26 protein-coding genes are annotated in these 41,501 nt (G+C 49.1%); 24 read left to right on the top strand and 2 right to left on the bottom strand.

Annotated features, from left to right (window positions below; translation table 11 throughout):
- The 21 genes from J2T14_RS30605 to J2T14_RS30505 form a co-directional block, all read left to right on the top strand.
- A partial coding sequence (locus tag J2T14_RS30605; RefSeq protein ID WP_307476994.1) for a sensor histidine kinase occupies positions 1-309 on the top strand: 309 nt, incomplete at its 5' end.
- Positions 302-1,876, top strand: coding sequence for a response regulator transcription factor (locus J2T14_RS30600; RefSeq protein WP_307476992.1), 1,575 nt, complete (start codon positions 302-304; stop codon positions 1,874-1,876). The genes J2T14_RS30605 and J2T14_RS30600, both read left to right, overlap by 8 nt.
- A 285-nt stretch (positions 1,877-2,161) precedes the next feature.
- Positions 2,162-3,043 (top strand): carbohydrate ABC transporter permease, encoded by an 882-nt coding sequence (locus J2T14_RS30595; RefSeq protein WP_307476990.1) that lies wholly within the window; start codon positions 2,162-2,164, stop codon positions 3,041-3,043.
- A gap of 45 nt (positions 3,044-3,088) precedes the next feature.
- Complete coding sequence (locus J2T14_RS30590) at positions 3,089-4,759, top strand: ABC transporter substrate-binding protein (protein WP_307476988.1); 1,671 nt, start codon at positions 3,089-3,091, stop codon at positions 4,757-4,759.
- 200 nt (positions 4,760-4,959) lie between these two features.
- The gene (locus J2T14_RS30585; protein WP_307476986.1) at positions 4,960-6,723 is read left to right on the top strand and encodes a sensor histidine kinase; all 1,764 of its coding nucleotides are present in this window, start codon (positions 4,960-4,962) and stop codon (positions 6,721-6,723) included.
- On the top strand, positions 6,723-8,168 hold the full coding sequence (locus J2T14_RS30580) for a response regulator transcription factor (RefSeq protein ID WP_307476984.1): 1,446 nt from the start codon (positions 6,723-6,725) through the stop codon (positions 8,166-8,168). The genes J2T14_RS30585 and J2T14_RS30580 overlap by 1 nt, the downstream gene beginning before the upstream one ends.
- A gap of 236 nt (positions 8,169-8,404) precedes the next feature.
- Complete coding sequence (locus J2T14_RS30575) at positions 8,405-9,322, top strand: ABC transporter permease (protein ID WP_307476982.1); 918 nt, start codon at positions 8,405-8,407, stop codon at positions 9,320-9,322.
- Positions 9,319-10,191 (top strand): carbohydrate ABC transporter permease, encoded by an 873-nt coding sequence (locus tag J2T14_RS30570; RefSeq protein ID WP_307210557.1) that lies wholly within the window; start codon positions 9,319-9,321, stop codon positions 10,189-10,191. The genes J2T14_RS30575 and J2T14_RS30570 overlap by 4 nt, the downstream gene beginning before the upstream one ends.
- Positions 10,192-10,256: 65 nt before the next feature.
- Entirely contained in the window at positions 10,257-11,840 is a 1,584-nt protein-coding gene (locus tag J2T14_RS30565; RefSeq protein ID WP_307476980.1) for an extracellular solute-binding protein, read from the top strand.
- A 263-nt stretch (positions 11,841-12,103) separates the two neighbouring features.
- Positions 12,104-13,666 (top strand): glycoside hydrolase family 43 protein, encoded by a 1,563-nt coding sequence (locus tag J2T14_RS30560; protein WP_307476978.1) that lies wholly within the window; start codon positions 12,104-12,106, stop codon positions 13,664-13,666.
- Entirely contained in the window at positions 13,667-14,581 is a 915-nt protein-coding gene (locus J2T14_RS30555; protein WP_307476977.1) for a glycosyl hydrolase, read from the top strand.
- A gap of 42 nt (positions 14,582-14,623) precedes the next feature.
- Positions 14,624-16,999 carry a glycoside hydrolase family 95 protein gene (locus J2T14_RS30550; protein ID WP_307476975.1) on the top strand — a complete coding sequence of 792 codons (2,376 nt, stop codon included), beginning with the start codon at positions 14,624-14,626 and terminating at the stop codon, positions 16,997-16,999.
- Positions 17,000-17,228: 229 nt separating this feature from the next.
- On the top strand, positions 17,229-17,384 hold the full coding sequence (locus tag J2T14_RS30545; RefSeq protein WP_307210697.1) for a hypothetical protein: 156 nt from the start codon (positions 17,229-17,231) through the stop codon (positions 17,382-17,384).
- Positions 17,385-17,389: 5 nt separating this feature from the next.
- Positions 17,390-19,117, top strand: a complete 1,728-nt coding sequence (locus J2T14_RS30540; RefSeq protein ID WP_307476973.1) for a cache domain-containing sensor histidine kinase — start codon at positions 17,390-17,392, stop codon at positions 19,115-19,117.
- Position 19,118: 1 nt separating this feature from the next.
- Complete coding sequence (locus tag J2T14_RS30535) at positions 19,119-20,573, top strand: response regulator transcription factor (protein WP_307476970.1); 1,455 nt, start codon at positions 19,119-19,121, stop codon at positions 20,571-20,573.
- Positions 20,574-20,688: 115 nt separating this feature from the next.
- Positions 20,689-22,380 (top strand): extracellular solute-binding protein, encoded by a 1,692-nt coding sequence (locus J2T14_RS30530; protein ID WP_307476968.1) that lies wholly within the window; start codon positions 20,689-20,691, stop codon positions 22,378-22,380.
- A gap of 90 nt (positions 22,381-22,470) precedes the next feature.
- A complete protein-coding gene (locus tag J2T14_RS30525; RefSeq protein ID WP_307476966.1) occupies positions 22,471-23,451 on the top strand; it encodes an ABC transporter permease in 981 nt (326 codons plus the stop codon).
- Between the two features lie 84 nt (positions 23,452-23,535).
- On the top strand, positions 23,536-24,459 hold the full coding sequence (locus J2T14_RS30520) for a carbohydrate ABC transporter permease (RefSeq protein WP_307210684.1): 924 nt from the start codon (positions 23,536-23,538) through the stop codon (positions 24,457-24,459).
- Between the two features lie 135 nt (positions 24,460-24,594).
- Positions 24,595-26,517: a hypothetical protein gene (locus J2T14_RS30515; protein WP_307476964.1), complete on the top strand. Its 1,923-nt coding sequence runs from the start codon at positions 24,595-24,597 to the stop codon at positions 26,515-26,517.
- Positions 26,518-26,612: 95 nt separating this feature from the next.
- Positions 26,613-33,608: a LamG-like jellyroll fold domain-containing protein gene (locus J2T14_RS30510; protein WP_307476961.1), complete on the top strand. Its 6,996-nt coding sequence runs from the start codon at positions 26,613-26,615 to the stop codon at positions 33,606-33,608.
- Between the two features lie 252 nt (positions 33,609-33,860).
- Positions 33,861-34,046, top strand: coding sequence for a hypothetical protein (locus J2T14_RS30505; protein WP_307476958.1), 186 nt, complete (start codon positions 33,861-33,863; stop codon positions 34,044-34,046).
- Between the two features lie 83 nt (positions 34,047-34,129).
- On the opposite strand, the gene J2T14_RS30500 is transcribed toward J2T14_RS30505, so the two are convergent.
- Positions 34,130-34,297 (bottom strand): hypothetical protein, encoded by a 168-nt coding sequence (locus J2T14_RS30500; protein ID WP_307476956.1) that lies wholly within the window; start codon positions 34,295-34,297, stop codon positions 34,130-34,132.
- Positions 34,294-35,085, bottom strand: a complete 792-nt coding sequence (locus tag J2T14_RS30495; RefSeq protein ID WP_307476954.1) for an AraC family transcriptional regulator — start codon at positions 35,083-35,085, stop codon at positions 34,294-34,296. Before J2T14_RS30495 ends, J2T14_RS30500 begins: the two co-directional genes overlap by 4 nt.
- Before the next feature lie 206 nt (positions 35,086-35,291).
- Here J2T14_RS30495 and J2T14_RS30490 point away from each other — a divergent pair, with 206 nt between their 5' ends.
- From J2T14_RS30490 to J2T14_RS30480, 3 genes are all read left to right on the top strand, one after another.
- Positions 35,292-36,419, top strand: a complete 1,128-nt coding sequence (locus J2T14_RS30490) for a glycoside hydrolase family 5 protein (protein ID WP_307476952.1) — start codon at positions 35,292-35,294, stop codon at positions 36,417-36,419.
- A 368-nt stretch (positions 36,420-36,787) separates the two neighbouring features.
- On the top strand, positions 36,788-39,889 hold the full coding sequence (locus J2T14_RS30485; protein ID WP_307476950.1) for a glycoside hydrolase family 2 TIM barrel-domain containing protein: 3,102 nt from the start codon (positions 36,788-36,790) through the stop codon (positions 39,887-39,889).
- Between the two features lie 652 nt (positions 39,890-40,541).
- A partial coding sequence (locus J2T14_RS30480; protein ID WP_373458240.1) for a WD40/YVTN/BNR-like repeat-containing protein occupies positions 40,542-41,501 on the top strand: 960 nt, incomplete at its 3' end.

Below are 41,501 nucleotides of genomic sequence, written 5' to 3'. Positions count from 1 at the left end.
GTGGTGCACGGGCTGGGGGAAGTTGAAGAGGGAGGACTCGTAATCATCGATGCGCGTGTGAAGTCGGACCGGGTAGTGATTATGGTGGAGGATAATGGGGGCGGCATACCGGAAGACAAAATGCGGGAAATCGAATTTGCATGTCAGGATTTGGAAGATGCTGAGGAGCATCGGATAGGACTTCGCAATGTGCATCAGCGCCTTGTTCTGACTTACGGCGAAGGATTCGGGCTGAAGCTGGAATGCCTGCCGGGATCTGGTACTCGTGTAACAATTGCCATACCGTTGGGAGGGAATTTGTATGTATAAAGTACTGGTAGTCGACGACGAGCCGGCAATCCGGCAGGGACTCCTGAAAATTGTCGATTGGAATGCTCTAGGCTTCTGCGTGGTGGGGGACGTCTCAAACGGAAAAAAAGCGGTTGCCTGCCATAAGGAGCTTTCTCCCGATCTGATCGTCATCGATATCCGGATGCCGGTTATGGACGGTCTTCAAGCGATCCGCGAAATTCGCAAGACGGACGGGGATTGCCAATTTCTCATCCTGAGCGGATACGCCGACTTTGCCTATGCAAAGCAAGCCATCGAGATGAATGTGAGCGGCTATGTGCTCAAGCCGATCGATGTAGAGGAACTGAAGGCGGAACTGCTGCGCATCAGATCCAGTCTGGACCGATTGTCGGATCACGGATTGTCTGGAACCCAAGCCGACGCGCTGCGGGAGGAGCTAATCCTCAAGCTGATTGCAGCTGATCCGGCGGACGCTTCGGAACTGGAGGGCGCGCTGAAGCCGTTAACCGGTTTTGCAGGGGAATACAAGCAGATTATGTTGGTCGAGGCGGAGGATCTGTCCCTTGCAGGACTTGGGAATCTGGAGTCAATCAAAACAAGATGGCTGGAAGCCGCGAAGGCAGAGGGTCTAGGATACGGGTTTCAGACCGGCCCGTATGTCGGATTCCTGTTGAAGGAGGATCTAAGCCGACCTTCAGCCATTAGCCTATGGACCCGCTTTCTTCAAGACGCCTGCGGGACGAATACGAGCTTTACTGCCGCTGCAGGAAGGATTGCCCATAAACTGGCGGATGTCCGCCAATCGTATGAAGGCGCCCTGGGAGTGTTGAAAAGCCGCTTTCTGCTTGCCGCTAGACAAATCCATATAGAGACGGAAACAGACTTAAGCCATTTTGCGTCGGCGCCGGACAAGAATGTTCCTCCGAATCTGGAGGCGCTGGCCCTTAAACTATGCTACACGCTGGATCTCGGCAGAATAGAGGGGGTGGCGGAGGTCCTTGAGGAAACGGGAAGGGCACTTATTGCCTTCGATTCTTCCGAAACCGCTATCAAATCGGGCCTGGTCCAAGTGCTGTCCGTTGCGCTGAGCAATTTGTCGGTTCACCATCAGAGCGTCAATGTCCAGGACTATGCGCCTCTGCTTGCCGAACTTTATCTGCACTCCCACTACGACGGGGTCATGAGCTCTGTTCATTCTCAGCTCGCCGAACTGGCGGGAAGGCTGGGGGGGGGCGGCAGCCTGAATGTGGTCAAGCAAGTGATGGATTTTATCCAGCGGCATTACCAAGAAAATTTGAAGCTGGAAATAATAGCGGAGATGTACAATTACAACAGGGGGTATTTTGGAAGAATGTTCAAGCAGCATACGGGCGACTCGTTCCATTCCTACCTGGATAAGGTCCGTATTCAGCAAGCGATCCGGCTTCTCGGGGAAGGTCACAAGGTTTACGAGGTCTCGGAGCGCGTAGGGTATCCCAACGTGGACTATCTCCATTACAAATTCAAGAAATATGTCGGAGTATCCCCTTCTTCGTTCAAGGGAGCCCAGCCCAAGGCCAAAACATTTTCGTTGGAAACATCATAGAGTTTAGTGAGTAGGAATCATTGTCCTACTCACTTTTTTTAGGAAACAGTGAAGCGTTTTTTTTGACCACATAAGAATTTATAAGTTTCCAAGCTTGTTGGATGAACAAATTCTTATTGGCGATAAAACCTGCCTTTAAGCGCGGTCGAACATCTTCGAAAGGCCGAGGGTAGAGGTTTTCTCATATGATTTTTAGATGAATCTAACGGGTTTTGTGAAAGGCCGGGCGCATTAAGATAAAGGAAAGTGAGGGAACGAAGAGGAGGAATCCCGATTCAGGGACTAATGCAGAAAAAACGATTTGACCGACTATTCGACATATCCCTATATGCCATTATGATCCTGATCGGGCTTGCAACCTTATATCCGTTCATCAACGTGTTGGACATTTCCTTCAACGATTCCGCGGATACCGTCAAAGGCGGTATCCATATATGGCCGAGGGAGTTCACTACACGAAATTACGAAACGATCTTTCAATATGAGGGCCTGTTGACCGGGTTCCGCAACTCGATCATCCAAACGCTCTTGGGTACGGTGATTGGCGTCCTGTCCGCCTCCATGGTCGCTTACGTCATGAGCAGGACGGAGTTTCAAGCGAGTCGGCTGTTCTCCGCCATCTTCGTGATGACCTTGTATATCTCCGGCGGCTTGATTCCCGTCTATATGCTGATTCGGAATTTGCATCTGATAGGCACGTTCTCGGTTTACATTATTCCTGGCATCCTGAGCGTATGGAACGTGCTCATCGTCCGTTCATACATTAACGGTCTGCCAGATGCCTTGCAGGAATCAGCGAAGATCGACGGGGCGAATGAATGGATCATCTTTTGGAGAGTCATATTGCCCTTGTGCCAGCCCGTGCTGGCTACCATCGCGCTGTTCATCGCTGTAAACCATTGGAACTCTTGGTTCGATACTTATTTGTATAACGGTCAAAGGCCGGAGTATACAACCTTGCAATACGAGCTCCGCAAGGTTCTGCTCACGACGGACAGCGGCGACAGCGTCTATGACCCGAACAAACAGCAGTCCTTGTCGACCGTGTCGCCGGAATCCATCCAGATGGCGATCACGATTGTCGTCACCGTGCCGATCCTTCTGCTATACCCTTTCTTGCAGAGGTACTTTGTGAAAGGCGTTACATTAGGAGCGGTCAAAAGCTAAATTTGGCAGGTCTGGGGAAACTACACAAAAGAGAGGCAGCATTTCATGAAATTCAGCAAAACAAAAGCGGCAAGCATTCTGATGATCGGCGCGCTTCTTGTAGCTGCCGGCTGCGAAAGCTCCGGCAATTCTGCCGAACGGCCGAAGGAAGAGCTTACACCCATGACGATCACTTTCGTTGCAGGGGACAACAATCCGTATTGGGACGATATGCAGAGCGAAGTCGGCAAACTCATTACGCAAAAAACCGGCATCTCTATCAAGGCGCAGTTCCCGGCAGGCGGCAACGACGGAGATATATTCGCCTTGATGGTGGCAAGCAACGAGTATCCGGATTTGGTTGCGGCCAAAGGAAGCGTGAGCAAGCTGAAGGACGCAGGGGCATTGATCGATTTGGCGCCGCTCATTGAGGAGCATGCTCCGAACATCAAGAAGCTGTATAGCGCTTACATGAAGCGTTTGCGCTGGAGCAATGACGACCATGGCATTTATGTTTTGCCGACAGCCGGGGTAGATCAACAGTACTTCAAGCCAATCGGCGGATTCCAACTGCAGCACGCCGTATTGAAGGAGCTTGGCTATCCGCAGATCAAGACGGTGAAGGATTACGAGAATGCTCTCAGCGCTTATTATGATAAGCACAAGACCACAGCCGACGGTAAACCGATCATCCCCTTGTCCCAAAATGCAGGGGAATGGCAGATTTTGATTACAACCACCAACCCGGCCGTCGCCACGACAGGCGCACCCGATGAAGGCGAATTTTACATCGATCCGGAAACCTATGAGGCGAAGTTCCATTACCTGCGCCACGAAGAGAAGGAATATTTCAGATGGCTGAACCATATGCACGACAATGGCTTGCTGGACCCGGAGAGTTTCGTGCAGAAGTATGGTCAGTACAGGGCCAAAGTCGCCAGCGGCCGCGTTCTGGGACTCATTGATGCGGATTGGGACTTTGCCGGTGAAGTAGCCGTATTGAAGAAGGAAGGCAAGTATGATCAAACGTATGCCCACTTCCCGGTTACGTTGAATGAATCCTACAAGAGACTTGACTTTCAGGACACCGGTTATTTGGCGGGTACCGGCATCTCGATCACGAAGAGCGCCAAGTACCCGGTTCGCATCATCAAGTTTCTGGACTTTCTTGCGTCCGATGAAGGACAAGTGCTGGTCAATTGGGGGATTGAAGGCAAGCATTACAAGGTGGAGAACGGCAAACGCGTCATCCCGGACGACATTCTTGCTATGAAGGTCAATGACACCCTTAACTTTAGAAAAACGACAGGCATAGATATGTACCGACTGGGACCGAGCTACGGCAATGGCGTGAAGGACCCAACGGGCAACTACTACACAACGGTCTTCCCGGAACAAATCGAGAAGGAATACACACAAGCGGACAGAGAGACATTGGCTGCTTACAATATCAAGAGCTACATGGATCTATGGCCGTCCGAGGCAGAATTCCCGGTTCGACCGTGGGGCGCGGCATGGAACATCAACATAGAGACCGGCTCCGAAGCGAACGTCCTCTTCCAAAAGTGCGAAGACATTATGAAGAAGCGCATTCCCCAAGCGATTATGGCTAAGCCGGAACAATTCGATGCCATATGGGACGCCTTCATGAAGGATTTGGAGAAAGCGGGCGTCGGCAAGCTGAACGAAGAATTTACTAAGCTGGTGAAGGACCGAGTGAAACTTTGGAATGAATAAGTTTCAGGCTTAAACGGTCGGGCGGAGAAATTCTTTGCCCGGCTGTTTACTTTGGTAACGGCATTTCCGATAATTTTCGTGGTTGATCGAGGGGATAATAGTTCAACGTAGTTTTACACGAGGCTTTCACTCTTTCAATAAGTCAATGAATTTGAGAAAATGAATCATGCCAAAATAACGATTAAAGAAGGAAAAGTTATATGAAACTGACCTATCTTAAGAAACTTCCCATCATGCTTCAGTTATCTATCCTAGGTTTATTCATTGTTTCGGTTATGCTATTGATCATGGCGGCGAATTATTTCAGTGCCATCAATGTTGTAAAGAGGAATAACAGCGAATATGTCAAAGGAATAATTTCACAGCTGAATCAATCCATTTCTTCGAATAGCAATGATTATAAAAGAAGTATCGAAACGATTGCTTACAACGAAACCGTACAAAAATTTTTAAGTGCTTCTGATCCGGCCCAAAAGTTTGAATTGTTCAACCAGTGGAAAGGTTATTTGTCGGATATGATGGGGATGAAAGAGGGGATTCTGGATATTGCATTGATTGACAAAAACGGCGCCGTCTACAATCTTCGGGCCAATACGGATCAACTCGCAGCCATTTCCAGGGAGATTCCGCGAAATAACTTGTATTATTTTTTGGGATTTAAAATGATTGATTTGTCTTATATGACAACACCGGTATTAGCGGTAGGAGCCACTATCTACTCTACAACTGATTTTGAGGCCGGCAAAAATGAACTTGGCACTATACTGCTGGTCATCAATAATCGATCGTTATTCGGCGACGGCAACCCTGTCCAATTACCCGAAGGAGCTTTCGTTTACATGACGGACCGTCACGAAAGGCTCTTTTATACAAATGACGATTTAAGCAAATTGGGAGAGCCTATTCCTGAAGATGCATTGTTGGACGAAAAACATGAATATATGATTCAGAGGGTAGCCATTCCGGATTTGGATGGTGAAATTATCATTAAAATGCCAAATAAAGTGCTCCTTCAAGGTCTTAACAAGATCCGTCAAGAGCAGCTTATCATGGTCGCGGTCGCACTCGTTCTGATGATCATACCGCTTCTGTACGTGAGCAACAACATTCTGCAGCCGTTGAAGAAGTTAATGAGGCTGATGGGGGAAGTCACTCTCGGAGAGAAAAAAAATCTCAGCAAACGAGTCGAAGTGGACGGTTATGCGGAAATGATTATCATGGCTTCGCGATTTAATGAAATGCTCGCAGAAATTGAGGATTTGACGGACCATTTGCTAGAGAGCAAGCGTGTCCTCTATGAAACGGAATTGATCAAGCGGAGAGCGGAGCTCAGCTTTCTGCAAAGTCAAATCAACCCGCACTTCTTATACAATACGCTGGAGTCGATCAAAGGGCTTGCCGCGGATGAGGGATCCTCGCAAATATTTGAACTGACAACAGCACTTTCATTGTTTTTCCGTTACAGTATCAAGGGACCCGATATGGTTTCGTTGGATAAGGAATTGATTATTGTAAAAAACTATATCTTCATTCATCAAATCCGATTCGGCAAACGGCTGCAAGTGGAATACGACATACGCTCGGATTGCCTCGACTGTCTAGTCCCTAAGATGATTCTGCAGCCCATCGTGGAGAATGCCATCAAGCATGGCATCGAGCCGCTTGAGCGAACCGGTGTGCTCAGGATCAAAGGTTATAGGGACGGGGAGAACCTGCTGCTATTCGTCGAAGATAACGGTGCGGGAATAAGTCCGGTCAAGTTAGCGGAGATTAACGCTTCGATTGAACGCCGCCAATCGGCAGCCGATAGCCTTGACGCTTATTCCGAATACGGCATTGGACTTGCAAACGTGCATGACCGCATCCGCATCAGTTTCGGAGAAGCCTACGGAATCGGGATAACGAGCGAGCTCGAAGGCGGAACGTCGGTCTCGATTACAATTCCTGTCAGGAGGGAAGGGTAATGTATAAGGTCTTTCTTGTGGACGACGAGGAGCTGGTTATCAAAAGCCTTAAAGCGACGGTGGACTGGAAGGGCAGCGGCTATGAAGTTGCGGGCTATGCATTAAGCGGTGAAGAAGCTGTGGAAGCGGTCAAACGAATACGTCCGGACTTGATTTTCTCCGATATCCGGATGCCCGGAATGAACGGGCTGGAGCTTAAGAAACGGTTGGACGACGCCGGTGTTACCGCCAAGTTTATCATTGTGAGCGGACTGGCGGAATTCGCTCTCGCTCAAAAAGCAATCCAGAACGGCATATCCGGGTATTGCCTTAAACCCTTTGACGAAATGGAAATCACGGGGTATCTCAGGAAGCTCAAGCGGGAATTGGATGCCTCTCAATTGCTGCCTGAGGGGGAAATACTTGATATGATCGAGGCCGGTACGCCGGAAGCGCACAATCGATTGCGGCATGAGTTGGCGTTGGCCGGCATTGCCGGCTCCGAAGAAGACGGCTTGCGTATCATGCTTTCCGTTAGAAGGGACAGGCTGACGATTCATGAAAAAGTACCATGCCTTACGGTACGCATCGGTTATCGCAAGTTTATTTACGTGATGGCTGACAGAGATGCGGATCAATTAATGGCCACCTTTGCTTCTGAAGGCCATCCGTTCTTGAAAGGAATCGGTTTCAGCAAACAGGGTATCGATACGGCGGGATTTGCGCAGGCCATTCAGGATGCAGAGCTACAGGCTTATCAATACTTCACGTTGGCCGAATCTCTCGCATGGGAAGGGTCGTGGCAATCGAATGACATGAAGTCGGCATTTGGCATGCTGGCAGAAGGAGATGACCTAGCGTTTATTGCGCAGCTTGATTCTTTGCAGGTCATGTTTCGGAGCGGCCATCTGAATATCCGGCATGCCCTGTTGTTGTATAACGATTGCATTTTGCAGTTAAGCCGAAAGGGAATGGGATCGAACGAGTTGTATCTCTATTCCTTTGAACAATTGGCAGAGCAGTTTGAAGATGTTCGGGATATGATCGATGATTTAAAGCGATTGTTCGAAGAGGAGAAGGATCAGAACCATCATCATCCGGTTTTCATGCATCCTGGACGCGGCAGTACATTCTCTGTCATGCTGGAATACATCAACGAGCACTTCGGCGAGGACATTACAATACTGGGCTTAAGCAAACAATTTAACTTAAATCCGAATTACATCTCGCAATTGTTCCGTAAAGAACTGGATAAAACCTTTACCGAATACTTGACCGGTCTACGAATGAACCGCGCTTCGGAGCTGCTCCGGACGACCTCCATCCCGATCAATGAGATCGCGGATCAGGTAGGGTATAAGGATTATTTTTATTTCAGTAAAATGTTCAAAAAAATATTGGGCGTTCCGCCAAGAGGGTATCGCTACGATCAAAATCAGAATAACTCCAATCCGGCTCCTTTTTGACAAGGGGTCCTTTTTTTTGTACTCCTTATCGAAAACTTGTTCTTGAGTTAGTTTTCTCGACAATTTCATGTCATATTCGACATGGAATTTTTTTAGAATACAAAAAAAAACCTCTAATCTAGCGACATACCTTTAAGAAAGCGCTTGCTTTATAATTTCCTCATAGAGAAGATTTGGAGGCGAGAGGGAGAATGCAAAATTCTGCAAGTCATATCAAGTACGGGAGGCAGTCGGGGTTGGGAGCCAACCGTCGCAAGTGGCAAGAAGTCGTCAAGCATAAGTACTTCTATTTGATGATATTGCCAGTCGTGTTGTTTTTTCTGATCTTCGCGTACGTGCCTATGTACGGCGTGGTCCTTGCTTTTAAGGATTTCAATTACATGCTGGGGATTATGGATAGTCCCTGGAACAACTTTCAAAACTTTCGTGATGTGTTGAGCGATCCGAACTTCAAGCATGCGTTTAATAACACCTTGTTCATCAGCTTCGGGCGTTTGATTATTGAATTCCCGATTCCGATTCTGCTCGCGATCCTATTGAATGAAATGAGATTCGGAAGACTAAAGCGGATCTTTCAAACCGTATTTACGTTTCCGCATTTCATCAGCTGGGTCGTGTTAAGCGGAATCATCACGAATATTCTGAACGATCAGGGTGTGCTCAATCAAATTCTGGTGCTGTTCGGATTCGAGAAAAATTCGATACTGTTACACAACGGGAGTTTTCTGGGCTTGCTTTTCACGTCGAATATTTGGAAAGAAGCAGGCTGGTCATCCATTATTTATTTGGCGGCAATCGCAGGCATCAACCCCGAGCTTTACGAGGCGGCGTCCATTGACGGGGCTAACCGTTACCAGCAAATGAAAGCCATTACATGGCCGGTGCTTCGCAATACGGCCGCGATTATGCTTATATTGGCAGTCGGCGGCATTATGAACGGCGGATTCGACCAAATCTTCAATTTATATAACCCTGCCGTTTATGAACGTGCCGATATCCTCGATACGTTCGTATACCGCAGCGCATTCGTGGATTCTACGGGGTTCGGCTACTCGACAACGGTCGGTTTGCTGAAATCGGCCATTAACTGCCTGCTTCTGTTTGGGGCAAACTTTGTTGTTAAACGTGTTTTTAAGGAGGAGGGCCTCTATTGAAGCGGTTTTCGGTATCTAATGCACTCATCACCCTCGTCTTGGGGCTCGGCGCGATTGCGACTGCATTCCCGTTTTATCAAACTCTTGTTCAATCCTTGTCCACCATATCGGACATGAGGGCAGGGGGGGTTATGATTTGGCCTCGATCAATTGATTTTTCTTCATATCAGTATATCTTTCATCAAGGGAAGGTCGTCAATGGCTTGTTGATATCGGTTATCGTGACCGTATCGGGCACATTGGTCAGTCTGGCGGTCACGACGGCAGGAGCTTATGCGTTATCCAAGAGCTCGATGCCCGGGCGCAATATCATCTTTACTGGCATCATCTTGACGATGTTTTTTTCAGGCGGCCTTATTCCCTTTTATTTGACGGTTCAGGGACTTCACCTGCAGAATAATTTGCTTGTCATGATTTTGCCTGTGGCTGTAAACGCATTTAACTTGATCCTAATGAGAAACTTCTTCGGGTCCGTCAATCCTTCTCTTGAGGAATCAGCAAAAATCGACGGGGCTAACGATTTGACAATACTCATTCGTATTATTGTACCTGTTTCTCTGCCTATTATGGCGACCATGTCCTTGTTTTATGCGGTTGACCGATGGAATGAATGGTGGCTGCCGATGCTGTTTATTAACGATACCAACCTGCACCCGATGCAGCTTGTGCTAAGGGATGCTATCACTAATCTGAGTCAGGTCATGAATAATTCGATGGGCGCACAGTTTGCCGCACAAACTCGAAACGTGTATAGCGAATCGGTAAAGTCGGCGATGATCATCGTCTCCGCCGTTCCGATCCTGATGATTTATCCCTTCATACAGAAATATTTTAATGCGGGAATCATGATCGGTTCCGTGAAGGAATGATAGTAATGGCTTCGGCCGTTGTTATATATATTCAGGTTTCAAAAACATAAAGGAGGGTTTGCAGGATGAAGTTTAAACAAAGAGTAAAGGTTGGGGTGGCGCTGCTTCTTGCTGTAGGGACAGTGTTAACTGGCTGCGGAAAAGGGGAGGAAAAGTCTCCAAATACATCCCCGGGCCAAGCGAGCGAGCCAATAGAGCTGAGCGTTGCCGTATGGGACATCCAGGCGGGCTTTGACGCTCCAAATGCAAAGAATGATACCGTTTACAACGATTTGACCAAGAAATTCAACATCACGATCAAACCGGTTCAGATTACCTGGAACGACTGGCAGGAGAAGGCAAAAGTATGGGCCGCGTCCAAGCAGCTTCCCGATATGTTCGCCAACGAGATTGATATGGGGTTGTACCAAACCTGGGCCAAGCAAGGCGTTCTCAAGCCGCTCCCTGACGATTTGAGCCCATATCCGAATTTGCAAAAATTTATGTCCGATGAGTCTGTGAAGCCGCTCAAGGTGGATGGGAAATTTTATTCGATTCCGCGTTTTGGTAGCGAGGAAATCGGCGACGCCAGATTAGGCAGACCAATCCGTTATCGGAAGGATTGGGCGGAGCAAGCCGGATTTACAAAGGAGCCGCAAAGCTTTGAGGAATTCCTGGCTATGACCAAAGCCGTCATGAAGCAGCACCCTGGAATCGCCGGCTTGACAATTAACTCGAAAGGTTACCTGTTAACGCAATTCCTGGGAAGCTTCCCTGAAATGGTGTTCAGCAGTAACTGGACTCAAGAAAACGGCAAGTGGATTCCGGCCTTTACGTCGGAGAGAGCCCATACCGGAATCCAGCAGCTTCGTACATTGTATACGGATGGTGTTCTTGACAAGGACTTTGCGATTCAGAAAGACGCCGATGGCACGAACAAGTTCTTGTCCGGCCAAAGCTTTGCTCTTTACGGCCTGGAAGGCGTGACAGACGATCAATTAGCCACATTCAAGAAAGCGAATCCAGGCGTCAGCGCTTCCAAAGCAATCGGTTATATGAACATTTGGCCTGCAGCTGACGGCAAACGCTATACGATGGCAGGTGCTCCATACTGGTCCAATACGTTTTTCCCAGGTACGCTCAGCGATGAAAAATTCAAACGGGCGCTTCAAGTAATGGATTACATGCTGTCTGATGAATACAGAGTCCTGGGTATTAATGGAATCGAGAATGTCGATTATAAAGTGGAAAATGGACAATACGTTTCCCTGCTCAAACAAGATGAAACGCTTGCCGACAAATATCCGGTCACGTCCAAACTAGTTTGGCTTGCCGCATGGGATCCCCTCCTGTACAAAGGCAAAAAAGTGGTGAGCTCCGACCCTGAAGCTGCCGGACTGATGAAGCTGCAAATTGATACCTGGAATCGATTCAAACAAGAAGATTCGACGATGCCTGTCAACTTTGAATTCAATGCGATTTCGACTCCGGCGAAAATCAAGTTTGCGGCTCTGGACCCAAATATTATGGATGACATCGTTAAAGTCGTTTTGGGCAAAGGAGATCCGATCGCCCAGTGGAAAGAAATCGTTAAGGGATACGACGCCAAAGGCGTTCCGGAGGCGATCAAAGAAGTTAACGAAGAGGCAGCCAAGAGAGGCATTAAGTAAAACTCAGAAGGCGATTGATGACAATAGCAAGTAAGTATGGTAGTCTCCAACAATCCGTATCTCGACGGACGGGTGAACGACTTCCGCATCTATAACATTGCTTTAACCGATCAGGAAGTATCGGCTGTGATGAAAGAGTAGATTGTAGCGTCAGTGAATGAACCAGAGGAAGTCCGGAACATGCAAGCCATGTTCCGGGCTTTCCGTCATGCATGATCATCTTGTTAAAAAGCTAAATTTAGAATGGAAAGGATTACGGTGTTATGGAGGTTAATTCCTATCTATTATCGCAGAAGGGATCGTGGGGAGATCAGGGGGACGGTACCTATGTCAATCCTGTCTTGCCCGGCGATTATAGCGATCCGGATGTCATTCGAGTCGGGGATGATTATTACGGTATCTCCTCTACCTTGCATTGCTCTCCGGGGATGGCGGTGCTGCATTCCAAGGATCTTGTGAATTGGAGCATGATCGGACATGTTGTGAATGATTTGACAAGCATCGGCCCGGAATACAATTACGATAGCATGAATCGTTACGGCAGAGGAGTCTGGGCGGGGGCCATCCGATTCCATAAGGATAAATTCTGGGTATATTTTTTCACGCCCGATGAAGGATTGTTTATGAGCACGGCTTCCGATCCTGCGGGACCTTGGGAGCCGCTTCATCAGGTTTGGGAGGTTACCGGCTGGGACGACTGCTGTCCGTTCTGGGACGATGACGGACAAGGCTACTTGGTTGCCACTAATTTTGCCGATAACTACAATATCCATTTAATTAAACTTAGTGAAGACGGCAAAGAGCTATTGCATGACAGCGATAAGATTATCCATCAGTACAAAGGGAGCGAAGCCAATAAGATATACAAAATAAACGGAACCTACTACTTTTTCCATAGCGAGGTTCGCCTTGAGGAAGGCGTTGAAGTCCGAGTCGTCATGATGTTAAGGGCAGAACATATTTATGGGCCCTATGAGGAAAAGGAAATTATCCATACGCACGGCATGGATGTAGACCGAGAGCCTAATCAAGGCGGACTTGTCCAGACGGTTTCCGGGGAGTGGTACTTCATTAGTCATCAAGGAACGGGCGGGTATTACGAAGGGAGAACGCTTCACTTGCTACCCGTAACGTGGATTGACGGATGGCCGATCATCGGCAACGATACGGACGGAGACGGAATCGGAGAGATGGTATGGGGAGGCAGGAAGCCCATCAACGGACATCCCGCGGCGGTTCTTGCCGCAAATGACGATTTTGACCGAGCGGTGCTCGAGCCGTATTGGGAATGGAACCATCAGCCGAACGCCGACAAATGGTCGTTAGCGGAACGGCCCGGCTATTTGCGTCTTTACGCAAGCCAACCCATCGATAAGGATAATTTTTTTACCGTCTGCAACGTCATTTCACAAAGAGCGTTTAGAACCGTTCACAATGCGGCAACCGCAAAGATAGAGATCGGAGGCATGGCGGCCGGACAAGAAGCGGGGCTTTGCCATTTTGCGCAAACCTATTGCACGATCGGCGTAAAACAACTGAATGGGACAAGGGTTCTGAAGTTTAACCATTCGGGAACGACTGTATGGGGGCCGCAATTGACAGTCAGCGCCCTTTGGTTAAGGTCTGTGTGGGACATTGACGGAATCAACCGATTCCAATACAGCGTCGATGGGGTGCATTTCATAAGCTTTGGGGACGCTTATCAGCTAGGGTGGGGGAATTACAGGGGAGACCGGATCGGGTTATACAGCTATAACTGCGAAAGTGAACAGGGTTATATCGATGTAGACCAATTCTGTTATGAGGTCGCGAGGAGTGGAGAATGAATGAAATCGCCATTGTTTAGGGATCCCATCTATGACGGTGCGGCAGATCCTGTAGTTATTTGGAATCGGCAAGCCAAGGAATGGTGGATGATCTATACGAACCGCCGTGCAACGCAGGAGGGGCCGAAATTCGGATGGGTGCATGGTACCGATCTCGGTGTTGCTTCTTCATCGGATGGCGGATCAACCTGGTTATACCGGGGAACCCTGGAAGGTCTTGAAACAGAATGGGGCAGAAATACGTTCTGGGCGCCAGAAATCATTTGGCATGACGGGCAGTACCATATGTATGTCACTTACGTCCGCGGCGTACCGGAAGATTGGACGGGAAAGGCTCGTATCAGGCATTATACCAGCCCCGACCTTATTCGTTGGGAGTTCCAGTCCACGCTTGGAATCAGTGAGGAGAACGTGATCGATGCCTGTGTGTACCAACTGCCGAACGGCAAGTTTCGAATGTGGTTTAAGGAGCGGAATCATACCTACGCTGCCGAGAGCAAGGATCTGTATGATTGGCAGCCGATTGGTCCGGTGTTAACCGAAAGAAACCACGAAGGACCGAATGTGTTTCACTTAAAAGGATATTATTGGCTTATCATAGACGAATGGAGAGGACAAGGTGTTTTCCGTTCCGATGATCTTATGACCTGGGAACGAAACGGCATCATTCTCGACCAGCCCGGCAAACGTGAGGATGACGGGACGATCGGCCTTCACGCAGATGTGGTCGTACAAGGGAAAGAGGGATATATCTTTTATTTCACTCATCCTGGCCGTGTTAATGGGAATAACGAAGATTCGGGATATGAAATGCGCCGTTCGTCCATTCAGGTTGCCAAGCTGGAAGTTGTGGACGGTGTGCTGATCTGTGACCGCGACAAGGAGTTTGAGTTGAATCTTGGAGCGGAAGATTGATAGAAGTGCATTCATAGTAAAAAGGGAGGACATGGAATCCATATGCATATTCAGTTTCATTCCCCAGCTGTCTATTGGGTAGAAGCGCTTCCTGTCGGAAACGGCAGGCTTGGCGCGATGGTCTTCGGGGGTATCGAGAAAGAACGGATCGCTTTAAATGAAGATACGCTATGGTCAGGTTACCCCGGGGATTGGAATAATCCGGGAGCGAAAGCGGCGCTGCCGAAAGTGCGGGAGCTTATCGCGCAAGAGAAGTACGAAGAAGCGGATCGGCTTTGCAAGGAAATGATGGGACCTTATACGCAATCTTATTTGCCTTTCGGCGATTTGCACATTGTGATGGATCACGGACAGCTAAGCCGCCGGGGGTATAACCGAAAGCTTGATCTCTCTACCGGCATTGCGACGGTTGCCTATAACGTCGGCGGTGTTCCATTTACCCGTGAAATATTCGCGACGCATCCCGATCAGGCGATTGTCGTGCGATTAACGGCGGGCAAGGAGGGCTTCCTTAGCTTTCGGGCCAAGCTGGACAGTCCGCTCCGATATACATCGAAAGCGGATGGCGATCACTTTACGATTTCCGGCGCAGCGCCGGAGCACGTCGAGCCCAATTACCGCGATGCGGAAGTTCCCGTGCGTTACGGCGATTCCAATACTTCTAGAGGCCTGAAATTCCATGGACGCCTGGCGGCCATGCATGAAGGCGGAACGATGCGGGTTGATGCGGACGGCTTGCATGTCATCGGGGCTACTGTCGCAACCTTGTACTTCAGCGCGGCGACAAGCTTTGACTTAGGGCTCGGCGCGAGCAACTTGGAACGCGATCCGGGACAATTAACCGCAGCAGCGATTCAGGCTATATGCGAGAAGGAATATACGGATATTCGAAACCGTCATGTGGACGATCATGGCGAGCTGTTCGGCAGAGTTGCCCTGCATCTGGGCGAAAGCAAGGCTCCCGCAGATATGGCTACGGATCGGCGCATTGCCGAATACGGCAGCAGCGATCCAGGTCTGGTGGAGCTTTTGTTCCATTATGGCCGATACCTGATGATTGCCAGCTCGCGCCCGGGAACCAGTCCGGCCAATCTTCAAGGCATATGGAACGAGGAGACGCGGGCGCCATGGAGCAGCAACTATACGCTGAATATTAACGCGGAAATGAATTATTGGCCTGCGGAAACTTGCAATATGGCGGAGCTGCACGAGCCGCTGATCGATTTCATCGGCAGACTGGCCGTTAACGGCAAGAAGACGGCGGAAACGAACTATGGCGCACGGGGATGGGTTGCCCACCATAATTCGGATTTGTGGGGACAAACGGCGCCGGTAGGCGATTTCGGGGATGGAGACCCTGTTTGGGCGTTCTGGCCGATGGGCGGCGTATGGCTGACTCAGCATCTATGGGAGCATTACGCGTTCAGCGGGGATGAAGGGTTTTTACGGGATAAGGCATACCCCATCATGAAGGAAGCTGCGTTATTCTGTCTGGATTGGCTCATTGAAGACAAAGGCGGTCATCTCATTACATCGCCCTCCACCTCTCCCGAGCTGAAATTCCGGGTTGGCGATAAGCGCCAAGCCGTAAGCGCGGCCGCGACCATGGATCTGTCTCTGATCGGCGAATTATTCGACAACTGCATGAAGTCTGCGGAGCTGCTTGGGATCGATGAGGATTTTGCCAAGACGCTTGCGGAGAAAAAGCAAAAGCTGCTGCCCCTCCAAATCGGGAAGCACGGTCGATTGCAGGAATGGTCCCAAGACTTCGAGGAGGAAGATGCCGAGCATCGTCACGTCTCTCATCTTGTCGGGGTTTATCCGGGACGGCTCATTACTGAGCGGTCTGCTCCCGATCTGTTCCAAGCGGCGAAAAAATCGCTTGAAATTAGAGGAGACGGGGGGACAGGATGGAGCCTTGGCTGGAAAGTCGGCTTATGGGCAAGATTCAAAGACGGCAACCGTGCAGAGCATTTAGTCTCGAATATGTTGACACTCGTTAAGGGTGACGAACCGATGAATGCTCACAGAGGCGGCGTATATGCCAATCTGTTCGGTGCGCATCCTCCATTCCAGATCGACGGCAACTTCGCAGCTACAGCGGGAATCGCAGAGATGCTGCTGCAATCCCATCAGGGATACTTGGAACTCCTGCCGGCGTTGCCTGATTCCTGGAGAGACGGGTTTGTCAGAGGATTGCGGGGCCGAGGGGGCTATGAAGTCGATTTGGAATGGAACAACGGCGCGCTATCAAAGGCGGAAATAGAAGCTTCCATAACGCAGACTTGCCAAGTTCTTGCCAAGCGGAATGTCAGGATTACGCAGGACGGCGAAGAGGTTCAATATGTTCAAGATGCGAATGGATGGATTGGGTTCCATGTAGAAAGCGGAAAGCGTTACGTGTTAGCGAACGTTTGAGGGAAATCCATTTATGGCGCCGGACGGTAATATTTACGGATTGCCACTCAGATTGGGATGCGTATGTCTCGGGACTTAACAGTCTGAAGCTTGACCTGTATTTAGAGAATATTCAAAAGGCGATTGACAACAGCAAGTAAAAATTGCTGCCAAGTTATAGTTGCCGGGTTCCTTGCATAGGAACCCGGCATGTAACTAGGGATCTTATGAAGTATGGAGGAGAAAAATCATGAATGAGCAGTTTGACGGTTATTTGGACAAGCTTGGTTTCGGCAGTTCCAATTATGAAAGCGCTCGCAATTCAATGTTGGCGCCGGATCTGAAGGATGCGGAGAAGCAGGCTCTGATCGATGGCTACGTGCAAGATCAGGTTAAGAGGAATTGATAAGCATGATGGGACACTTTCGTAACCTCAGCCTTACCAGGCAAATCCTTTATTTGATTTTGATGATGCTGATCATCCTCCTGATCTCATTCGTCATCTCGAACTCGATTGCCAAACGTATTGTCGAGAGCAAGGTAACGGACTCTGCCGCAAAATTATTGAATCAAGTTGAAGAAAATATGGAGAGCTTTTATGCGGACATGGAGAGAATTTCGGTTTCGATGCTGTATAGTCCGACGGTGCAAACTTACTTGGACTCGGATGACTATTTGTCCAGGATTCTCATGAACCACGAGGTCATATCGGTGTTCTCCAATACCACCACATTGAAAGAGAATATTCGGGGCATCCAGCTTTACAACCGGGCAGGGACGATTGTAGCCAGCCTAGGTCTGGGAACAGGCGAATCCGTCAAACTGCCGGATCCAAAGATCGAATATTCCGGTTTATTGAAGGATCCGGATACGGGGGAAATAATCCCGTACTATTCGATTTCCGTTCCGATTTATAATTTGAAAAACACACCTGCCAGAGATTACAAGGGAACAAGCGTATTTGTCATGGACGTCGGCAATTTCCGCAATATATTGAAGAACGCGAAAATGACACCACATTCCCGGCTATTCCTCCTTGATCAAAACAAAGAGATTATGGCCAGCGAAGGAAATACGCCCAACATCGATACGTTTCAATTTGAGGAGTTGAAGAACGACAACCGATATATCATGCAGACGAGTACGCTGTACCGGACCGGGTGGGAGTTGATCAGCGTCATACCGAAGAACGAGCTGCTGCAGGAATTGAATATCGTGCAAAGGCTGAACATAACGACTTATGCGGTCATGTTTTGTTTGCTCGGTCTCTTCCTGATCATTTTTTTCACCCGTATCTTACGACCGATAAAAGCGCTGATGGATTTTATGAAGTCCTATCCTAAGACGGGGGGAGAAAGCCGCTTTCCAGTGGTCTATCATAACGAAATCGGCGTACTCGCTACCAACCTGAATAAAATGCTGGACGAGATCGACAGCTTAAGCAAGCAAAAGTACGAAATCGAAATTTTGAAAAATCAGATGGAAATTTCGGCCTTCCGCAATCAGATTAACCCCCATTTCTTGTACAATACGTTGGAATGTATAAGCGCTATGGCCATCCTTTACAAGGCTCAGGATATAGACGATATCTCCGCCTCCTTATCCAATATGTTCAGGTATTCGGTCAAAGGAGGCGATTTCAGCACGATTCAGGATGAAATAACACACATAAAGGAATACGCGAAAATCATCGAATACCGCTTCATGGGGAAAATCCGGGTCGTCGTCGATGCGGATGAACGTTTGTTGAAGCAGAAAACAATTAAAATGCTTCTTCAGCCGATGGTGGAAAATGCCGTGTTTCACGGATTGGAGATGAAGATCGACAGCGGCGTCGTTCGAGTGGAAGTGAAGATGACGGAGCAGAACCAGGTTCAATACATCGTACAGGATAACGGATACGGGATGGAAGAAACCCAATTGAAAGAGTTGGTCGCCCGGCTTAGGCAGTTTGAAAGCCAAGGCTGGATGGCAAGGGAAGCAATGAAAGGAATCGGTTTATCCAATATTAACCGGAGAATCAAGCTTTTATACGGAGACAAGGCCGGCATGTCCTTCTATAGCAAACGCGGAACCGGAACTACCGTTATAATTACTTTCCCCTTACAAGACCATGCGGAACCATTGGAGGTTGAATAACATGTTTACGGTATTGATCGCAGACGATGAACCCTGGGTTGTGTATAGGATAAGAGAAATGATCGAGTGGGAAAGGCTCGGCTTTATCGTTATCGGAGAGGCGCACAACGGACTGTCGGCTCTGGAGATCATTCTGGAGAAGAAGCCGGATGTCGTCATTTCGGATATCCGCATGCCCGGTTTGAACGGGATTGAGCTTCTGGAGCAAATCCGTTTCCACGATTTGAGGAGCAACGTGATCCTGATCAGCGGGTATTCGGAGTTTGAGTATGCCCAGAAAGCGCTGCGGTTCGGAGCCTTCGATTACTTGCTCAAGCAGGTAAATAAGGACAAGCTGACGGACGCTTTGGAACGGTTGAAAGCGACGCTCGAGGAGAAGCAAAAAGTGCAAAAAGGACTGGAACTGCTGCTGGATGATCTTTTCGAAATATTCGAGTTCGATGAGAATATTAAGCTGCATAACTTTTTGTCCAGCCGGGGAATTGATTGCGAATATCCGCACTTCCGGTTCATTGGCTGTCTGTACCAGCATTCATCGTTTCCCGATGCGGGCGAGACGCAGCCGGCGATCTCCGGGATCCGTTATTTGCGGTTTCGTACGGGACAGAATAAAGTTTCCTTCCTGATCAATTATGACGAATTAAAGAATCCGGCCAGTTTACTCGATTTTATTTCAGATCATTTGTCCGACGCCCGGTGTATCGGCATCAGCGGAATCGGGGTCTATTCTACGCCTATAGCCAAGCTCTATCAGGAATCGGATATTGCCCTTTGCAGTTTCTTCACCCGGCCTGAAAGCCGAATCCTCGAATATAAACAAGCTGATCATACCTCTGTCTTGATGGGTACGATCCTGCAAATCGAAGTGGCCGTAAAGGAGCAAAAGCCGGAGCAAGTGAACAGATTGCTGGATGAGCTAAGCATCGAATGCAAGGAGCGGTCCATGCAGATCGACCAATTATGCGCGCTGTACAATCAAATCGTTTTGCTCTCTTACAAATATTACAGCAGTACCGACGCAGATTATGAAATCGAATATATGAACTACGATCAATTGTTTCGCCAGTACCGCTCGGTCGAGGAGTTGTTCGGAAAGCTGAAGGTCGTTTTCCGGCAGCAAACCGGCGATGAGCTGCACATTTCCAATGAGATAGTAAAGAAAATCATCGAATATATCGATGCCAACTTTACGGAAGATATTATGCTCATTGATTTGTCAAAGAAGTTCAATATCACCGTCGGATATGTGAGCGCTCTTATGAAGAAGGAAACGGGAAAAACGTATATGGAGTACGTGATGAACAAAAGGCTGAATCTGGCTAAAGAATTGCTGCAGGATACTTCGTTATCCATTCAAGAGATCGTGGAGCGGGTAGGGTACCGGGATTATTTTCATTTCAACAAAATTTTCAAAAAGTATTTCGGAATAACACCGGGTAAATTCCGTAAATTGTAGCCTTGTCCAAAACTATCGAAAAGCACAAAAAGAGTAAAGTGGAAACATAGGCTGTCTGTACGTATGCCGTTATGCTAAAGAAGCAGTAAACAATATATGCAGGGGGATGATTAATATGAAAATGAAAGGGTTTATAATTCTGGCGTTGGCCGCAACGATTGCGTTGTCAGGCTGCAGCGCCAACAAATCGGGAAGCGGCAGCGAGCCGACGAATTCGACGAATTCCGGATCGTCTGCTACGCCGGACGCGTCTGCGGCACCGGTTGATTTGAATTGGTTCGCTACAGTAGGAGGTTGGAACCCGCCTCAATGGAACACTGACGAAGGTACCGTTATGGGCGAATTGACGAAAAAGACAGGGCTTACCTTCAGCTATAACATTCCGGCGCAAGACGGCGATACGAAATTGAATCTGATGATGGTTTCAACGTCTGACGCTTTCCCGGATGTCATCACTACCATAGGCCCGGATATGGGCAAGAAGCTGGTTGATGCCGGCAAGGTTTGGGAGCTGGAAGAATTTCTCAAGAAATACGATCCGGAATCCCATTTGCTCAAAGATTTTCCAGCAGATGTGAAGGAGCAAATGGTCAAGCATTATGGCGGCTGGTACGCGATTGGAAGTCACATGGTCAGCGATGACGCGAGAGAGGTATATCCTCCGTCAAGCGACTACTTTGCAGATGTAGCGAAGTATTCTGAAAACAAAGGCGTAATTGTCAACTCGAATCTATTGAAAGAGGCGGGCATTGAGCTTTCCTCACTGAAAACCGAGGAAGGCGTGCTCGCCGCTCTCGAGAAGGTAAAGGGCATGCAGGTTGACGGCCAGCCAGTTATTCCGCTTCAAATTCATGGTAAAAACTACCATGGCGAAACGCTCCAATTCCTTCAAAGATCTTTTGGCGCCATGCCGATTGATAAGGACGGTAAATTTAGACATATCTACATGTCTCCGGAAAACAAGCATGCCATTCAATTCCTGTTTAAGGCTGCCCAAGGCGGGTACTTTGATCCCGGCCAGATGACAACGGATGATGTGGCAATCGAATCGAACCTGTTGTCCAAGCGTGTGTTCATGTTTATCGGAGGTACGCCCAGAGGCAAATTTGATCAGCTTGATTTCTGGGTATCGCCAGGCACGATCTTGTCGAGCGAAGGCACAAAACCGGTTTTCCCGTTCTGGTCTGAACCGGGCCGCGGCTGGATGCAAACGATGATTTCCAAGTCGACGAAAGAACCGGAAAAATTGGCTAAATGGCTCAGCTTTATGACCAGTCCCGAAGGGATGACTCTCTCTTCCTTCGGCATCGAAGGCGTTCATTACACGAAAGACGACAAAGGTCTCATTACAAGAACGGAAAAAGGAATCCAGGATCTAACAGACAGCAGCAAAACGGCAGTGGATATATTCTGGCAATTTACCAACATGGCATTCCTTGAAAACGTGCAGCCTGCTCCTACCAAGAGGGAAGGCACCGGCGGTTTGATTGAAATGGAGGCGAAGACCGCTTACGCCAGATCGCCGGAAGTCGTTAGATATGATCTTTCCGTAACGACATTGCCTGGCGATTTCTATGCACCGGGAAGCGAAAATGCAAACACAAGAGATCAAATCCAGCAATTTTATGAAGCTCAGGTTGCCAAGATGGTACTCGCGAAGGATGAGGCAGAATTCAACAAGCTTTATGACGAGTTTATCGCCACGATGAAGAAATTGAAGATCGACGAGCTTAATGCGGAGCTGGACGCAGAACTCCAGAAGAAGTCGCAGGAAATGGGCGTAATGGTTAAAGGCATTAATTCTTAACCGTATGATTTGAGTGATAAATAGTGCCAAAGTGCATGTGCATTCCTTGCTGCACTTTGGCATTATCATTGTTTTTCAAGGGAGGGACGAATGATGGCAAAAGGCGCCACCCAGGGAGGCATCCCGACAGCAAATATCAAAAGAAAAAAAACGTTCAGGCTCGGGCACGATCTTCGAACCCAGTTGGAGCTCATGACGATGCTTTGGCCAGCAATTATTATGATAGTCATATTCGACTTTATCCCGATGTCCGGGCTGTTGATGGCATTCAAGGCTTACGATCCCATCTCTGGGTTTAAAGGGATCTTTACGAGTCAATGGAACCATTTCGAGAACTTTATGATGATTTTCCGGCACTTTGAGTTTTGGCCCATGGTGAGAAATACGCTAGGCATTAATCTCCTTGGGTCGCTGGTCGGGATCCCGGTAACCCTGATCTTCGCGCTATTGTTAAACGAGATCCAGAATGCCAAGTTTAAATCGTTTGTACAGACCGTCACGTACCTGCCGCATTTTCTTTCATGGGTTATCTTTGGCGGGTTGTTCATCACGCTGCTCAATCCGGATGGCGGCATCGTAAATTTTTTACTCCTGAAACTGGGCCTGATCGATGAGGCTATTCTGTTTCTGGGCGAGCCAAAATATTTCTGGGGCATCGCCATCGGAACCAATTTATTGAAAGAAATAGGCTGGGGCGCCATCTTGTATTTGGCCGCCATGGCAGGCATCGACCAGTCTTTATATGAGGCTGCCGCTATCGACGGTGCGAGCCGTTTGAAACGAATGCTGCACATCACGCTGCCCGGCATTTTGCCTACGGTTATGATTCTGGTCATATTCGCAATAAGCGGCATGCTGAACAATAATTTTTCGCAGATTTACGTCCTGCAAAACTCTTTGAACTTGCCGACCAGTCAAGTTATTGATACTTACGTGTATCGAACGGGTCTTGGGCAGTTCCAGTTCGCTTCGGCTACGGCGATCGGTTTAATGAAATCGGTGTTTGCGCTTGCGCTGCTGCTTGGAGCCAACTATCTATCCAAGAAGCTTACAAAATCAGGTTTGTTTTAAGCGTATGCTTCCGAAGCGAGTTTTTCGCTTGCAGAGAAGATGATTTAGGGAAGCAGCGAGAATAACTTTTAGGAGGCGTCCGGAATGGTCGGAGGCAGGAGCTGGAGAGAACGTATATTTAATGTGACGAATGTCGTCATCATGATCGCTATCATGATCGTGACGATATATCCGTTTTGGTTTTCTGTCGTCAATTCTTTGAATACAGGCGACAATCTTGTGCGCGGACCTATATTTGCTTGGCCAAGGGAATTTACATGGGCGAGCTGGGCGACGGTTATGTCGGACCCGGGGATGCTTAAGGCTGCATGGGTTAGCGGTTCGCGGACGGTGATTGTAACGGTTATCTCTATTCTGTATACGGCGATGTTTACTTACGCCTTTTCCCGTACTTATTTAAAGGGAAAAAAATGGTATGTGATCATAGGCTTTACGAGCATGTACTTTAGCGGCGGGCTGATTCCTTCGTTTATGCTGTTGAATTGGCTCGGTTTGTATGATACCTACTGGGTATACATCATCCCTGCCCTTTTTGGCGGATTTTGGAACGTCATTATTTTCAATGCGAATTTCAAGGCGATTCCCGAAGCTCTGTTCGAATCGGCCAAAATGGATGGAGCGAATGAGTATACGATATTCTTCCGAATTGTTATCCCGTTATCGAAGCCGGTTTTGGCTGCACTTTCGGTGTTTACCGCAGTCGGCGTATGGAACGATTACGGAGCGACGCTGTATTTCACCCAATCCGCCGATTTGCAGACGCTGCAATATTTGATCTTAAAGCTCATTCAGTCTTCGAATGCGATTGAACAGATGGCTACTGTCGCGGGCGCCAACAATGCCGCTGTCGAAGCACTCTACTCCAGAGCTCAAGGTGCGGGAACCGTTACAGCCCGAACCCTTCAGCTGGCGGCGATGGTTATCTCGTCGATTCCGATGGTAATTATGTACCCATTTGCGCAGAAGTTTTTTATAAAAGGCGTGCTGCTCGGTTCTATAAAAGAGTAGTTATGCGACCTTTTCTATTATTTAATCGTTGTTGACAACAGCCTTTCAGGCATAGGTATGCGCATATAACATGGGCTCTATCAAAAATCCGCGGCGTTTTCAAATCAGCTTTTGCAATATTATAAGAAAATGGTGATGACGGTGGAGATCAACTGGAAACAACGTGAAAATGACAACGGCTATAGGTTCCACTTGGGCGATAGGACCATCGGCGATGTTTTGCCGTTCGTAGACGAACGCTTCGCAGTATCCGATACATTCAAACTGCTAAGGGAAGGACTGGTACAATGGACGCGGAAGTTCACTTATCAAGGCGAGTCGCCTGCTTCGTACAAGCTATCGATGGATTTCGCCGCCGACTACGAGCCTGAGTATTATATGATTCCTTCCGTCACCTACAACGGGAACGGTTGGGGCAGCGGCCTGGAGCCGAAAGGGCTGGAGCGAGACGGACAGCCTTGGGTATTTGCGTGGCATCGGACGGCGGTGGCCGGCGCAACGTACTCCGAGGGAGGCGGTGTTGCCGTGGCCTTGTTCGGCGAGCCTCCCCGCGATATGCAAGGCTTCTCCTGCTCGCTCGTGCCGGCTGGAGGACGAGTCATCCATCGGCTGATCTGGCCGGAGGCAGAGACACCGGCGACCTACGATGACCGAGACCGTTACGGCGAGGCATACGAAGCGGAGAGGAACTTTGTGCCGGGCGAGACGTTTACGGCCCGTGCTTATCTGGCGCTTCATGCTTACACAGAGCAGCGCACGGCGTGGAGAACGATGCTCGAAGAGGCTTGGCGTATGCAAAAGCGCCCGGTTCGGGCATGGTACGATCCGGAACGAATCTGGGCGCTAGGCATGGCGTATGCCAAGAATAGCCTATGGGCCGAAGACGGGGATTTTCGGGGATTCTCGCTCGGCAGAAAATGGGACGGAGAGAAGTGGCGACAAGCACGCAATTACGCAATCGGCTGGTGCGGGCAGAACGCCTCGCTGGGCAATTCGATGCTTGCCGATTATTTGAATTCCGGCAATGAGGATTCGCTTCGCAGAGGCCTCGCCGTGCTGGACGGCTGGACAGCCGGCGGAAGGCTGCCGAACGGGATGATTCATTGCGAGTACGACTACGTCCTGCAATTCAAGCCGGCAGAGCGGGAAGTGCAGGACGCCTGCAACCTCGGCACGGCAGCGCTGAACCTGTTCGAGGCGGAACAATTGGCCCGGAGATGCGGAGTGGAGCGGCCGATCTATCGCGAAACCGCGCTCGGCATTTGTGATTTCGTCTTATCCGTGCAATCGACGGAAGGACGGATCGGGAAATCGTGGAAGAATGACGGGACTCCGCGTGATCCGGAGGGCACGGTCGGCTGCTTCCTTGTCACGCCTCTGGTCAAGGCATACGAGCTTACAGGCAATGAAGCCTATCTTCATGGGGCGGAGCTTGGCTACCGCTATTATATGAGGGAGCTGCAGGGCAACGGCTACACGACAGCGGGGGCGCTGGATACCTATTGCGTAGACAAGGAGTCGGCCATTCCTTTGCTTAAGGCGGGACTTGCGCTGTTCCGAGTCACCGGCAAGAGGACGTTCCTCGAATGTGCGGAGCATGCCTCCTGGTATCTGGCAACCTGGCAGTGGCATCATACGGTTGCATATGACGCAGGGACCGCACTGGGAGACATCGGGTACGATACGTTCGGCGGAACGGCGGTATCCACTCAGCACCATCATATTGATCCATTCGCGCTAGCTTTTATCGAGGATTGGCTTGAACTGGCTGCACTCACCGGTGACATGATGTGGCGCGAAAGAGCCATTGCCGCATGGGCGAATGCGACGATCGGCATTTCGGACGGCAGCCTCATAATCAATGGCAAACTGCGTCCGGAGGGCAGCCAAAGCGAAGGCTTCTTTCACACCCGTTGGGCGAATCCGTTTGGCCTATCGGAATGGCTGGTTGCGTGGCCGACAGCCTTCAGGCTTGAAGTGTTGCGCCGGGTGGGCATGGAGGCGGTAGTAGAATTCGAACTAAACCTAACATCTAGCGGAGACGACGAGAGTAGATGATCTTGCAAGGGACTTAAGGGGGTGAGGCAAGACAAGAGTATACGAAGCAAGATTGGGAAAAAAAGAACCACTCAAAAAAGGAGGAGAAATGTCTAATGAAAGGTTACATACGGGACGTATTCAAACGAGTAAAGAAAACGAAACGACAAGCCGGAAGGGTCTTGATTATTCTCTTGATCGCCGCGTTGATTTTCCCGGGGTTCGTACCCGTGCCAGGTAAGGCGGTGAATGCGGAAGAAGGGCCGACAACTGACGGTTATGAGGATAATATCATATTTGGCAATATCGATTCTGAAAGCGCTCACAACTTCAAGGACGCCTTTACGAGCGTGATTACCGGTTTCATGGGCGAAACAGCCCGTGTGTCGAATATACCCGTAGCTGATGGGGGCGGGGGGGAGTTGACTTTTACAATGAAAGTCGATCCGTATCTCCGCAACTATTTCACCGTGAAATTTTCGGGGGAAGAATCGTCCACCTCCAACGAAATGATTCATATTAACGGGGAGCAGATTGGATATACCACTAACGGGGATTATGAGCCCATTAACACGGGCTGGATGCTTCCGAACCGCTTTTTTTACAAAACGATCATGCTTCCGCTGGAATCAACGGTTGGGAAGGATACGATCGAGATCACGATTAAATCCCATCCCTGGAACAGTATGACGACTGTTTCAAGGGGCTATTATAGTGCCTATACCCATACACAGGCCTATATTCATGCGGATGGGGAAAAGCAGGGCTATAAATTCAAGCCCGACCAGAATCCGGATAACATGCTGGCGCCGGATCTGACGGATGCGGAGAAACAGGCTCTGATCAACGGGTACCTGCAAGAGCAGGTTAATCTGTTTAACAATTTATCGGCCAAAGTGGATGGAAGCGCTGGCGGCAAGATGGTGATCGCCAAATATACGGAAGAGCTAAAATTCTACGCCAACGTGTTGAAGTACGATTGGTCTCCGGCCAAAACGCCGGAAGAGAAAAAGGCGGCGCTTCAGCGTATCTTTAAAACGATCGATAACCATGTCAAAGATTATTACGGCAATACGCGACTGGTGCTGCGGGGCGGACATCAGGGCGACTGGGGCGGTTACTATATGGCTCTTGGCGAAGCGCTGTACATCGTCGAAAATCTGATCAAAGACGATTCCGTTTATGGAGAAGCGGCGTTTCATACGTTTCTGGATGAACCGTTCGCGACCGGAACAACCGAAGGGGAATTTTCTCTGGCGGGCGCAGACTGGGACGGCGGCGAGCTGACGCGCCGCGAAGCGTGGGAAAGGGTGATGAAAGCGAACTTCGACTTTGCCCGAGCGCGGCTTTCATATATATATAACCAGGTAGTTTATACTTACGAAGGTGCGTGGAAATCTCACGAGGGGCTTCGCATCATCGGCTCGCCTTTCTTTGAAGGCAAAGAGCGCAGTCACCGAATCCTGCTTGAAACTTTGGGGATCAAGCCATTCCTGGGCGAAGAGGTGCTGGTCGGTCCGAACGGCGAAGAATTGGATTTGTACCATTCCCTGTTTCTACACGATGGAAACGCGGTCTTTACGGACGATTTCGTCCACATTGTCGGCAAAGGGCTGGCTAAGAGCAAGTTGGACGCGGAAGGCAACGTTGTTAGAAGACTGCCTTACGGCAAGCATTATACCGGCTTAACCGAGGCTGGACTTACAAGGGAAAACGGTTATGTAGCCAACTACGGCGAGGCCGCCAACTATCTTTTGGTTTATTTCTATAAAACGCTCGGCCACGCCGGCGACGAAGAGGTTAACGACGAAATCCTGAAAGCAGCGCTTACATCCATCCACGCCCGCGGATTTGTCCGTTATCAGTCATTGGATGGCGACGGTAAAAGATTGATGAGAGCGGAACAAGTGACCGATGAGCGAAATCAAAGCTTTTCCGGCTTCATGGCATACGGTGCGAGAACCGGCAGAGGAATGAGCTTACAGTTCGCATCCCTAGAAATGGCGATGGCCGGGAACGAGCAAAGATACAGCGGTCCGGAGTGGGACAAGTACTGGCAATATGCGGGAGAAGCGGTCGGTTTCGTGCAGCAGCAGCTTGCGGATCGCCAGCTGTTGCATGTGAAAGACTTCGGATATAGAGGAAGCATGAGCGGAGTGAATTTTCTGCTTGAAGAAACCTACCATTACATCACGGGAGGCCGGGCCAATTACGGCCGATTCGGCGGTAATGCTATGGCTGGGGTTGTTCTTCCGCACACGGATTTCGACGTTTATAAGCCGGAAGAAATTGCCGCGCTCGGAGTCAATCCGGACGACTACGAGCAGTTGGCATGGGCGGATATCGACAATATGTACGTGTCGGTAAGAGACGGCGATTTCAGAATGTTCGGCGAGCTGAATTTCCGCAATCGCGGTATGGCAAGCAATGGTCGCCTCCATGTGATCAAAGACAATTACGATCATGTCGTCCAGATCGCCGCGAATAACCGATTCCGGTATGAAGATTACTACTTGCGGGCACCCCAGATCGACTGGGATTATCATTCCGGATCGGCACAAAATTTGAATTGGTCCGGTGCGCCGCCGGTGCTGGCAGGCGAAGCTGTGCCAGCTTCTTATCAGCCGGGCGTAGGAACGATTAACCGAGACAACTTTGAATTTGATAATCCTTACAACAATTATCCGGAATTGTCAACGTCAAGGTACGGCAAGTATTTCATGATTTTCAACACGACCCGCGACGAGTACGGCAACAAGATGACATACGAGGTAGAACTGCCGGCCGACTTCGCGGGCAGCGAGGTGCTCGATCTTGTCACGGGGACGAATGTGCCGGTCGTGAACGGCAAAGTGACCGTCCAGCCCAAAACGGCAATGGTGCTGAAATTGACGTCGGATTTCGAACTCGCTCCGAAGCCGTTCCATGTTGACTTTGTCCATGCGCTTGCAGGCAACGGTTATGTCGGCATCTCCTGGAAAACGACTTCAGGCGGGCAATCCTACACGATTAAACGTTCGGAAGCGGAAGATGGCCCTTACGAGACCATCGCAACAGGCGTAACCGGAAATTACTACAAAGATACTACGGTTCAAAACGGTAACGTATATTACTATAAAGTTTCGGCCGTCAACGAGAACGGAGCGGGCTGGGATTCCTGGCGCGCGAAGGTGGATGTGTCGGCGCCGGTATCTGACATTACCGATGCGGCGTGGCGGGACGACCGGATCGGGACCGCGGCAGGAAATGCTGTAATCGACGGCTCTTCGATATCGATCGATGCTGTAGACGGGACAGGCTTCGGCCAAGGCGATGATTCCCACATTTACAAGCGAGATATTAACGATTCGCTGCATTTTGTAAGCCGGGTCGCTTCCGGCAACAGCTCTGTCAGTGCGAAGATCGACAGTGCTTCAGGAGAAGCGAGCGGCATTATGATGCGCGACCGGCTCACGGAGGACAAAGCCCGCTACATCTATTTCGGTGCGAACGAGAACGGCGACCTTGTGCTGCAAAACCGCACGAGGGTCTCGCTCGCACAATTTTCGATTCCGATCGCAAGCCCGCTGAATGCGAATATTCAAGGCTACACCGTAGCAGAGTATCCGTACGTCAAACTGATGCGGGATCATGATTCGCAGACCGTGTACGCATTCGTATCCAAAGATGGGGCGAATTGGACATATGTGACGAAGATGTCTACCTTGCTGCCTTATGCGTACTATACCGGAGTAACCGCAAGCGATCAGGCGCAATTCAGCAAAGTCACGATTACGGAAACGCCGCAAGGCATTGTCACTCCTTTCACCGCCAGAGTGAAGGATCAGGTAACGCTGCGCTGGAATAAACCGAAGCAAGCTTCTTGGTTCAACATATACCGCACCAATGATGAAGAGGCGAGCTTGACCGATCCGGTATTCAAGGCAGGCACGACCGAGCTGGAAGACGGCTCCCCTTGGGAGGAGGTTCTCTCGGGTACAAGAGCGACGTCATTCCAGGACGTCTTACGGTTTGGCAGTGTGCATTATAAGGTGATGGCCGTTCACGGCGACGGCTCCTTGCAACCGTTCTCGGCCGCCGCAAGCGCTTATGCGGATTCGATTGCCATTGTGTTAAAGGATGCGGAGAGCTTGCCGGCTTCCGACTATACGAAGGACAGCTTCTACCTGTTCCATAAGGTATTGGATCGAATCAAAGCGGAGCTGGCAGGCCCGGAATTTGATGAGGCGCAGCTGATTGACGAAATCCACGATGCGAAGAAGCTGCTCGTTTCCGTTCGGACGTTGCTGACGAAAATTCAGATCGATCCATCGATGGCAAGAGCCTCTGAGAAGTTCTGGCAGAATGATAAAATCTCCGAGGAACAGAACGCATGGTATTTATTTGATGAAAATCCCGACACGATCGCCCATACCAGGTCATCCGTGAGCTGGGTTGACGTGGACTTTGGCGCAGGAAACGAAAAAGTGGTGGATACGTTCCGCTACCTTCCGAGGAGGAATGCTACAAGCCGTGCCAACAACACCGTCTTCAAGGGTTCGAATGACGGTGTGAACTGGACGGATCTGCACCGCATTGCAGAGGTGGGTGAATACAAATGGTATTCCGCCATCAATCCGGACAGGACGCCATACCGTTATATTCGCATTTACGATGACCATAACGGCTTCGTGAACTTTGAAGAAATCGAGTTCCATGAAATCGGCATTGACAAGACGCTGCTGGCGCACTTGCTGGATGAAGCGGCTGCAGCGAATGAGGCCGGCATCTATACGGCTGAAGGCTTGCAAGCTGTTGCGTTGGACGCGGCCGATGCAGCAACTGTGCTGGACAATGCAGATGCAACCCAGGAGGAGATAGACGCTGCGGTGAGCCGTCTGCTCGCTGCACTGGATGCACTGGTATACATCGAAGGCATGCCGGTGCTGGAATCGCTGAGAGACCGGACCTTCATTGCGGAGAAAATGCTGAGATTTAAAGTTGAAGCGGTAAATACGGACGCCGCTGTTGCATACGGGATTATTGATTTGCCTCAAGGTGCGTCATTCGATGCGGCGACCGGGATCTTTGAATGGATGCCAGGCAGAGAACAGGGCGGCGTGCACGCGGTCACGTTTACTGCGGCAGCAGGTGATTTGTCTTCGTCGAAGACGATCCGGATTACCGTGAAAGGCCAGCCGGTATTCGAGCAGGTAACAACGGTTGAGTTGACGGCTCAACAGCCATTCCGGTATGAACTGCCGGTTTCCGATCCGGCGGGCGAACCGCTTGTATACAGTGCGGGTGAGTTGCCGCAAGGCGCAGTGTTAAACACAGCGGAAGGCATATTCAACTGGACGCCGAAACAAGCCGATTATGGCAGCTATCCGGTAACCTTTACGGTCGGCAACGGATTGTTTGAGGTCAGCCAAACGATTATCTTTAAAGTTAATCTCAACATCTTGCCTTCGGAAGATTACACAAGAGCAAGCTACTACCTGTATCTTAAGGAAGTGGAGCGGATCCAGGCGGATATCGCGAAACCGGAAGCAGATATCGATCAGCTTTTGGCCGAGCTTAAGCAGGCTGAAGGGCGGCTCGTGCAAGTGCCGTTGTCGCTCTATTCGTTCGAAGGCAACGCGGACAATGCCATCGGATCGACGGGCGGAACCGTTTATGGAACCCTTGAATATCCGGCCGGCAAGATCGGACAGGCTGTCGATCTGAACGGACAACACCATGTGATGCTGCCTGAGACGCATCCGGCTGCCAATTACGACGAGATGACATTTACAACCTGGGTGTACTGGAAGGGCGGTAACCAATGGCAGCGCATCTTTGACTTTGGCAACGACACCAATCAGTTTATGTTCCTCACGCCAAGGTCCGGCAATAATACGCTGCGTTTTGCGATCAAGAACGGCGGCGGCGAACAGATGATTCAAACCTCGCAGCTCGCAAGCAACCAGTGGGTGCATGTGGCGGTGACGCTGGGCGGTGGTACGGCGAAGTTGTATGTTAACGGCGTGGAGAAAGCAAAAGCCGGCAATTTTACGATTAAGCCGAGCGATTTCAAACCGAAGAAAAACTACATCGGCAAGAGCCAATTTAACGATCCGCTGCTGAGCGGCATGATCGACGAGTTCCGCATCTATAATTATGCCTTGAGTGCGGAAGAAATCCAGGGCGTTTACAACAATACGGCGAAATGGATCGACAACAGCTTGCTTACGCTCCTGCTGGACGAAGCGGCCGAAGTTGTTGCCGAGTATTACACAACCGAAAGCTATGAAGCTTTCCAAACGGCGCTCGCGAATGCGGAGTCGGTGGCGGACAATGCCGATGCGGCTCAGGAGGAGATCGATGCGGCCGCGGCGAGCCTGCTTGCAGCGCTCGAAGGGCTGCAGTGGAAGGATATTACCGCTTCACTGGATCCTGCGGCGCTGAACGGCAAGAACGGTTGGTATACGTCGCCGGTTACGTTGACACTCTCTCCTGCGAAAATCGCGGAGTACAGTCTGGATGGCGGAGACACTTGGACCGCCTACAGCGAGCCTGTGGTCTTGGATCAAGAGGGAACGCATCAGGTTCAGTACCGACGTTCCGTGGATACGGGAGAAACGATTTCGCTGGAGGTCAAAATCGACCTTTCGGCACCTATGGTTCAAATCATGGGAGAGGCATCGTACACGATCGATCAAACGGTGACCATAACTTGCAGCGCGACCGATGTTGTCTCGAGCGTATACGGTACGCCTTGCGACCAGCCGCTGCTTCAGGTCAAGGCGTATACACTGGAATCCGGCGAGCATACGGCAACGGTCATAGCGGAGGATATGGCAGGGCATCAGACAACGGTGACGCATACGTTCACGGTGATGGTTACCTTCGTCAGCCTGAAGGCAGTGACGAATGCTTTCATGCAAGAAACGGGCGCCAAAGCATCGGATCCCGTGTCGAAATCGCTGAATCAAAAACTAGACCAGGCGAAAGCTGCCGCCGGCCAAGGAAAAATAGACGCTGCGAAGAGTATGATGTCCGACTATGTCAAACAGGTAACGGACCAAACCGGGAAATATTTCACGCAAGAGCAAGCGGATATTCTGATCCGCTGGGCTCAGATCGTGATCTAGCTCAAACGGAATTTCGCAGGTGGCATCTGGCGAAAGCATGATCAGAGGCCCCGATCTCGATTTTGAGGTTAGGGGCCTCTCTTCATTAAGCTGTAAGAGCTATGTGGGGGGTTATGCTGAAACACAGGCTATGAATGTTCAAAAAAAAGGAGGAAAATGATTTGGACATTTCGCAAATGAGAGCGCTTACTAAGAAGGTTATTTCCAGTATTCTTTGTTTTACTTTAGCTTTAGCCATGACTTTTACAGGTCTTGAGGCATCGAAATAGCGAATGCGGCTGTTCGCAGCTGATTACTTCTTACAAGCCGCAGGCGGTAAGAGCCGATGTAAATGCTCCTTATACGGATGCAAACGGGAACACGGTATCGGCGACGATCCATCATCCGGGCATTGCCATGTCGCTGGCCGATCTGGACAATATGCGCGATCAATGTTAGAGCAGGGGACGAGCCGTGGAATACGGCGTTCAAGGCGTTTGTTTGCTTGAGATCCTTATTATGCAGGCAGAGGTTTCGGCCAGCTAGGTACGCCACATATCGTAAGTGGTCGTTGCCTTATTTAGAAATCTTGCGGTAAGAACCTGCGCCGCCGCGCCGGGCGAGTAATCAATTGCTTGGTGCTGAATCCAAATTGGATTATTGATCAGGATCGGATCAAACCAAAGCCCCGTCGAATTGACGGGGTTCATTTGTTCTGCTTCCTGTATTCTGTCGGTGTAAGCCCGAATTTCGCTTTAAACTGTCTCATAAGATGGAAGGCATTGCTGTATCCGCTTTGCGCAGCAATCGAGTCCAGCGTTAAATCTGTTGTTGCCAGCAGTGCCTTTGCACACTGAAGGCGGCTATTAATAATGTCGGTCATAACATTGACTCCGAACATTTTTTGGTAGGTGTGCTGGAAACTCGACAAGCTCATGGATATTTCATTAGCCAATTCTTTGACAGAGGGGATTGACACAGGGTTGCTGCGAATACGGATACGAACGTTAATCATACCTTCATATTTTGCAGAAGCCTTTACCGAAGGAAAGTGAAGCCCCATATGAAGTTTGCGGCTGAGCTTAATAAAGAAAATATTCAAATAATGCTTGATAGCATCTATACTGTGAGGACCCGCCGTATAAAATTCATAAGTCATTTTCTGTACAATTGACGATATCTCAGAAATATCCCCTAGCCACGTAACCGTGTTATAGGGGATATTAAGTTTGCCGATAAATTCCTTATCATCGTTGTCTACACTGAAATAGAACCAGTCGTCCACGTACTTATCACCATATGTACGATATTGCTGGGGAGCATCGCTGGTATACAGAATAAAGGAATTTTCCTTCGTGATCACTTCTTTACCGTTTTGCATAAAGACGGCAGGCGTTTTGATCAGTAATAGAATCCAACTGCTGCCAATGCCTTTTGGGCGATCGATCGCAAAGGTTTTGTCATGGGAATGATTATATCCGATCACGTGTAATTCCATGAAAACTGCTTCCTTTCATACTATATATTTAGCATATCATCGATTTGCACGTTCCGCTATGACGAGTTGGTGAAAAGCAACAATGACAGGCACTTTGAATTCATATATTTGCAGAAAATGATATCATATCTTGCGCATTTAGCTATCGGACTTAGTAACGACGTATATTATAATTTTTAAAAAATGGATCAAAAAGGGGAGAACAAATGAACAAGAAATTGATCTTAACCATCCTATTAATTACAGCGCTTTCAATGTTAGCAGCTTGTTCCAACGATGAAAAAGGTGCGCCAATGCGTGAGATCACAACAATGGAGCTTGTCAAAGAAATGGGAATCGGCATTAATTTGGGCAACACGTTAGAATCAAGAGGCGACTGGATAAGTGGCAGAAGCGTTATAAGTTATGAAACTGCCTGGGGCAGTCCCATTATTACGGAGGAAATGATTAAAGGTTATGCCAGCGAAGGCTTTGGCGTCCTTCGAATTCCCGTAACGTGGTCCAATATGATGGGCGAGGATTACACGATCAATCCTGACTATATGGCCCGGGTAAAAGAAGTTGTGGATTGGGCGCTGGGTAGCGGTATGTATGTTATTCTGAATATTCACTCGGACAGCTTGTTTGAGAAAATACCGACAGAAACAAAAGAATCCATGTACAAATATACACGCATATGGACGCAGGTTGCGGATTCGTTTAAAAACTATGACGATCATCTGATGCTCGAGTCTTTCAATGAAGAAGGTGTATGGCCTGATTTATGGAATGTCTACGGCAGCGATGATACCAATAAAGAAAAAGCTTATGCGCTGCTGAATGAGATCAATCAGACATTTGTAGATATTGTGCGCGGTTCCGGAGGCAACAATAAACGACGCCACCTGTTGATTGCCGGCTATACAACGGACATCGAGAGGAGCGTTGATAAACTGTATAAGATGCCCACCGACCCCCAAAATCGCTGTGCGGTATCGATCCATTATTACACGCCTCCAACATTCGCCATCATAGATGAGGATGTGGAATGGGGAAAAGCGCGTGCGGAATGGGGAACGGATGAAGACTTCGCCGAGCTAAACAGACTCATGGATCTGGTGAAAACACATTTCATCGACAAAGGCATCCCCGTTATCATGGGGGAGTTTGGTGTAGCTACAAAAAATAAGACACCAGAAATGATAAGGCTCTATCTTACGTCGGTGGCCAAGGCTGCTTCTTCCCGAGGCATTACCCCGGTTTTATGGGATGTTACAGATGTACTTTACAACCGATATACCAATGAAATGAATGATAAGGTGCTGCTTGAGCAGCTTATGGCTCTCAAGCGATAGAAAATTACGAAACCGTCACATGATGTGACGGTTTTGTTTGACCCGACGTCTTATTATGCAAAACTATAGTTCAACCTGTTAGGCTGTTTAACAAGGCGGCGAAATCAAAAACAAAATCGCTCGTAAAACGATTTCAGGTAATGATAGACAGGGTAGCACGGTCGAAATCGTCGCCGATACACCGGTATATGACATCGTTTTCCTTTATATCGTTGCCATTCATATCGTCGCTTCACCTACCAAAATGGATAAATGAATTACCAAACGTAACATTTTCAATGAAATCACATGCCCTATTATTGTAGAGGTATCGATTTCAAGGTACAACCAATTAGAACAATAATTAATAGGGGGATGAGTCGAAACGTATGAAGCCAAACAGAGATTGGGAGAATCCGAGCGTCACGCAACAGAACCGTTATCCCATGCATGAACCGTACGGCGTATACGAAACGGTGGAACAAGCGCTAAGCGGCGATCGCAGAAAGTCCCAATACGTCCAATGCTTAAACGGCTCGTGGAAATTTAAGCTGTTTTCGTCTCCGGATGTTGTAACCGATGAGTTCTATCATCCTGAATATGATGTATCCCGTTGGGACAACATCCCGGTTCCTTCCAACTGGGAGCTGTCCGGATACGGAAAACCTGTATACACCAACTCAGTGTATCCCTTTGCACGGAAATGGCAGGACTCCCATCATGAAATTCAACTGAAGAAAGATGAATTTGTTTTGAATCCGCCTTATGTGCCGGAGGATAACCTCACCGGATGTTATGTCCTCACGTTCGAAATTCCCGAGCATTTTCACGACCGCGATCTATTTATCGATTTTGCCGGCGTGGAATCTTGTTTTAATTTGTGGTTAAACGGAAAGCTTGTCGGTTTTTCGACGGACAGCAAGCTTAACGCATCTTTCGATATTACGGATTTCATCCAAAGAGGACAGAATCATTTAGCCGTACAGGTAATGCGGTTCGGAGCCGGAACTTATCTGGAGGATCAGGACTACTGGCATCTATCGGGGATATACAGAGATGTACTGATTTATGCAAAACCGCGAATGCGCATTCATGATTATAAAATCGAAACGTTATTCTCGGGTCAATACGACAATGCCGAATTAGCCGTGACGGTTTATCCGAATAATCAGGCGAGCTGTTACGGGGAAGCTTATGTGCGCCTGTCTCTTTTTGATCACGATCGTAATTTGGTTACGCAATTTGAAACGGCTAAGTTTGCGGATTACAGATCCTACCTGCAAGAGACTTTTGTGGCGAAGGTCAAACAACCCATTAAGAATCCCGAATTGTGGAGCGATGAAATTCCTTACCTCTATCGATTGGTATTGGAAATGATCGACCCTGACGGAAATGTCGTTGACATCGAGAGCGCGAATGTCGGCTTCCGCGAAGTTAGCATCGATAAAAACGGGATATTGAAAATAAACGGCAAACGGCTTATCATCCGCGGAACCAATCTTCATGCGTTTTGTCCCGAAACGGGGCGCGTGGTGTCGACGGAGTATATGCGCGAGCAGATCAAGATGATGAAGTCGCTAAATATCAATGCGGTTAGGACGAGTCACTATCCGCATGCGGTCGAATGGTACGACCTCTGTGATGAGCTGGGCATTTATGTCGTGGATGAGGCCAATATTGAGACTCATGGCATCGGCGGCCAGTTGAGCGCATCTTCGGAATGGACGCATGCTTATATGGAACGTGCGGCGCGGATGGTATTGAGAGATAAGAATCATCCCTCGATCATTCTGTGGTCCCTGGGAAATGAATCCGGTTACGGAGCGAACCATGCTGCCATGTACGGCTGGATTAAGGAATATGATAAAACGAGATATGTCCAATATGAGTCCTTGCATCCTCCGGCCAATATTTCCGATATCGTGGCGCCCATGTATCCTCAGAAGGATTGGATACTGGACTGCATGGCCAACTGCGAAGACTTGCGGCCGTTTATCATGTGCGAATATGCGTACGCGAAAAGCAACAGCAACGGGAATTTCAAGGAGTTTTGGGACCTCATTCATGCATTCCCGCGCTTTCAGGGCGGTTTTATTTGGGATTTCCAGGATAAAGCGCTTGTCAAGCATGATGAATCCGGGAACAAAAAATACGTTTATGGCGGCGCCTTTCAAGAAGAGATTTTGGATCCCGCGCCCGATATGTGCCTGAATGGCATTGTATTTCCGGACTTAACGCCGAAACCGGCTGCCAACGAGATCAAATATGTTCAGGCTCCCGTCCAAATCGATTGCTTTGACCGGCAGTTTCATGCTTCGGGTAACAAAAGCTATCGTATTTATAATCATTATTTGCATCGAGACTTAAGTCACCTGAACATCGGTTGGGAGCTTGTTTGCGACGGGAAGGTAATCGAGAATGGTACATTGCCCATATTAAACACGCCGGCCGGATCTATGGACAGTGTTCAAGCACCCTACGATTCAACCAAAGTCTCTGGAGAAGCGTTTCTGAATTTTTACGCTTATTTGAACGAGGACACATTTTATGCCAATAAGGGTACCTGTATTTACGCATGCCAGCTCGAGTTGAATGATTCCGTTTATGAAGTGCATACCGGAGATATTGAAAGCGGGAACCTGGTTTATGAAGAAGACGCTGATCGCATTCATATTTATAATGAAAATACGAACGTGGTCTTCTCGAAAGAAACGGCAGAGTTCATTACCGTGAGATATAGTAACCAGGACTACTTTACGGGCGGAGCTAACCATTTCTATCGCCCGCCAACGGGAATAGACGTCGGCGTACAAGGCCAGACAATAAACTATGCGGAGGATTGGAGAAGCCTCGGGCTGGACTCCAATCGGAAAGAGATCAAGCGTATCCGGGTATATGCGGCTGCTGCTTCCGTCATTATTCAGGTACATGCTATGTATAATGGTTGCATTGAAACGCGAACCGACTATGCGATTGGCGGTAAAGGCATTGAAATAGCCAACACTGTCGTAAATAATGCCAATGTCGAAACCTTGCCGAGAATCGGTCTGAGTTTTACCTTCTCAGATGCCTGGAAGAATATTGAATGGTATGGCCGAGGGCCATGGGAAAACTATGCGGACCGTAAAACGGCTGCCTTTGTCGGGATATATGAAAGCTCTGTCCAAGAACAACATGTTCCCTACATTGTGCCGGTTGAATGCGGGGGCAAGGAAGATGTCCGTTATTTAGTCGTGTCCGCGGATGATCGCAAGGTCAAAGTTACAGCGGCGGGCCACTTTCACTTTGATATTCATCACCACAGCATCCAGCAGTATGACAAGGCTGCTTATGAAGACGAGCTTGGCACCTCCGATTCCGTATTCCTTCATGTCGATCACAAACATGCAGGTCTTGGGGGAGACAACGGCTGGACCAAAAATATTCACGATGAATATAAAATCAAAAAGGGCATCTATGTGTACAAGATCGCTTTAGAAATCATTGATTAAACAGCTCGCCAAATTTAGAGGTGTTCCTATGGCTCAAGCGCCGTCTGAAATGCAAATGGCTAAATCATGCTATTGGATGACCTGAAAATCAATGTTCAATCTTATGTTGTGTTTTATAATCCGAATTAGCTTATATAGCAAAGGGATCGACCGGTACTGCCGGCCGAAGCTGGCATTTTCCGTTGTGAAACGATATTTTACAGGGCAGCGACTTTGCGCCACAGAGCCTTACGACACAGCAGAAGCGGCGATTCAGTAGGACTTCGGAGAACGCTTCATTACAAGAAGCTTAGAAAAGGCTAGATAACAATAAGGTACCGGGCCGCTTCCTTACAAGCCCTGGTACCTTTTTCGTCTTCACTGAGATAAATCCAAATTTAACCAGACCAAATCATGCTATACCATGTCCAAAAAATTAAGGTTTACTATTCAACCTGTTGATAATGTAGTTGTGTAAGAAAACATAGTGAGATGTAGAGGAGTGATTATCGAAAATTGAAAACGTTTTCACGAGTTGCTTTGAACAAGGGCAATTGGCATGAGCGCATGAAGAAAACGATTAAAGAAGGAGACTAGCTTGATGAAAACAAGGAAAAAGTCGCGAGGATTTACCAAACAAATCATTTCCTTATGTAAGTCCGCTTCACTTCTGATGACGGCCGCCGCGTTGACGGTTAGCTTGGGCCCTTCGTTGACGACGGTCCCCGACAAGGCGTTCGCAGCGGATTCGATCGGGAGCGAAGCAGCGGCCGTACGGCCAGACATCGTGCCGTTGAAAACGCAAGCCTATGATTGGGGCAGGGTGAAGATCGTCGGCGGCGGATTCATTCCTGGCATTATTTTCAACGAGAAAGAGAAGGATCTCATCTATGCCCGCACGGACATGGGGGGCGCGTATCGCTGGGACCCAGAGAAAAAGACATGGATTCAGCTGCTGGAATGGCTGAGTCTGGATGACTGGAACCTGTCTGGCGTGGAGAGTATGGCTACCGACCCTGTCGATCCGAATCGCCTCTATATTTTGGCCGGCACTTACTCGAACGACTGGGTGTCGACGAACGGTTATATCCTTCGTTCGCAGGACCGCGGACAAACGTTCGAGATGGTAGAATTGCCATTCAAATCTGGCGGCAACATGCCCGGTCGTTCCATGGGCGAACGTCTGGCGATCGATCCGAACGATAACCGGATTATCTATCTGGGAGCCCGCAACGGGAACGGATTGTGGAGGAGCGAGGACTATGGAGCGACATGGAATAAAGTTAGCAGCTTCACTCAAGTCGGTAACGTGAATGATAGCTTCGGCGGCAATGTCGGCCCCGTATGGATCACCTTTGATCCTTCGACGGGCTCTGCAGGCCATGCGACGCAGACAATTTATGTCGGCTTGGCGGATTCGCAGACGAGCATTTATAAGTCGACCGACGGCGGTGCGACCTGGGAGCCGGTAGCGGGCCAGCCGAATCAGGGCTTCCTGCCCCACCACGGAACGCTGGGTACGAACGGTATGCTGTACATAACATACAACTCGTCCATCGGGCCGTACGATGCCGGCACTGGCGCGGTATGGAAGCTGAATACGATGACGGGCGAGTGGACGGACATAACCCCG

This window comes from Paenibacillus harenae, from assembly GCF_030812415.1.
GTDB lineage: Bacteria > Bacillota > Bacilli > Paenibacillales > Paenibacillaceae > Pristimantibacillus > Pristimantibacillus harenae_A.
The sequence above is the reverse complement of the archived record's forward strand: the minus strand, read 5'-3'. Positions and strand labels throughout refer to the sequence as shown.

Excerpts from the sequence above, each read along its gene's own strand:
- J2T14_RS30600 (WP_307476992.1), top strand. The coding sequence starts at position 302 with ATGTATAAAGTACTGGTAGTCGACGACGAGCCGGCAATCCGGCAGGGA.
- J2T14_RS30595 (WP_307476990.1), top strand. The coding sequence starts at position 2,162 with ATGCAGAAAAAACGATTTGACCGACTATTCGACATATCCCTATATGCC.
- J2T14_RS30590 (WP_307476988.1), top strand. The coding sequence starts at position 3,089 with ATGAAATTCAGCAAAACAAAAGCGGCAAGCATTCTGATGATCGGCGCG.
- J2T14_RS30585 (WP_307476986.1), top strand. The coding sequence starts at position 4,960 with ATGAAACTGACCTATCTTAAGAAACTTCCCATCATGCTTCAGTTATCT.
- J2T14_RS30580 (WP_307476984.1), top strand. The coding sequence starts at position 6,723 with ATGTATAAGGTCTTTCTTGTGGACGACGAGGAGCTGGTTATCAAAAGC.
- J2T14_RS30565 (WP_307476980.1), top strand. The coding sequence starts at position 10,257 with ATGAAGTTTAAACAAAGAGTAAAGGTTGGGGTGGCGCTGCTTCTTGCT.
- J2T14_RS30560 (WP_307476978.1), top strand. The coding sequence starts at position 12,104 with ATGGAGGTTAATTCCTATCTATTATCGCAGAAGGGATCGTGGGGAGAT.
- J2T14_RS30555 (WP_307476977.1), top strand. The coding sequence starts at position 13,667 with ATGAAATCGCCATTGTTTAGGGATCCCATCTATGACGGTGCGGCAGAT.
- J2T14_RS30550 (WP_307476975.1), top strand. The coding sequence starts at position 14,624 with ATGCATATTCAGTTTCATTCCCCAGCTGTCTATTGGGTAGAAGCGCTT.
- J2T14_RS30545 (WP_307210697.1), top strand. The coding sequence starts at position 17,229 with ATGAATGAGCAGTTTGACGGTTATTTGGACAAGCTTGGTTTCGGCAGT.
- J2T14_RS30540 (WP_307476973.1), top strand. The coding sequence starts at position 17,390 with ATGATGGGACACTTTCGTAACCTCAGCCTTACCAGGCAAATCCTTTAT.
- J2T14_RS30535 (WP_307476970.1), top strand. The coding sequence starts at position 19,119 with ATGTTTACGGTATTGATCGCAGACGATGAACCCTGGGTTGTGTATAGG.
- J2T14_RS30530 (WP_307476968.1), top strand. The coding sequence starts at position 20,689 with ATGAAAATGAAAGGGTTTATAATTCTGGCGTTGGCCGCAACGATTGCG.
- J2T14_RS30525 (WP_307476966.1), top strand. The coding sequence starts at position 22,471 with ATGATGGCAAAAGGCGCCACCCAGGGAGGCATCCCGACAGCAAATATC.
- J2T14_RS30520 (WP_307210684.1), top strand. The coding sequence starts at position 23,536 with ATGGTCGGAGGCAGGAGCTGGAGAGAACGTATATTTAATGTGACGAAT.
- J2T14_RS30515 (WP_307476964.1), top strand. The coding sequence starts at position 24,595 with ATGACGGTGGAGATCAACTGGAAACAACGTGAAAATGACAACGGCTAT.
- J2T14_RS30510 (WP_307476961.1), top strand. The coding sequence starts at position 26,613 with ATGAAAGGTTACATACGGGACGTATTCAAACGAGTAAAGAAAACGAAA.
- J2T14_RS30500 (WP_307476956.1), bottom strand. The coding sequence starts at position 34,297 with ATGAACCCCGTCAATTCGACGGGGCTTTGGTTTGATCCGATCCTGATC.
- J2T14_RS30495 (WP_307476954.1), bottom strand. The coding sequence starts at position 35,085 with ATGGAATTACACGTGATCGGATATAATCATTCCCATGACAAAACCTTT.
- J2T14_RS30490 (WP_307476952.1), top strand. The coding sequence starts at position 35,292 with ATGAACAAGAAATTGATCTTAACCATCCTATTAATTACAGCGCTTTCA.
- J2T14_RS30485 (WP_307476950.1), top strand. The coding sequence starts at position 36,788 with ATGAAGCCAAACAGAGATTGGGAGAATCCGAGCGTCACGCAACAGAAC.